Below are 56677 nucleotides of genomic sequence, written 5' to 3'. Positions count from 1 at the left end.
CGGTGTTCGACCGCAAGAACTACTTCTACCCCGACCTGCCCAAGGGCTATCAGACCAGCCAGATGTATCATCCTATCGTCGGCCCAGGCGAGGTGGAGATCACTCTGGAGGACGGCGAGACCAAGCGCATCCGCGTGCATCACGCCCACCTGGAGGAGGATGCCGGCAAGTCGCTGCACGAGGACTTCCACGGCATGACCGGCATCGACCTCAACCGCGCCGGCACCCCGCTGCTGGAGATCGTCTCCGAGCCGGACATGCGCTCGGCCAAGGAGGCCGCGGCCTACCTCAAGGCCATCCACTCCATCGTGACGTATCTCGGGATCTCCGACGGCAACATGGCCGAGGGCTCGATGCGCTGCGACGTCAACGTCTCGGTGCGTCCCAGGGGACAGGCGAGCTTCGGCACCCGCACCGAGATCAAGAACGTCAACTCCTTCCGCTTCGTCGAGCGCGCCATCGCCTTCGAGGTGGAGCGCCAGATCGAGCTGCTCGAGGACGGCGGCGAGGTGGTCCAGGAGACCCGCCTGTTCGACCCCGAGCGTGACGAGACCCGCAGCATGCGCACCAAGGAGCAGGCCAACGACTACCGCTACTTTCCCTGCCCCGACCTGCTGCCGGTGGAGCTCGACCGGGCCTACGTCGACCACCTGCGCGACAACCTGCCGGAGCTGCCCGCCGACAAGCGCGCCCGCTTCCAGGAGGCGCTGGGCCTCTCCGCCTACGACGCCGGGGTGCTCTCGGCGAGCCGCGAGATGGCCGAGTACTTCGAGGTGGTCAAGGAGGTGTGTGGCGATGCCAAGCTGGCCGCCAACTGGGTACAGGGCGAGCTCTCCGGCGCCCTGAACCGCGAGGGCCTGCCGATCCAGGACAGCCCGGTCTCGGCGACCCAGCTCGGCGAGCTGGTCAGTCGGGTGATGGATGACACCATCAACGGCAAGGCCGCCAAGCAGGTCTTCCAGGCACTGTGGAACGGCGAGGGCGACAGTGCCGACGAGGTGATCGAGGCCAAGGGGCTCAAGCAGGTCACCGATACCGGCGCCATCGAGGCGATGATCGACCAGGTGATCGCGGACAGCCCCGCCCAGGTGGCGCAATACCGGGATGCCGAGCCCGACAAGCGCGGCAAGATGATCGGCTACTTCGTCGGCCAGGTGATGAAGGCCTCGCGGGGTACCGCCAACCCCCAGCAGGTGAATGCCCTGCTGAAAGAGAAGCTCGACGCGCTGTGCTGATCCCGCGCTGAGGGAAGGAGAACCGGATGTCGGATGATGTCGGCGCGCGACTGCGCGCCCTGCGCACCCTGAAGGGCATCTCCCAGCGCGAGCTGGCCAAGCGCTGCGGGGTCACCCACTCCAGCCTGTCGCTGATCGAGCAGGGCAAGGTGAGCCCCTCGGTCAGCTCGCTGAAGAAGATCCTCGACGCCATTCCCATGAGCGTCGGGGACTTCTTCACCATGGACCTGGAGAACGGACGACGGGTGTTCTACTCGGCCGAGGAGCTGGCCGACGTGGGCTCCGGCGACGTCATCTACAAGCTGGTGGGCGCCGATCGCCGCGATCGCGCCCTGGCCTTCATGATCGAGACCTACCCGCCCGGGGCCGACACCGGCCGCGAGATGATCGCCCACCAGGGCGAGGAGGCGGGCGTGGTGCTGGAGGGCGAGATCGAGATCACCATCGGCGCCGACGCCCGGGTGCTGGGTCCCGGCGAGGCCTACTACTTCGAGACCAACGTCCCCCACCGCTTCCGCAACCCCGGCCGCGAGCCCTGCCGCCTGGTCAGCTGCGCGACCCCGGCGCGGACCTTCTGACCCGTCCCTCAGGACGCCTTGAGCTTCTCGATCTCCTCGCGCAGTGCCTCCGCCTCCTCGGTCAGGGAGGCGTTGGCGCGCATGTCGCCGTTGCGGGCGGCCAGCATGGCCTGCTCGAGCTTCTGCTCGTAGGCCTTCTGCAGCTTCTTCGACGGGTCGCTCTTGAAGAGTCCGAACATGGCGCTGTCTCCTGCCGGGGAATGTCCTTACAGGCTACTCGCCCCGGAGGTAAAAGGCTATGCACAAGCTGTACAGATATTATTATCAGTACAAAGACAAGGCCGGCACTCGGGTGCCGGCCTCTACGCTTTCATACAGTGGAGCGCGGGTCAGGTGGCGAGCGACATCCAGACGCTCTTGAGGTCGGAGTACTCCTCCAGGGAGTGGTGGGACTTGTCGCGGCCGTTGCCGGACTGCTTGACCCCGCCGAAGGGCATGGTCTGGTCGCCGCCGGCCCAGTTGTTGACGAACACCTGGCCGGAGGCCAGCCGACGCGTCACACGCATGATGCGATCGATATCCTGGCTCCACAGGCCCGCGGCCAGGCCGAAGTCGCTGTCGTTGGCCAGGGCGATGGCCTCCTCCTCGCTGTCGAAGCCGAACACCGAGAGCACCGGGCCGAAGACCTCCTCGCGGCCAATGGCCATCGCCGGGGTCACGCCGTCGAACACCGTAGGAGGAATGAACAGCCCCTTGCCCTCCAGCGCCTGGCCCCCGGTACGCAACCGGGCGCCCTCCTCCACTCCGCGGCGGATGTAGTCGAGGATCCGGCGGTACTGGGCCTCGTCGACGATCGCCCCCATGAAGCTCTCGGGGTCGAGCGGGTCGCCGGGCTGCATCGTCTCGGCGGCGGCCAGCACCTTCTCGACGAAGGCCTCGCGGATCGAGTTCTCCACCAGCAGGCGGGAACCGGCGATGCACACCTCCCCCTGATTGTGGAAGATCGCCTCGGCGGCATGGCGGGCGACCCTGTCCAGGTCCCTGCAGTCGGCGAAGACCAGATTGGGGCTCTTGCCGCCGCACTCCAGGTAGAGGCGCTTGAGGTTGGACTGGCCGGCATACTGCATCAGCTGCTTGCCCACCCCGGTGGAGCCGGTGAAGGCCAGGCAGTCGACCTGCATGGAGAGCGCCAGCGCCTTGCCGACGGTGTGGCCGAAGCCCGGCAGCACCTGGAAGACGCCGCGGGGCAGCCCCGCCTCACGGGCCAGCTGGGCCAGGCGCAGCGCCGAGAGCGGTGACTTCTCCGAGGGCTTCAAGATGACGCTGTTGCCGGCGGCCAGCGCCGGGGCGATCTTCCAGGCGGTCATCATCAGCGGGAAGTTCCAGGGCACGATGGAGGCCACCACGCCCAGCGGCTCGCGCAGTACCAGCGCCAGGGTCTCCTCCCCGGTAGGGGCCACCTCGCCGTAGAGCTTGTCGATGCACTCCGCCTGGTAGCGGATGCAGCCGATGGCCCCGGCCATGTCGCCCAGCGAGCTGCCCACCGGCTTGCCCATGTCCAGGGTGTCGAGCAGCGCCAGCTCGTGCTTGTTGGCCTCCATCAGGTCGGCCAGGCGCAGCAGCACCTTCTTGCGCCGCCCCGGCGCCAGGCGCGACCAAGCGCCGCCGTCGAAGGTCGCCCGGGCATGGCCCACGGCCAGCTCGGCGTCGGCGGCGTCGCAGCTGGCGACCCGGGCCAGGCGCTCGCCGGTGGCGGGATTAAGGGTCTCGAAGGTCTCGCCGCTGACGGCCTCGACGAAGGTGTCGTCGATAAAGGCGCGGGCCTCCAGGCCCGGCGTCACGGCATCGGCCAGGGCCTGCCAGTCTGCCAGCGTCTTGGGGGGGTCGGGACGGCTCATGCGGGTCTCTCCTCGGGTTGCGGTTCGTCGGCGGCCCTCGGCACCAGGCACCGGGCGGTCTCGTCCAGCGCCTCACGGGCCAGGGTCACCAGGTCATCGATCTGCTCGCGGGTGATCACCAGGGGCGGGGCGATGATCATCGTATCACCCACCGAGCGCATCACCAGGCCACGGCGGAAGCTGATGTCGCGGCACAGGTTGCCAGCGGCGAGGGCCTTGTCGAAGCGCTCGCCGCTGGCCGGGTCGATGAGCTCCAGGGCCCCCATCAGCCCCAGCGAGCGGGCCTCGCCGACGAGGGGATGGTCGGCGAGCGTGGCCCAGCGGCGCGCCAGGTAGGGCCCCAGCTCGTCGCGGACCCGCTCGACCACGCCTTCGGCCTCCATGAGCTCCAGGTTCTTCAGCGCCACCGCGGCGCACACCGGGTGGCCGGAGTAGGTGAAGCCGTGGAAGAACTCGCCACCCTCCTGGATCAGGGTGTCGGCGACCCGATCGCCGACCAGCACCCCGCCGATGGGCAGGTAGCCGGAGGAGAGCCCCTTGGCGATGGGCATCAGGTCGGGGGCGAGATCATAGTGAACGCTGCCGAACCACTCGCCCAGGCGGCCGAAGCCGCAGATCACCTCGTCCACCACCAGCAGGATGTCGTAGCGCGAGAGAACCTCCTTGACCGCCGGCCAGTAACTCGCCGGCGGCATGATGGCGCCGCCGGCGCCCTGCACCGGCTCGGCGATGAAGGCCGCGACGGTCTCCTCGCCGAGCTCCAGGATCTTCTCCTCGATGGCCGCGGCGCACTGGCGACCGAAGGCCTCGGGATCCTGATCGCGCACATCGCCGAACCGCCCCTCTCCAAACCAGTAGGGCTGACGCACATGGGTGATGCCCGGCACGCAGGGGCCGCCCTGGTCGTGCATCGGCGCCATGCCACCCAGGCTCATGCCGGCGACGGTGGAGCCGTGGTAGCCGTTCTCGCGGCCGATCACCCAATGCTTCTCCGGCTTGCCCTTGAGTGTCCAGTAGCGGCGCACCATGCGCAGCACGGTGTCGTTGGCCTCGGAGCCGGAGCCGGTGAAGAAGACGTGGTTGAGGTGTGCCGGCGCCAGGGCGCAGAGCTTCTCGGCGAGCCTCACCGCCGGTGGGTGCGTGGTCTTGAAGAAGTTGTTGTAGTAGGGCAGCCGGCGCATCTGCTCGGTGGCGGCCGTCACCAACTCCACGCGCCCGTAGCCCAGGTTGACGCACCACAGGCCCGCCATGCCGTCGAGGAGCCGATTGCCCTCGGCGTCGTGGATGTAGACCCCCTCGGCGCGTTCGATGATGCGGCTGCCCTCCTCGCCCAATGCCTTGAAGTCGGTGAAGGGGTGCAGGTGGTGGGCGCGGTCCAGTGCCTGAAGCGAATGGGACATGATGGCTCTCCGGGTCGAGGCAATGGCCTCAGGCGTCGACGGCGGGTGACGGGATGCGGGCACCGCGATGGGCCTGGCAGGCCGCGGCGAAGGCCCGGAACAGGGCGTCATAGAGCGGGTGCTCGCGGGGCTTCCATTCGGGGTGCCACTGCACCGCCAGGGTGAAACCCGGTGCACCCGCGACCGAGATCGCCTCGACGAGCCCGTCCTGGGCCAGGGCCTCGGCGACGAGCCCCGGCCCCAGCTCGGCGATGCCCTGCTGGTGCAGGGAGTTGACCCGGGACGCCGGCTCGGGATGGAGCGCGGCGAGCCGCCCGCCGGGCACCAGCGAGATGTCGTGGCTCGGGGCATACTTCGCCTCGCGGTCGCCTTCCGGCTCACGGTGGTCGAGCATACCCGGCACCCGCTGCACCGCCTGGTGCAGGGTGCCGCCGAAGGCCACGTTGAGCTCCTGGAAGCCGCGGCAGATGCCCAGCAGCGGAAGCCCCAGGTCCAGGGCGGCGGGAATCCAGCCCAGCGCCGCGGCATCGCGATGGGGGTCATCCCGGGTGTTCTCCGGGGCCCGTTCGGCACCGTAACGCTGCGGCTCGACGTTGGTGTAGCTGCCGGTGAGCAGCAGGCCGTCGAGCGACGCCAGCAGCTCGCTCTCCACCGCGTCCTCCCACACCGGCAGGATCACCGGCGCCAGGCCATAGTCGCACAGGGTGGAGAGGTACTTGTCGGTGACCATGTGCGCGGGGTGGCCTTCCACCTCGCGCCGGCAGGCGATCACGCCTACCAGGGGTCGGGTGCGCATGGCGGTCTCCTCGAAACACGCGTGATGATTGTTATGCTTTGCTCAACATATATCCGTTGATTAACCTTGCCAACCCCCATCGACACCCCGTCACCATAGATATCCATCAGGTGACTGTAATAATAGGATAAAATTGACATGGAAAAGTCCGAAAGGTCGCCGACGCCTGGCGAAATACGTAAAAGATTTGACAACATGAGTGTGTGCTTCAAAGATGACAGCCATCGAACAATGACCCCAAGCCGATAGGTGGCCCCATGTCCTCCCCTGCCGATGAAGCCCGCGACTTCCTCGACCGCCATCCCGACGTGGACAGCGTCGACCTGCTGATCAGCGACCTGAACGGCGTGCTGCGCGGCAAGCGCATCCCCCGCGACAACCTCGAGAAGGCCTTCCGTGACGGGGTCAACCTGCCGGCCTCGGTTTTCGCCCTGGATATCCTGGGCAATACCATCGAGGCCACGGGCCTGGGCCTCTCGATCGGCGACAGCGACCGGGTCTGCCGCCCGGTGGCGGGCAGCCTGATGCCGAGCCCCTGGCTGCGCGACGCCCGCCAGGCGCAGCTGCTGATGACCATGACCGAGGCCGACGGGGCGCCCTTCTTCGCCGACCCCCGCCAGGTGCTCGCCCGGGTGCTGGAGCGCTTCCGTCGCGACGGGCTGACGCCGGTGGTGGCCGTGGAGATGGAGTTCAGCCTCGTCGACCGCCGCCGGGACGCCCTGGGCATGGTCCAGCCGCCCTGCTCGCCGGCGACCGGCGAGCGCGCCGCCCAGAGCCAGCTCTATTCGATCAACGAGCTCGACGAGTATGCCGAGCTGCTCGAGGAGATCCATGCCGCCGCCCGGACCCAGCGGCTGCCGCTGGACACCGCCCTCAAGGAGTGCGCCCCGGGACAGTTCGAGATCAACCTGATCCACTGCGATGATGCCCTGGCGGCCTGCGACAGCGCGGTGCTGCTCAAGCGCCTGATCAAGGGCGTGGCCCTGCACCATGGTTTCGAGGCCACCTTCATGGCCAAGCCCTATGGCCAGGAAGCCGGCAACGGCACCCACGTCCATATCAGCCTGCTCGACGAAGCCGGGAACAACGTCTTCGCGGCCGAGGACGACGCCCCGCTCGGCACGCCGCTGATGCAGCACGCCGTGGCCGGGCTGCTCGAGCTGATGCCGGCCTCCATGGCGCTCTTCGCCCCCAACCTCAACTCCTTCCGCCGCTTCCAGCCCGGGCTCTATGTGCCGATGGCCCCGACCTGGGGCTACGACAACCGCTCGGTGGCGCTGCGCATCCCCTCGGGACCCAACGCGGCGCGGCGCATCGAGCACCGGGTGGCCGGCGCCGACGTCAACCCCTACCTGCTGCTGGCGACCCTGCTCGGCGCCATCGACCACGGGCTGCAGCAGCGGCTGACGCCGCCGCCGGCCATCACCGGCAACGCCTATGACCAGGCCGCGCCCAGCCTGACCAACAGCTGGTGCCAGGCCCTGGACCTGCTGGAGCAGAGCGAGCCCCTGGCCGAGGCGCTGGGCGCGGACTTCCTCGCGGTCTTCCTGGCCAACCGCCGAGCCGAGCGGGACCAGGCCATGCAGGCCGTCAGCAAGCTCGAGTACGACTGGTACCTGCGCCACGTGTGACCTCGGGCGCCCGGGACTCCATGGGCGCCGGCAGAGCGTTGTCGCGCCGTCACGACACCGATCGCGCGACGCGGCAGGCCTACTCGAGCAGGCGCATTCCCTGTTCGATATCGGCGGCAATGGCGTTGCAGAAGCCCTCCCTGTCGCCCCGGGACAGGGCATGGGTCACGTCGCGATGATGGTCATCGGCGATGCGTGATGCGCCCCAGCGCGTGCCGATCTGTCGCATGCTGGGCCCGTACTGCAGCCAGAGGAGCTCGACCAGGGGCAGCAGCACCCGGGAGCGGCTGCGTCGATAGATCAGGAAGTGGAAGCGATGGTTGCCACGCATGTACGCCTGCATATCGCCGGCCTCGATGGCCGCATTGATCCGGGCATCGATGCCCTCGAGCTCAACCAGGTCCGCGGCGGTCAGCCGGGGGAAGGCCTGGCGGGAGACTTCGGTCTCGAGGCTCTTGCGCGCAAACAGCACCTCGTGAAAGCGCTCGCGGTTCAGTTCGGGGACCCGGATCTTGCGGCTGTCGGAGAAGACCAGTGCCCCCTCCGTCACCAGCCAGCGCACGGCCTCACGGGCGGGCATCGCGCTGGTACCGTACTCGGTGGCGATACGGCGTATCGAGATCAGGTCTCCCGGCGCAAAATCCCCCTCGCAAAGCCTCGTCCGCAGCTCCCGATGCAGCCGGGTGGCGGCGGTATCCGGCGAGAACCCTTCGCCCTGTGTCTGTTGCTCCATCGGCTTGCCATGTCGTCGTCATACACCCCGCCAGCATACCCCAAACTGGCGCCACTGCGGCTCCGCCCCGCACCGGGTTGCCACTCTCGCAAGGCCCTGCTAGTGTGATCACACGTATGTGATCACATCTTGCAGCGAGCATTTTCATGACCCAATCGCGCCCCCCTTCCTACTACTCCGCGTCCGTCATCAGGGAGTCCGATTACCCCGTCCTCGAGGGCCATCACCGGGTCGACGTCGCCATCGTGGGTGGCGGCTTCACGGGCGTGGCCACGGCCGTCGAGCTGAGCGAGCGGGGCTATCGGGTGGCGGTGATCGAGGCGAACAAGATCGGCTGGGGGGCCAGTGGACGCAACGGCGGCCAGGTCACCGGCAGCCTGTCCGGCGAGGATGTCATGCGCCGCCAAATGCGGCGCACCCTCGGCGATGAGGCTGCCGATTTCGTCTGGGACCTGCGCTGGCGCGGCCAGCGCATCATTCGCGAACGTGTCGAGAAATACGCCATTCCCTGCGACCTCAAGCACGGGCATCTCCAGGCGGCCTACCAGCCAAGCCATCTGAAGGCACTGCGGCGGGACTACGAGGCCTCCCAGTCCCACTGGATCGGCGAACATGTCCATTGGCTGGACAAGGCAGGGGTCGAAGACGTGCTCGGCACGCGGCTCTACCACGGCGCCCTCCGCAACGACTACAACATGCATTTGCATCCCCTGAACCTCTGCCTCGGCGAGGCCCGGGCGGCAGCAAGCCTGGGGGCCAGGATCTTCGAAGCGTCACCCGTCGTGGAGGTGGTGCACGGTGAATCCCCGGCCGTCATCGGCGAGCATGGCCGCGTCGAGGCCGATAGCGTGATCCTGGCCGGCAACGCCTACCACCACCTCGAGCGCCGGCGGCTCGGCGGCAGGCTCTTCCCCGCCTCGCTCGGCATCGTCACGACCGCCCCGCTGGACGAGGCCACCGCCATCGCGATCAACCCCCAGGACCTGGCCGTCTACGATACCCGCTTCGTGCTGGACTATTACCGCCTCACCGCCGACCGGCGGCTGCTCTTCGGTGGCGGCGCCAACTACTCGGGCAGGACGTCAGCCGACATCGCCGCCGAGCTGCGCCCGCGGCTGGAGCATACCTTCCCACAGCTCGAGGGCGTGGCGCTCGACTTCCAGTGGCAGGGACTCGCCGGAATCGTGATCAACCGCGTGCCGATGCTCGGCAAGCTCTCCCCCCACGTCTACTACGCCCAGGGCTACTCCGGGCACGGCATCGCCACCTCGCACCTCGTCGGCGAGATCCTTGCCGAGGCGGTCGATGGCAGCAGGCGGGAGTTCGATGCCTTCGCCAATGTCCGTCACTGGCGAGTCCCGTTCAGCGACCGTCTCGGCAACACCCTGCTGGCCGCCGGCATGTGGTACTACCAGCTGCTGGAACGCCTGCGCTGACCCACCCTACCACCCTCACACAATGACAAGATCGAGGAGGTCTCCATGGAAGCCAACGACAAGCTGATCAAGCAGGGCGCCCGCCCGTGGCACCGCTGGATGGTCATGATATTGCTCGCTATCGCATTGGCCGCCGTCGTCAGCGCCGTGGTCGGCACCAGCGGTGCCGACGCCATCGACGGGCCGTTGATCCTGGTCCCGACGGGACTCGTTCTGCTGCTTGCGCTGTTGTCCAGGCGTGCGCTTGAACCGCTGGTGTTCGGTGCCTTCGCCGGCACCCTGATGATGGATCCCACGAATGCGCTGAGCAGCCTCTCCGAGAGCCTGATGAGCGTGATGACCGACGAGGATGTCGCCTGGGTCATCATGGTCTGCGGCCTGATGGGCAGCATCATCGCCCTACTGCTGAAATCGGGCTCGTCCCAGGCCTTCGCCCGGGCCATGATGCGCTACACGACCGACAAGCCCCGCGCCCTGATGGGCTGCTGGTTCATGGGGATCGTGCTGTTCGTCGACGACTACCTCAACTCGCTGGCCGTGGGCACCTCGATGCGCAGGATCACGGACCACTTCAAGACATCGCGCGAGATGCTGGCCTACGTCATCGACTCCACCGCGGCACCGATCAGCGTCCTGATCCCCATTTCCACCTGGGCGGTATTCTTCGGCGCCCTGATCGAGAAGAACGGCGTCGCCGCGGACGGCCAGGGCGTGATGACCTATATCCAGGCCATCCCCTTCATGTTCTACCCGTGGATTGCCGTGGCCATGGTGCCGCTGGTCATCTACGGCAAGATCCCGCTGATCGGGCCAATGAAAACGGCGGAACGTCGCGCCGAACAACACGGGCAATGCGTGCCCGCGGGGGCCGAGCACATCGACGAGGACATTGGCCACCTCGAGGCGGATGCCAGTCACAAGGGCAGCGTCTGGTCCTTCCTGCTGCCCATGGCCTCCCTGGCCTTCTTCACCTGGTGGTTCGACCTGGATTTCCTGATGGGCATCTTCATCACCCTGGCCGGGATGATCGTGACCTTCATCGCCCTGAAGAAGCTGTCCGCCAGCGAGACCTTCGACAATATCGTCGAGGGCTTCAAGTCGATGATCGATGCCCTGGCGGTACTGGTGGCGGCCTTCCTGTTCAATGAGGTCAATACGGCGCTGGGCCTCAACGAGTACATCATCACCACCGTGGAACCGCTGATCTCCGCCGAGCTGTTGCCCTTCATCATCTTCAGCATCATGGGGTTCGTCTCCTTCGCCACTGGCTCGAACTGGGGCGTATTCGTGATCATTCTGCCCATCGTCGCCACCCTGGGGCACAACCTGGGCGCCGACATGACGCTGGTGATCGGGGCCACCCTGTCGGCCAGCACCTTCGGTAGCCACGCCTGCTTCTATTCGGATGCCACGGTGCTGACCTCCCAGGCCAGCGGCTGCACCCCCTTCCAGCATGCCTTCACCCAGCTGCCCTATGCGGCACTGGCGGGCATCCTGGCATCCGGTGCCTACCTGGTACTCGGGTACCTGTGAATGACGAGGTCTCGCCTTGACCGGCGACACGTCCGAGACACCTGCCCCCAACGACAGCGCCCCGGCCATCACTGACCGGGGCGCTGTCTTTCATGACGAGATGGAGCTCGCTCAGCCACCTTGCGAGGAGACGGCATTCCACTGCGGCTGCCCCTCCTCGAGCAGGACCCGGTCGCCCTGGGGCGGGCTGTCCAGGCGGCTGGTCTCGACCGTCTCGCCGTGGCGCCAGGTGACCTCGTAGCCCTCGGCCTCCTGACGGGTGTCGACCACGGTACGGCACTCCTGGCGGGTGGTGGTTCGCGGCTGGGACTGTGCCGCCTGGGCATGCTGGCGCGCCTCAACGCGCTCCTGGACCTCACGGCCGGCCAGGCCGCCGCCGATGGCACCGGCCACCGTGGCGATCTTCTTGCCGCTGCCGCCGCCGACCTGGTTGCCGAGCAGGCCGCCGACGATGGCCCCGGCGGCGGTGCCTACCACACGGTGGGGATCACGGCTGGCGCCCTGTCCCGAAGGTGCCTCCGGCTGCGACTGCACGACCACGTCCTCGCACACCTCGCGTGGGGTCTCCACGGTGCGCGTCAGGGTCTCGACGTTGGTGATCTCGGCGTACTCGGGGCCGCGCTGCTGGTCCTGGATCTGCCAGGCCCCGAAGGCCAGCCCGCCCAGCCCCAGCACGGCCAGGGTGGAACCCACCACGATCGACTTGCTCATCTTTCACCTCCTGAAGGGCGCGGGACGCCACTCGCTGAAACACCACCGGACTCCAGGCGTGCGTGACCATGAAGGCTTGGGGCGATGAGAGGGGTAGCGCAGTCCGGCGCCATCCCACGCGGCCCAGTATAGGACGATGCGCCCTGTCGGAGTGACGGAGGAGCCGGCTTCCACATTCTCTCCCTACGCGTCGTCTGATGGAGACAGTCGCGGCGGTCAGGCCAGGGGCTCGCCGGCGGAGGTGATGAGGTGGGGATTCGCTTCATCTCTCGCTGGCCGCTCGGGCATCAGATCCTGACGCGCCTCCAGCCAGCCGCGGGTAGCCGCGACCCGGTTGAAGGTAAAGACGTGCAGGCCGGCGAAACCGGCAGCGGGATCGCCCAGGCCCGGTCCAAGCCCCTCCAGCAGGGCATCGGGGCAGTAGGACGAGGGCCTCAGCAGTCGTGCCAGCCAGCCCGACTGGCGGCGTAGGGCGCGCACCGAGGGCCCTAGGCCCAGGCGCAGGGCGATGGCCAGCAGTCGTCTGGGCTCCATCACCCCGGGGATGCCGGCATGGAACGGCAGGGGCAGGCCGAGCCGCTGCTGCCGCTCACGCCAGGCCAGCAGCGGCGTCGCCTCGAAGCACAGCTGGGTGACGGCGTAGTCGGCCAGCGCCGCCTTGGCCTCGAGGTCGCGCTGCAGTGCCGTCGCCTCGATGCGGTGATGCCCCTCCGGATAGGCGGGCACGCCGAGACGCGCCGGCCGCAGCTCAAGCCCGGTCATGGCCTCGAGCAGCGCCCGGCCGTGGGGATAGGCCCCCACCGGACGTTCGGCATCCCCGCCCACCACGAAGGCATCTTCGATGCCCACCGCTGCGAGACGTCTCAGCAACTGCTCCAGGTGGGCGCGGTCGCGCACCAGCCGGGCGGCGAGGTGCGGCACCACCCGAACGCCCATCCCGACCAGCCACTCGCTGGCCTCCAGGGTGCGCTCGAGGCCGTGGCGCGGCGAGCAGGTCACGGTGACCATGGCGCCATGCGGCAGGTCCCGGGCCGCCTCCTGCATGCCTGCGATGGGTAGCAGCTCGTAGCGGGTCGCCGTCATCGTCCTCACCCCTTGGGAATTTCCTTGGAGGGATCGTGAAAGGGCTTCTCCACCACCCTGGCCTCCTGCAGGCCGGTATTGGCCTCGATGCGTAGCGCCGTGCCCAACTCGGCGTATTCGACCGGCACCATGGCGTAGCCGATGTTTCGCTCCTGGCGCGGCGAGCGGGTGGCAGAGGTCACCTTGCCGATACGCTCGCCGTCTGCATCGAACACGGGGAAGACATCGATCATCGAGCCGTCGGTGAAGTAGCCCACGCTGGGGCCGTCGATCTCCACCCCCACCAGCTTGCGTGTCACCCCCTCGGCCTTGATGCGCTCCAGGGCGGCACGGCCGATGAAGTCGTCGTCGCCGCGCAGATCGACCATCCAGTCGTAGCCCATGCCCACCTCGAAGGGGTTGGTGTCGTACCAGATATCGCAGCCGAAGGCGAGGATGCCGCCCTCGATGCGGCGGATGTGGCAGGGGCCGATCACCTGCATGCCGTGGGGCCGGCCGGCCTCGAAGACCCGCTGCCAGAGCGCCTCGCCGAAGCGACTGGCCTCGCGCAGGTAGATCTCGTAGCCGATCTCGCCGGAGTAGCCGGTGCGCGAAATCACCACCGACATGCCGTCGAGCTCGGCCTCCATCAGGTGGTAGTAGGGCATGCCCAGCACCGCCTCGCCGAACAGGTCCACCATCACCGCCTTGGCCTTCGGTCCCTGGACCTGCACCGGCGCCACGTCCACTTCCTGGAGGGTCACGTCGAGCCCGGCATTGACCGCCAGCCCCCGGCACCACAGCAGGATGTCGCTGTCGGCCAGCGAGAGCCAGAAGCGGTTCTCCTCGATGCGCAGCAACACCGGGTCGTTGAGGATGCCGCCGTCGGGAGCGGTGACAAAGACGTACTTGCACTGCCCCACCTGGCAGTGGCGCATGTCGCGGGGGACCAGCCGCTGGGTGAAGGCGAAGGCGTCGGGCCCGCTGATCTCGATCTGGCGCTCGACGCCGACGTCCCACAGGGTCACGCCCTGCACCAGGGCCCAGTACTCGTCAACCGGGTCGGTGTAGAGGCGTGGATGGTAGTGGTGGTTGTAGACGCTGTACTTGCGCACCCCGTGCCGCCGCGAGGCGTAGAAGAACGGTGACTTGCGGATGCGCGGATAGAGCAGGATCTCCGGCGCCGATGGGGTGTTCTGAGTGCTCTGGATGCTCTCGATGGCCTGGGACATGACCGCCTCCTCGAGTGTCGCTGTGGCGGGGACCGACGCCCGCCGGCCGCCCTTGCCTTCGACACTAGCCCCTGGGCCGACCGCCCATCTCGCTGTGGGCGTCGAGCTCTTTGGCGTGGGCGACAGGGCCGGCCGCGGCCTGTCGCCGCCAGGCAAGGGGGCGTCGCCGCGGGACAGCGTGCCTCTCGGGGCCTGCCTTATCCTGCGGGGAAACCCTCGGACTGAGGAGGACGATCATGGCGGCACTCCCCTCACAGGCAGACGTGGTGATCATCGGCCTGGGCGGCATCGTCGGCGCCTCGGTGGCTCATCACCTGATCGAGCAGGGCTGGACGAACCTGGTGGGCCTCGAGAAATCCGCCATCCCGTCGGACATCGGCTCCACTGCTCACGCCTCCGACTTCTGCTTCATGACCTCCCACGACCGGCTCTCCTGCTACACGACCACCTATAGCCAGCGCTTCTACGAGGCGCTCGGCCACTACCACAAGGTCGGCGGCCTGGAGATCGCCCGGGTCGGCGACGAGGCGCGGCTGGCCGAGCTCCAGCGCAAGGTCGCCTCGGGCAAGGCGTTCGGCACCAACGTGCGCATGGTGGACGCCGACGAGGTGGTGGCACGCTTCCCGCTGCTCGACCGCGACCGGGTGCTGGGCGGCATGTGGGATCCCGACGCCGGCCTGGTGATCCCGCGCTCCCAGCGGGTGGCCGGCGAACTGATCGAACGCGCCGTGACGGGCGGCCGGCTGCGCGCCTTCGCCGAGACCCCGGCGCTGGATATCGACGTCCGGGACGGCCGGGTATGCGGCGTCGAGACGCCCAGGGGCTACGTTGCCACCCCGCGGGTGATCGTCACCTCGGGCATCTGGGGCCCGATCCCCGCCGCCATGGGCGGGGCGGCCCTGCCGCTGATGCCGGTGGAGCATCCGCTGCTGTTCTTCGGCCCCTTCGACACCTTCGCCGGCACCGGCAAGGAGATCGGCTATCCGCTGCTCCGCGACCAGGGCAACTCCGCCTACATGCGCGATACCGGCGACCCGACCAGCACCGAGGGCGGCCAGCTGGAGTGGGGCTACTACGAGTCCCGCGAACCGCGGCTGGTGGCCCCTCGCGCCATCCTCGAGCGCGACCGGGCGCGCCTCTCGCCCTCCATGCGCGACCTGGAGCTGGATCAGGTGGCCGAGGCCTTCGAGCGGGCCATCGACCTCGCCCCCGTTCTCGGCGAGCTGGGCTGGGACGAGAAACACTCCTTCAACGGCCTGCTCTCGGTCACCTCGGACGGCGGCTCCCTGGTGGGCGAGTCGCCGGAGACCCGCGGCCTGTGGTTCTGCGAGGCCGTCTGGGTCAAAGACGGCCCCGGCATGGGCAAGCTACTGGCCGACTGGCTGACCCACGGCCGCGCCGAGCCCGACCCCTGCGGCATCGACATCGCGCGCTTCTACCCGGTGCAGAAGACACCCCATCACGTCCAGGGCCGCTGCCGGGAGATCGCCCGCAAGATCTACGACCCGCCGGTGCACCCCCGCGAACCCTTCGAGAGCGGCCGCGACCTGCGCCGCGGTCCCTTCTGGCCGCGCGAGAAGGAGCTCGGCGGCTTCTTCATGGAGGCCGCCGGCTGGGAGCGCGCCCACGGCTACGCCGCCAACGAGGCACTGCTGGAGCGCTATGCCGAGCACGTACCCGAGCGCCCGGCGGAGTGGGACGCCCGCCACTTCTGGCGGGTGTCCAATGCCGAGCACCTGGCGCTCTCCGACGACGTGGGCATGATCAACCTCTCCCACTTCGCCATCTACGACATTTCGGGCCGCGATGCCGAGGCGCTGCTGGAGTGGCTCTCGGTGGCCCGGGTGGGCGGCGACACCACCGTCGGCAAGGGGGTCTATACCCACTTCCTCGATGCCGCCGGCGGCGTCCACTCGGATCTCACCATCGTGCGCCTGGCCACGGACGCCTGGCGGGTGATCTGCGGCGGCGACACCGGCCACCGCGACCTGATGTGGATCACCCGCCGCGCCGAGGCGGCCGGGCTGACCCGCTGGCACCTGGAGGATCGCAGCGACGCCCTGGCCACCCTGGGCCTGTGGGGCCCCAACGCCCGGCGCACCCTGCAGGCCCTGGCCGACGACCCCGAGGGCCTGGACGACGCCCGCTTCCCCTTCGCCACCGCCCGCGAGATCCGCGTGCAGGGATTGCCGGTGTGGGCCTTCCGCATCTCCTATGTCGGCGAGCAGGGCTGGGAGCTCTATGTGCCCTTCAGCTACGGCCTGGCGCTCTGGGACCGACTGTATGACGCCGGGGTGACGCCGGTGGGCATCGAGACCTACGCCAACAGCCGCCGCCTGGAGAAGAGCCTGCGGCTGCAGAACGTCGACCTGCTCACCGACTACAACCTCGTCGAAGCGGGCCTGGCGCGGCCGAGGGTCAAGGCCGCGGACTTCCACGGCAAGGCGGTCTACCTGGAACAGCGAGGCCGCGAGCGCCAGCCGGCCACGCTCTGCACCCTGGTCATGGAGGCACACCACGACGCCGCCGGCACCCCGCGCTTCCCGGTCGGCCAGTCGCCGCTGCTCGACCCCGAGAGCGGCGAGGTGCCGGTGGACGCCCTGGGCCGGCGCTCCTACGTGACCAGCATCGCCTATGGCCCCTCGCTTGGACGCAACATCGCCCTGGCCTACCTGCCCGCCGACCACGCCGAGGAGGGGCGACCCCTGCTGCTGGAGTACTTCGCCGAGCACTTCCCGATGCGGGTGGCGGCCGTCGGCTATCGGGCCCTCTATGATCCGGAGAACGCCCGGCCGCGAGGCTGAGGCCTCAGCTCCCCGGCACCCGGTCGTCCGGCGTTTCCAGCTCGGCCTGACGCTGCTGCCGGCGCTTGCGCTCGCCGCTCGGCGAGTGGCCGAAGTGGTCGTGGTAGCACTTGGTGAAGTGGGGCGGCGAGACGAAGCCGCAGGCCAGTGCCACCTCGGTGATCGGCATCCGTGTCTGCTGCAGCAGCAGACGCGCCCGAGCCAGGCGCAGCTCCAGGTAGTACTTGAGCGGCGAACAGCCCACGTAGCGCTGGAAGAGGCGCTCCAGCTGGCGCCGCGACAGGCCGGCATAACTGGCCAGCTCGTCAAGGGCCAAGGGCTCCTGGAGGTTGGCCTCCATCAGGGTGGCCACCTCCTCCAGCTTGGGATGGCTGTGGCCCAGGCGCACCCTCAGCGGGCTGCGCTGGCGGTCGCCCACGCCGCGGATGCGCTCGTGGATGAACTCCTCGGCAATCGCCTCGGCCAGTGCCAGCCCCTGCTGGCGGCCGATCAGGTTGAGCATCATGTCCAGGGGGGCAATGCCGCCCGAGCAGGTGTAGCGGTCGCGATCCATGACGAAGAGCTGGGAGGTGAAGGTCACCTCGGGGAAGCGTCGCGCCTCGTGGAGGCTGCCGATATGCTCCCAGTGCAGGGTGCAGCGATAGCCGTCGAGTAGCCCCGCCCGGGCCAGCACATAGCCCCCGGTGCACACGGCGCCCAGGGGGATGCGCCGTTCGGCCAGGCGCCTGAGCCAGGTGAGCGTCGCGCGATCGCAGTGCGCCTGCACATCCACCCCGCCGCACACCAGCAGCAGGTCGAGTTGCAGCATGGGCTCCAGCGCCTGATCCACCGCCGTGGGCAGGCCGCTGCTCGCCTTCACCGCGGCGCCATCGCGGCTCACCAGGTGCCAGGTATAGAGGGCACGGTCGGCCAGATGGTTGGCCATGCGCAGCGGCTCCAGCGCCGCGGAGAAGGCGAGCTGCGAGAACCCGGACAGCAGCAGGAAGCCGATGTCATAGTGGTCCTTCGCCGGTACGGGAACCTCCATCATGCCTCCTTCCCCTCGCCGGCGCACGGTCGCGGCGACGTTGTCATCAGGGATAGCCCATCCCTTCGACCGTCGGCAAGGCCGGAGTGGCGGGCCGGGTGTCGCTGCGCCCAAGGCCGCTGACGTCGGCAGGCAAAAGCGTCGCGCTAGGCGCACGATACTGAACGGAACGCGACGCATGACCCGCCAACGTCCAAGAGGAGAGACGCTGATGGCCCCCCAAGCGACCGAACTGGCCCCGTCCCGACCCGCCGACAACCTGAGCATCGCCCGCGCGGTGCGTCTCTGGCCCATCGAGGAAATCGCCCACCGCCTGGGCCTGCCCGGCGAGGGGGTGGAGCCCTACGGCCGTGGCATCGCCAAGCTCGACCTGGCGGCCATGATGCCCCTGGCCGAGCGCCCGCGGGGGCGGTACGTGGTGGTCACCTCGATGACCCCCACCCCGCCCGGCGAGGGCAAGACCACCACCGCCATCGGGCTGGTGCAGGGGCTGCAGCGCCTCGGCCACACCGCCAGCGTGGCCCTGCGCCAGCCCTCCATGGGCCCCACCCTGGGCCTGAAGGGGGGCGCCACCGGCGGCGGCTACAGCCAGGTGCTGCCCATGGAGCGCATCAACCTGCACCTCACCGGCGACATCCATGCGGTGGGGGCGGCCCACAACCTGCTGGCGGCCATGGTCGACAATCACCTGCACCACCGCCTCGAGCCCGAGCTGGATCCCCGCGAGGTGCGCTGGCAGCGCGTCATCGACCTCAACGACCGCGCCCTGCGGCACCTGGTCCTGGGCCTCGGCGGACGGGGCGACGGGCTTCCCCGCCAGGGCGGCTTCGAGATCACCGCCGCCTCGGAGGTGATGGCGGTGCTGGCGCTGGCCGACTCCCTGGCCGACCTGCGCCGGCGCCTGGGCCGGCTGATCGTGGGGCTGGACCGCGACGGCGAGCCGGTCACCGCCGAGCAGATCGGCGCCGCCGGCGCCATGACGGTGCTGCTCAAGGAGGCGCTCAAGCCCAACCTGATGCAGACCCTGGAACACGGCCCGGCGCTGATCCATGCCGGGCCCTTCGGCAACATAGCCCACGGCAACTCCTCGATCGTCGCCGACCGCATCGGCCTGCACGCCGGCGACTTCCTGGTGACCGAGGCGGGCTTCGGTGCCGACATGGGCGCCGAGCGCTTCTTCAACATCAAGTGCCGGGCCTCGGGCCTCGTCCCGGACGCTGCAGTGCTGGTGGTCACGGTACGCGCCCTGAAGTACCACAGCGGCCGTCACCGGGTGGTGCCCGGCCAGCCGCTGCCCGCCTCGCTGCTGGGGGAGTCCCCCGACGAGGTCCGGGAAGGGGGGGCCAACCTGCTCAAGCAGATCGACAACGTGCGTGCCCATGGCCTCACGCCCGTGGTGGCGATCAACGCCTTCCCCGGAGACCATGCCACCGAGCATGCCGCCATCCGCGAGCTATGCGCCTCGGTGGGCGTGCGCGCCGAGGTCTCCACCCATGTGCGCGACGGCGGCGAGGGCGCCCTGGGCCTGGCACAGGCCCTGGTCGAGACGATCGACGAAGCCGACGAGGCCGGGAGCGGCTTCCGCTTCCTCTACCCCGCCGAGATGGCGCTGGCGGTGAAGATCGAGCGCATCGCCACACGCCTCTACGGCGCCGAGGGGGTCGACTTCGCCCCGGGGGTCCGCGAGCGACTGGAGACCTGGCAGCACCAGGGGTACGGAACGTTTCCGGTGTGCATCGCCAAGACACATATGTCGCTCTCCCACGATGCCAGCCGGCTCGGTGCCCCGACCGGCTGGCGGCTGCCGGTGCGCGAGGTGCGCCTCTCCGCCGGCGCCGGCTTCGTCTATGCCCTGGCCGGCGACATCCGCACCCTGCCCGGGCTCGGCCCCTCGCCGGCCGCCACACGGCTCGATATCGACGAGGATGGCGAGACGGTCGGCCTCTACTGAGGCTAGGGAACAGCTGATTTATGTCGCGAGCGAAGAGAGGTTGGCCGCCGCCGGAGCACAGAAACCGGAGCCTATGCGGTACTAGGTGAGGATTTCGCGCACCGCCGTCGGCCAAGATATCGAGCGCAGCAATAAATCAGTGTTTCCTAGAGGCCCAGGCGATCGCGGGTGGCGTAGTACCAGGCGCCGATGGCCGACAGCGGCACCCGCAGCAGTCGGCCGCCAGGAAACGGCAGGTGGGGCAGGCCGGCGAAGGCATCGAAGCGTTCCTCGCGTCCCGTCATCACCTCGGCGATCAGCCGCCCGGCCAGGTGGGTACAGGTGACGCCGTGCCCCGAGTAGCCCTGGGCATAGTAGACGTTGTCGTTGACCACCCCGAACTGCGGCAGGCGGTTGAGCGTCATCAGGAAGGTGCCGCTCCAAGCGTAGTCCACCTTGACGTCGTCGAGCGACGGGAAGGTCGTGAGCATCTTGGGCCGAATGACGCCCGCGATGTCGGCCGGGTCGCTGCCGCCGTAGTTGACGCCACCGCCATAGAGCAGCCGGTTGTCGGCGGTGAGGCGGAAGTAGTCCAGCAGGTAGTTGCAGTCCTCCACCGCCAGGCCGTTGGGGATGAGGGCGCGGGCCCGCGCCTCGCCCAGCGGCTCGGTGGTGACGATCTGGGTGCCACAGGGCATCGACTTCCCCTCGATCTCGGGCAGCACGCCCTTGAGGTAGGCATTGCCGGCCATCACCACCCGATCGGCCCGCACGCGGCCGCCGGCGGTGCGCACCACCACCGGTTCGCCGTGCTCCACGCCGGTGACCGGCGAATACTCGAAGATACGCCCGCCCAGCGACTCGATGGCGGCCGCCTGGCCCAACACCAGGTTGAGCGGGTGCAGGTGGCCGCCGCCATGGTCCACCAGGGCGCCGGTGTAGCGCTCGGTGTTGACCTCGCGCTTCACGGCCTCCCCCTCCAGCAGCTCGAGCTCCCGATAGCCGTAGCGCTCCCAGAGCGCCTTGTGCTCGCGCAGCCCCTGCATCTGCCTGGCGTTGCAGGCGGCGAAGAGGTTGCCGTCCTTGAGGTCGCAGTCGATGGCGTAGCGCTCGACCCGCTCGCGGATGATGCGGTTGCCCTCGAAGGCCATGTCGCCCAGGGCGCGGGCAGTATCGGCGCCGTACTTCTCCTCGATGACGTCCATGTCGCGACTGTAGCTGTTGACGATCTGGCCGCCGTTGCGACCCGAGGCGCCATAGCCGACCCTTACCGCCTCCAGCACCACCACCGACAAGCCGCGCTCGGCCAGGTGCAGGGCGGCGGAGATGCCGGTAAACCCCGCCCCCACCACACAGACGTCACAGCCCACCTCGCCCTCGAGGGCGGCACGCTCGGGCGCGGCGTTGGCGGTGGCAGCGTACCAGGACGCGGCGTGATCGCGCTCGAATGGAACAGACATGGAACCCCCTGTTGGCAATTTTATTCAACATCAACACCCCATGTTAGGCGGAGCATCCCGACAATGGCAATGAACCGCCATGGGATAATCACCAGAAAAAAAGGCCGCCGGAGGGGGTTCCCCCTCCGGCGGCACCGGGGCACGGGGTGCCGGGATCAGCGACTGCGTGCCTCGCTCCACAGCTCCTGGAGCAGCTCGAGCTCCTCGCCGCTCACCGAGGGGGTGAAATGCAGCCGCTCTCGGGCGGCGGCATCCGGCATCACCGGCGGTTCGCGCAGGGCATCATCGACGAGCGGTAGGGCCGCCTCATTGGGGGTGGTGTAGAAGTTGTAGTCGGCCAGTCGGGCGGCCACCTCTGGGTGCAGCAGGTACTCGATGAAGGCCCTGGCGGCGTCCGGGTTCGGGGCGCGCGCCGGGATCGCCAGGACGTCCACCCAGCGCTGGGAGCCCTCCTCGGGAATGAAGAAGCCCAGCTTGCCGTAGGTCTCGGGGTCCTCGGCACGCTTGCCGGCCAGGTCGCCGTTGTAGGCGATGCCGGCATGGATCACCCCGTTGGCCACCTGCTCGATGGCCGCCGTGGCATCCACGAAGCCGACGAAGTTGTCCCGCTGGCGGGTCTCGATCACCCCCCGGGCCGCCTCCACCCAGGGTTTCTCGCCGACGCAGTCGAAGCCCTGGCCCTGGAAGGCGCAGAGGGTACCGAAGGTGAACTGGGCATCGCCCTTGAGCAGCGCAAAGGGATAGTCGGCGTTGACCTCGGGGTCGTAGAGCAGCCCCCAGCTGGGCTCGGGCGCCGGCCAGGTCTCGCGGTTGTAGACCACCCCGGTCACGCCCCACAGGTAGGGCACGGTGTAGTCACCCTCGGGGTCGTAGCTCGGCGCGCGGAACTCCGCGAGGATATTGTCGTGCCCCTCGAGCCCCTCGCCCTCGGCGGCCAGCGGCTGGATCAGGCCGGCGTCGATCAGCCGCGGCACGAAGTAGTCCGAGGGCACGATCAGGTCGTACTGGGCATCGCCCCCGGCGGTGAGCTTGGAGAAGAGCTCGGCGTTCGAGTTGTAGTAGTTCTGCACCACCTCGATGCCCGTTTCCGTCTCGAAGTCGTCGATGATCGCCGGGTCCATGTAGTCCGACCAGTTGAACAGTCGGAGCTTGCCCTCCTCGGCCGTCGCCGCCAGGCTGACGGCCATCAGGCCCAGGCCCGCCAGCCGGGCCCACTGTCGCAGCAGCATGTCGTCCCCTCCCTGATGGATTACTTTGGTGTGGGGCCGGTGCCCCTCAGCGCACTATACCCGCAACAGCAGGTGCTCGCGTTCCCAGGAGCTGATCACCTGGAAGTAGGCGCGATGCTCGGCGCGCTTGACCGCCAGGTAGCTGTGGATGAAGCGCTCGCCGAGGATGTCGGCCAGGGGCTGGCAGTCGTGCAGCAGGTCCAGGGCCGGGCCGATGTCGTCGGGCAGCTTGTTGCCGCCAGACCAGGCGGACCCCACCATCGGCGGTCGCGGCTCGAGGCGTCCCATCAGGCCCAGATAGCCGCAGGCCAGCGACGCCGCCATCACCAGGTAGGGATTGGCATCCGCACCCGCCAGGCGGTTCTCGACCCGCGTCGCTTCGGGGGGGGAGACCGGCACACGCAGCCCCACGGTGCGGTTGTCCATCCCCCACTCCACGTTGATCGGTGCCGAACCGCTGGTCTCGGTGCGCATCAGCCGGCGGTAGGAGTTGACGTTGGGCGCCAGCAGCGGCATCACCGAGGGCAGGTAGCGCTGCAGGCCACCGAGGAAGTGGTGGAACAGCTTGCTGGGCCGGCCGTCCGCGTCGGCGAAGACGTTGTGCCCGTCCTTGGCGTCGAGCAGGCTCTGGTGGATGTGCATCGAGCTGCCCGGCTCGTTGGCCATGGGCTTGGCCATGAAGGTGGCATACATGCCGTGGCGCAGCGCGGTCTCGCGCAGGGTGCGCTTGAACATCACCACCTGATCGGCCAGGCAGAGGGGATCGCCGTGCTGGAAGTTGACCTCCATCTGGCCGGCCCCCTCCTCGTGGATCAGGGTGTCGAGGTCCAGGTTCATGGCCTCGCAGTAGTCGTACATCTCCTCGAACAGCGGGTCGAACTCGTTGACCGCATCGATGGAGAACGACTGGCGGCTGCTCTCCTGGCGGCCGGTGCGGCCGATGGGCGGCTCCAGGGGATAGTCGGAGTCGGTATTGGTCTTGACCAGGTAGAATTCCACCTCCGGGGCGATCACCGGTGTCCAGCCGCGGGCGGCGTAGAGCTCCAGCACCCGCTTGAGCACGTAGCGCGGTGCCAGCTCCACCGGCTCGCCGGTGAGGTAGAAGCAGTCATGGATGATCTGCGCCGTGGGGTCCTCGGCCCAGGGCACCAGGTAGACGGCGTTCGCGTCGGGCACCAGCTCCATGTCCCGTTCGGCGGGATTCCAGAAGCGGATGTCCTCGTCGTCGGGATAGCCGCCGGTGACGGTCTGGATGAAGATCGAGTCGGGCAGCCGCGGACGGCCGCCGTTGAGATACTTGCCGGCGGGCATGATCTTGCCCTTGAGGATGCCGGTCAGGTCGCTGACCAGGCACTCCACCTCGGTGATGCCGTGATTCTGGAACCAGTCGTTGAGGAGCGGCTGCTCCTGTCGGTTACTCATGGGGAATTTCCTTGCTCGGGATGGCGAGCCCCCGGCCCGATGCCGGGGGCCCTGCGCTCAGCGAGACTGGACCTCGGACCAGAGCTGCTGGAAGGTCTGCAGGGCGTCGCCTTCCAGGCTGGGGGTGAAACGCAGTCGCTCCATGTCCGCCTCGCTGGGCTGGACGGGCGGCTCGGTCAGCACCGCGTCCAGGTGGGGCTCGGCGGCCGCATTGGGGCTGGCGTAGTAGTTGTAGTTGGAGAGCTGGGCGCCGACCTCGGCATCGAGGATGAAGTCGATGAACTTGTGGGCCATGTCAGGGTTGGGGGCCTCGGAGGGGATCAGCATCGCATCCACCCACATCTCGGCGCCCTCGTCGGGGATCATGAAGTCCAGGGTCTCGAAGGTCTCCGGGTCCTCGTCCTTGAAGAAGAGGTAGTCGCCGTTGTAGGAGAGCCCCACGTGGGTGACGCCGCGGGCCAGCTGCTGCAGCGCCGGCGTGCCGTCGGAGAAGCCGCTGAAGGTGTCGCGCCCCTTGGTGTCGATGAGCAGCCGGGCGGCCTCCTTCCAGGCGTTCATGTCGGTGCAGTCATAGCCGTGGCCCAGGAAGGCGCAGGCGCCGCCCATGCTGACCTGGCCGTCACCCATCAGGGCGAAGGGATGGTCGGGATTGACCTCGGGGTCGAACAGCAGCGACCAGCTCTTGGGCGCATCCGGAAAGGTCTCGGTGTTGTAGACGATGCCGGTGGTGCCCCACTGATAGGGCGCGCTGTACTCGGCCCCCGGGTCGTAGGCCGGGTCCTGGAACTGCTCCATGACGTTGTCGAGGTTGTCGAGCTTCGACTTGTCGAGCTTCTGCACCAGGCCGGTCTGGATCAGCCGCGGCACATAGTAGTTGGACGGCACGATGATGTCGTACTGCGAGACCCCGCCGGCATTGAGCTTGGCGAACATCTCGGGCAGCGAGTTGAAGTAGTTCTGCACGACGTCGACGTCGTACTTCTCCTCGAAGGCCTCGATGATCTCGGGGTCCATGTACTCGGTCCAGTTGAACAGATAGAGCTTGTTCTCCTGGGCCTGGACGCTGCCGGCCAGCAGCGCGGCGCCGACGGACAGGGCAAGTGCGGTCTTGTTGATTGTCATCTCGGACTCTCCTCGTTTCCCCTAGGGAAGGGTTGGCCGGCTCATGCCTGCCGGCGACGGCTGAACACCAGGCTGATGATGGCGGCGATGGCCACCGCACCGATCATCAGTGTGGCGATGGCGTTGATCTCTGGCGATACCCCCTTCTTGATCGCCCCCCAGATGTAGATGGGCAGGGTCGCGCTCTCCGGTCCCGCGGTGAAGAAGCTGATCACGAAGTCATCCACCGACAGCGTAAAGGAGAGGAAGAAGGCCGAGATCAACGCGGGCTTGATGGTCGGGAGCATGAAGTGCACGACCCGCTTGGTCGGCGAGGCATAGAGGTCCTTGGCGGCCTCAAAGAGCGTCGGGTCCAGGCCCACGAAGCGCGAGTAGACGATCAGCGCCACGAAGGGGATCTGGAAGGTGACGTGGGCGATGATCATGGTCACCAGGCCCGGCTGCAGCAGCCCGGTGAGGCGATGGATCTGCACGAAGAAGGCCATCTCCGAGATGCCGAAGACGATGTCCGGCAGCACGATGGGCAGGTAGATCAGCACGATCAGCCAGCCCAGCTTGCGGTGACGATGGCGATACATGCCGTAGCCGATCAGGCAGCCGATCCCCAGCGCGATCACCGAGGAGGTGATGGCCAGGATCATGCTGTTGGCGAAGGCCGAGAGGATCTCCTCGTTGCCCATCAGGCGGCCATACCAGCGCAGCGAGATGCCGGTGAAGGTGGCCGCACTGTTGGAGGCATTGAAGGAGAACAGCACCACCACGGCGAGCGGCAGGTAGAGGAAGGCCAGGGTGAACCACCAGAAGCCTGTCAGGCCGCGCTTGAGCGTGCGCTTTCTCATATCACCACCTCCTCGCCGCCACCCAGGCGCCTGCCGATGCGACGCATGGCGTACAGCCCGATGAAGGTGGCGATCAGCATCAGGATCGCGCCGGCCGCCCCCAGCGGCCAGTTGGCCCCGCCGGCGAACTGGTTGGCCACCAGGTTGCCGAGCATCATGCCCTTGCCGCCGCCGAGCAGTTCGGGGATCACGTACATGCCGAAGGCGGGGATCGCCACCAGCACGATGCCGGCCAAGAGCCCTGGCAGGGTCTGGGGGAAGACGGCGTGCCAGAAGGCGCGGATCGGCGAGGCGAAGAGGTCCTGGGCGGCCTCCACCTGGGCGGTGTCGAGCTTCTCGAAGGCGGCATAGAGCGGCAACACCATGAACGGCAGGAAGTTGTAGACCAGGCCCAGGGTCACCGCGAAGTTCGAGGGGTAGAGCCCCATGTTGGCGCTGATCAGGCCCAGCGCCTCGGCGAGCTCGGAGAGCGGGGTGCCCGGCGCCAGCAGGTTCATCCAGCCGAAGGTGCGGATCACCTGGTTGGTCCAGCTCGGCACCACCACCAGCAGCAGCATGATCGGCCGCCATTTGGCGCGGCAGGTGCTGATGTAGTAGGCGATGGGGTAGGCGACGATCACCACCAGCCCGGTGGAGACCAGCGTCTGCCACAGGGAGCGCAATAGGGTGTAGAGGTTGCCGGGGCTCCAGCCCAGGAAGCCGAAACCGGCCAGGCGCCGGAACGACTCCAGCGACAGCGGCAACTCCGGCAGGCCATAGGAGCCGTTGGTCATGAAGGCCACGCTCATCAGGTAGGCGCTGGGCAGCACCAGGAAGATCACGATCCAGGTCGCCCCGGGGGCCACGGTGAACAGCAGGTGCCGTGCCTCGCGCACCATACCGCGGCTGCGGGCGGAGGGCATTACGCCGGTGTAGGCCATGTGCGTCTCCTCACTCGCTCAGGGTGACCAGGTCTTCGGGGGCCACCGATACCGTTACCCGATGGCCCACCTCGGGCAGGTGCCGGCCGCGGTTGTTGAGGGTCGCCTGCAGGGTGCTGGTCCCGATCTCGAGGCGATACTCGGCATGGCTGCCTCGGTAGAGCCGCTCGCTCACCACGGCCGGCAGGTGGTTGTCGCCCGCCACCTCACCGGGCAGCAGGTCCAGGGTCTCGGGACGGATCAGCAGCAGCCCGCCCTCCCCCGGGTTCTCGGCGGTGAGTTCGCCGATCGGCGTGCTCAGACGCGCCCCCTGGCGGGCGGTGACCGGATAGAGGTTGTCGTGGCCCATGAAGCGGGCGACGAAGGCGTTGGCCGGACGCTCGTAGACCTCGCGGGGCGGGCCCACCTGCTGGATCACCCCGCCGTTGAGCACGGCGATGCGGTCGGACATCACCATGGCTTCCTGCTGGTCATGGGTGACGAACACGAAGGTCATGCCGAGGCGCTTCTGGACCCGCAAGAGCTCCACCTGCAGCTGGCTGCGCAGGCCGGCGTCCAGTGCCGAGAGTGGCTCGTCGAGCAGCAGCACGTCGGGCTCGTTGACCAGGGCGCGGGCCAGGGCGATCCGCTGGCGCTGGCCACCGGAGAGCTGGTCGACGCGGCGGTCCACCAGATCGCCCAGCTTGATGAACTCGGCGATCTTCGCCACCCGGGCCTCGCGCTCCTCCGGGGGTAGGCCGCGCATCTTGAGCCCGAAGGCCAGGTTCTCGCGCACCGAGAGATGGGGGAAGAGCGCATAGGACTGGAAGACGGTATTGACGCTGCGCTTGTGGGGCGGCACCTCGGTGATGTCCTTGCCGCCGATCGCCAGGCGGCCGTCGTCGGCCTCCTCGAGGCCGGCGAGGATGCGCAGCAGGGTGGTCTTGCCACAGCCCGAGGGGCCGAGCAGGGTAAAGAATTCGCCGGCCTCGATGGTGAGGTCGACGCCGTCCAGCGCCACGGTGTCGCGGCCGAAGCGCTTGTGCAGGCCCCGCATCTCGATGGAAGAGGCCTCGCGGGCCGCCTCGCCCTGCGTCGCCTCCCCGGCCGGTCGCGTGCCCGGTGACTCGATGGCTTCCGCCGTGATGGTGTCGCTCATGGGGGTGCCCTCTCGGTTCTCGATGGCCCGGTTCATAGCCGGTCCCGCAGTTTGTAGAAGTTGGTGGCCAGCACCAGCAGCGGCTTGCGCATCGCCCGCCCGCCCGGGAAGTGACGATGGGGCATGGCGGCAAAGACGTCGAAGCGTTCGCTCTGGCCGGCGATGGCCTCGGCCAGCAGCTTGCCGGCCAGCCCCGACAGGGCCATGCCATGCCCGGAGTAGCCCTGGGCGTAGTAGACGTTGCGGCCCAGCCGGCCGAAGTCCGGCGCTCGATCGAGGGTAATGGCCACGTCCCCGCCCCAGCGGTAGTCGATGCGCACGCCCTTGAGCACCGGAAAGATCCGCGCGATCTTGGCATCCATGCGCGCCTCGAGGCCCCGCGGTTCACGGCCATCGTAGCTGACCTCGCCGCCATAGATCAGGCGCCGGTCGGCGGAGAGCCGATAGTAGTCGAGCACGAAGTTGGCATCAGACAGGGCATCATTGCGGGGCAGTACCCGGGCCGCCCGCTCGGCCGAGAGCGGCTCGGTGGCGATCATGTAGTTGGCGGCGCGCATGATGCGACCGGAGAGTTCGGGCATCAGGCCTGCCTGGTAGGCGTTGGTGCCCAGCACCACGAAGTCGGCGGTGACTCGGCCGCTGGCGGTGATCACGCTGGCCGGCTGGCCGTGGCGGACCTCCACGGCGGCACTTCGCTCGTGAATCGCCACTCCGGCGTGGCGGGCCGCCCGGGCCAGGCCCAGCGTATAGTTGAGGGGGTGCAGGTGGCCGCCCTCGGCATCATGCAGGGCCGCCGGGTAGGCATCGGTCACCACGTGCTCGCGCAGTGCCTCCCCCTGGAGCATGGTGAGCGCCGGGTAGCCGTAGTCGCGCGCCATGCGCTCGCGGAACGCCTCGAGCTCGCGCACATGGCGCTGCTTGACCGCGGCATGCAGGTAGCCCCAGGCCAGCTCGCAGGGGATCGCGTGTCGCTCGACCAGCTCGGCGGTCAGCCGCACCGCCTCGCGGCTCATCTCCCAGATATCCCGGGCCCGCTCCCGGCCCAGGGCCTTCTCCACGGTGGTGATGTCGGTGCCCAGCCCTGGAAGGATCTGGCCCCCGCTGCGCCCGGAGGCGCCGTGCCCGATCTCCCCGGCCTCCAGCAGCACCACCGAGTATCCCCGCTCGGCCAGGTGCAGTGCCGCCGAGCAGCCGGTGATCCCGCCGCCGACCACGCAGACATTGGCCCGCACCTCGCCCTCGAGCGGGGGACAGTCACCGAGCTCGACGGCGATGGAATCGCGATACCAGGAGGCGGGCGGCGCCAGCGGTGGCGGGGTGGTCATGCGAGACACCTGTCTGTGATGCGCGGTGCGCTGGTTGTTGTTGGATCACCCGCCCGGTGAAAGCGCCCGGACTGGCCACCTCAGTTTGACACCAGCACCGCAACACCTGTCAAGTATTTAATACCTTGAAGATCCCCAGGCTCCACAGGATATCGGAAGGACACACCCCAACTCCGTCGTATAAACCTGTTTAAAAAAGGAAAAAACGAAGACCACGGACGGGAGAGGGATAGACGGGCACCCGGAAATCCGGGAAGATCTCGTCAAGTAATCACCATCACTCACCCGGGCGACACCACGAAAGGGCCCTGCCTTCACGTCAGGGTTCACTCACGCAAGGGTCAGCAGGAGAGCCTTTTATCGGCTCGACGCTACCCCCATCCTCCAGTGAGGACCACGCCCCGACCGAGGAGACCCCCATGACGGCGTCTACCGCTCCTGCCCCCCATGCCGTCGAGAACGGCAAGGGATCCAGCCCGCTCAACCACCACTACTGGATGCCGTTCAGCGCCAACCGCGACTTTCATGCCCATCCGCGGATGATCACCGCCGCCGAGGGACGCTACTTCATCGACGACCGCGGCCGGCGACTGTTCGACTCGCTTTCCGGACTCTGGACCTGCGGCGCCGGCCACAACCGCGCCGAGATGCAGCAGGCGGTGGCGGCCCAGCTGGGCCGGCTGGACTACGCCCCGGGCTTCCAGGTCGCCCACCCGCTGGCCTTCGAGCTGGCCGAACGGGTGGCGGCGCTGACCCCGCCGGGGCTAGACCACGTCTTCTTCACCGACTCCGGCTCAGAGTCCGCCGACACCGCGGTGAAGATGGCGCGTGCCTACTGGCGCCTCCAGGGGCGTCCGGAGAAGACCCGGCTGATCGGCCGCGCCAAGGGCTACCACGGCGTCAACGTGGGCGGCACCAGCCTCGGCGGGATCGGCGGCAACCGCAAGCACTACGGCCAGCTGCTGGACGTCACCCACCTGCCCCACACCCTCCAGCCGGCCCTCACCTTCACCCGCGGCCAGGCCGACAGCGGGGCGGAGCTCGCCGACGCCCTGCTCGACCAGATCGCCCTGCACGATGCCTCCAGCATCGCCGCGGTGATCGTCGAGCCCATGTCCGGTTCGGCCGGGGTCATCGTGCCGCCGAGGGGCTACCTCGAACGGCTGCGCGAGATCTGCTCCGCCCACGATATCCTGCTGATCTTCGACGAGGTGATCACCGCCTTCGGCCGCGCCGGTGCGCGCACCGGGGCCGAGGCCTTCGGGGTCACCCCGGACATCATGAACGTGGCCAAGCAGCTCACCAATGGCGCGGTGCCCATGGGGGCCGTGATCGCCTCCCGGGAGATCTTCGACACCTTCATGGCGGGTGGCGGGCCGACGCACGCCATCGAGTTCCCCCACGGCTATACCTACAGCGCCCATCCCGTGGCGTGCGCCGCAGCACTGGCGACGCTGGACCTCTTCGAGCGCGAGGACTTCCCAGCGCAGGTGCGGGCCATCGCCCCGGCGTTCGAGGAGAAGCTCCACGCCCTCAGGGGCCGCCCGCACGTGGTGGATATCCGCAACCACGGACTGGCCGGGGCCCTGCAGCTCGCGCCCCGCGACGGTGATCCGACCGTCCGTCCCCGGGACGCCCACCTCGCGCTCTGGGAGGCGGGGTTCTACGTGCGCTATGGCGGCGACACCCTGCAGTTCGGCCCGCCCTTCGCCAGCACGGAGACGGAGCTCGAGCGGCTGTTCGATGCCGTGGCCACGGCCCTGGACCGGCTGGCGTGACGCGCATCGGCGCCTAGCCGAGTGCGGCCAGGAAGGCCTCCAGTACGCGATGGGGACGCCGGTCGCGCTGGGTGATCGCCACCAGGGGGATGCGGTAGTGGCAGCTATCGGGGCAGAGGGCCCTCAGCCGGCCGGCCGCCACCCAGGGCGCCGCCAGGTGGTCGGGCAGGTAGCCGATGTAGCAGCCGGTGAGGATCAGGAAGGCCGCGCCCTCGCGATCCGATGCCGTGGCGGCCCCGTGCAGCCGCGCATGGGCCGCCCGGGCGGCTTCCGGCAGCGGGTAGCCGGGCACCACCGCCTCGTGGGCCGCCAGGCGCTGCGGGTCCGTCACCGCCTCGGCGAAGAGCGGATGGCTGTCCGCACAGTAGAGCAGGGAGCGCTCGTCGTAGAGCGCTTCGCTCGCCAGGCTCGACGGCAGGTTGACCTCGGGCACGACTCCCACGTGCAGTCGGCCGTCCACCACGCCCCGGGCGATGCTGTCGGGCGCCTCCATGGCGATATTGATGCGTACCTCCGGGCCCCGCGCCTTGAGCTCGGCCAGCGCATGGGTGATGTGCATCTCGGGCATGCTGACCAGGTTGTCGGTGATGCCGATGTTGAGCTCGCCCCGCAGGCTCTCGTGCAGCCCGTTCACCTCGGTGCGAAAGGTCTCCAGGGAGGCCAGCAGGGTGAGCCCAGCCTCGTACACCTGACGCCCCTCCTCGGTGAGCGAGAAGCCGCCGCGGCCTCGCTGGCATAGCCGCAGCCCCAGGCGACGCTCCAGGTCGTTCATGTGCAGGCTGATGGCCGAGCGGCCGACGCCGAGCACCCCCTCGGCGGCGGAGAAGCCGCCGCACTCCACCACCGCCTTGAAGACGCGGATCAGGCGGACGTCGAAGTCGCTGACCTGGCCCAGGGGGGCCATCGGGTGGTCGCTCATGGGCCCCTCCTCAGGCCGGGCCGCAGACCGGACAGGCGGGGTCGCGGGGCACCCGGAAGTGGCGCCACTGGCCGCCGAGGCCGTCGAAGGTGGAGAGCCCGCGGTGGGGCGTGCCGGCGCCGCTGACCAGCTTGATCGCCTCCAGGGCCTGGAAGCTGCCGATCAGCCCCACCAGGGGGGCCACCACGCCGCTCTCGGCGCAGCTGAGCGCCTCGTCGCCCTCCTCACTCTCCCCTCCCCCAGGCGGATAGAGGCAGGCATAGCAAGGCGAGTCGGGGTCGCGGGCATCGAACACCGCCAACTGGCCGGAGAAGCGGATCGCCGCCCCGGAGACCAGCGGCACCCGCGCATCGCGGCAGGCGGCGTTGATGGCATAGCGGCTGGAGAAGCGGTCGGTGCAGTCGAGCACCACGTCCGCCTCGGCGACCGCCCGCGCCAGCGCCGCGCCGTCGAGATGCGCGGTGATCGCCCGGATCGTGCAGCCGGGGTTGAGGGCGAGCGCCGCCTCCCGGGCCGACTCGGCCTTGTTGCGACCGAGGTCGGCGGTGGCATGGGCGATCTGGCGCTGCAGGTTGGAGAGCTCGACCTCGTCGGCATCGGCCAGGGTCAGCCGGCCCAGGCCCGCGGCCGCCAGATAGAGGGCCACCGGCGAGCCCAGCCCGCCGGCGCCGACCACCAGGGCGTGGCCGGCCAGCAGCCGCTCCTGGCCGTCGATGTCGACCTGGTCGAGCATGATCTGGCGGCTATAGCGCAGCAGGGCCTGGTCATCCATCGCGGGACTCACTTCTCCTCGAACTCCTCGATGTCGGGCACATGGAGGCTGAAGTCCTCCTTCACCTCCTCCATGACCACATAGCTCTTGGACTCCTTTACCCCGGGCAGGGTGAGCACCACGTCGCCGAGCAGCTGGCGGTAAGCGGACATCTCGGGAATCCGGCACTTGAGGATGTAGTCGAACTGCCCCGAGACCAGGTGGCACTCCTGGATCTGCGGCAGCTTGGCCACGGCGCGACGGAACTCGTCGAACACCGCCGGCGACTGGGTCTCCAGGCTGATCTCGACGAACACCAGCAGGTTGGCCTTGAGCGCCCGGGGATCGAGCAGCGCCTTGTAGCCGCGGATGATGCCGGCGCGCTCCAGGCGCTTGACGCGCTCCAGGCAAGGGGTGGTCGAGAGCCCGACCCGGGAGGCCAGGTCGACATAGGAGATGCGGGCGTTCTCCTGCAGGCAGCGCAGGATCTTTAGGTCGATGCGGTCGAGCGAGCGGGTCTTGGCTTTCATGGTCGTGGGCGTGCCGATAGGAATGGGCAGTTCACGTCGTCGCGACAGCACGATCACCTGAAAATCACCCCACCAATGGCACCCCGGTGGGTTTCACGAATGCAAAGGCGACGAGACGTGGCGTTTTTTTCTGACCAAGATGTACCACATCACGACCGCCCCCCTCCAGTCCCGCCCTCAACGTGTCGCCCCAGGCTGACCCTGTCGTGGCCACCGAGGTCGCGAAGCGTCGCGACCTGCCCATAGCCGGCCGTGGCGAGGGCGTCGCGCACCGCGGCCCCCTGGCCATGGCCATGCTCGAGCAGCAGCCAGCCGCCGGGCAGCAGGTGGCCCCGGGCCTCGTCCACCAGGTGACGCAGATCGGCCAGCCCCTGCTCGGCCGCCACCAGGGCGCTGTACGGCTCGAAGCGCAGGTCCCCCTTCCGCAGGTGTGGGTCATCCTCGGCGATGTAGGGCGGGTTCGAGACGATGAGGTCGAAGGGCTCGCCGCCGTTCTGGTCGATCAGCGGCGCGAACCAGTCTCCCGCCCGGAAGTCGACGTTGGCGATGGCGAGCCGCTCGGCATTGTGCCGAGCCAGGGTCACCGCCTCCGGGCTCTGGTCGATGCCCACCACCGACCAGCCGGGCCGCTCGCTGGCGAAGGCCAGGGCGATGGCCCCGGTGCCGGTGCCGAGGTCCAGCAAGCGGCCCCGCGGCGACGCGCCATGCGCAAAGGCCGCCTCGACCAGCCGCTCGGTATCAGGGCGGGGAATCAGGGTGTGCGGCGAGGTGGCAAGCCGCAGCCCCCAGAACTCGCGCTCGCCAGTCAGGTAGGCCACCGGCTGGCCGGCGGCGCGAGCCGCCAGGAGCGCCTCGAAGCGGGCCCGCACGAGGGTCGGCGCCTCGCGGTCGCCCCAGGTGTAGAGCCAGGTGCGATCGACGCCCAGCACGTGACAGAGCAGCACCTCGGCATCGAGCCGCGCGCTCGGTGATCCGGCATCAACGAGGCGTCGGGCGGCCCGTGCCAGCAGGGCGTCGAGGGTCATCCGGCGTCCTGCTGGAGGGCTGCCAGCTGCTCGGCCTGGTACTCGTGGATCAACGGCTCGATCACGTCGTCGAGCCGTTCGCCGCTGACCACCTCGGCGAGCTTGTAGAGCGTCAGATTGATGCGGTGGTCGGTGACCCGGCCCTGGGGGAAGTTGTAGGTGCGGATGCGTTCGCTGCGATCGCCCGAACCCACCAGGGAGCGCCGGGCATCGGCCTGCTGCTGCTGCTGGCTGGCCACGGCGCTCTGCTTGAGCCGGGCGGCGAGCAGCGACATCGCCTTGGCGCGGTTCTTGTGCTGGCTGCGCTCCTCCTGGCACTCCACCACCACGCCGCTGGGCAGGTGGGTAATGCGGATCGCGGAGTCGGTGGTGTTGACGTGCTGGCCGCCGGCACCGCTGGAGCGGAAGGTGTCCACCCGCAGGTCGTTCGGGTCGATATCGATGTCGCCCACCTCGTCGGCCTCGGGCATCACCGCCACCGTGCAGGCGGAGGTGTGGATGCGCCCCTGGGACTCGGTGGCCGGCACGCGCTGCACCCGGTGGGCGCCGGACTCGAACTTGAGCCGGGCATAGACCCCCTCGCCCCTGACCCGGGAGATGATCTCCTTGTAGCCGCCCTGCTCGCCATGGCTGGCACTGACCACCTCCACCTTCCAGCCGTGCTGCTCGGCATAGCGCGAGTACATGCGAAAGAGGTCACCGGCGAACAGCGCCGCCTCGTCGCCGCCGGTGCCAGCGCGGATCTCGAGGAAGACGTTGCGCCGATCGTCGGGATCCCTGGGCACCAGCAGCTGCTTGAGCCGGACCTCGAGGGCCTCCAGCCTGTCGCGCCCCTCGTCCCGCTCGAGCTCGGCCAGCTCGCGCATCTCGGCATCGGCATCGCCGAGGAGCTGCTCGGCGGAGGCGATGTCGGCCTCCACGGCGCGATACTCGCGCCAGGCCTCCACCAGGGAGTCGAGCTCGGCATATTCCCGCGAGTAGTCGCGGAAGCGGGTCTGGTCGCTGATCACCTCGGGCTCCGCCAGCAGGGCGGAAAGCTCCTCGAAGCGCTCGACGAAGGCGTCGAGGCGCTGGCGCAGGGTGGCTTTCATCGGCGCATCCTATCGGGAGTGGTCGGTGGATTCGTCCAGCAGCAGGGCGGTGGCGGCCTCCAGCAGGTCGCGACGCTCCCGGGAGGCCGCCTCGCGCATCGCCACGGTGGGACGGTGCATCAGCCGGTTGGTCAGCTGGTGGGCCAGGCGGCGGATCACCAGTTCCGGGTCCTCGCCGCGGGCCAGGCGCGCCAGGGCCTGCTGCTCGGAGAGCTCGCGCATGGCCTCGCCGCGGGCGCGCACGTCGCGGATCAGCTCGCCGCCGCTGCGGATCCGCCGCTCGTGCTGCCAGTTGCCCACGCCGTGCTCGATCAGCGACTCGGCCTGGTCGGCGGCCACCTGGCGATGCCGGCGGTTCTCCTCGATGACCTCCTGGAGGTCATCGACGGTGTAGAGGAAGACATCGCTGAGCTCGCCCACCTCGGGCTCGATGTCCCGGGGCACGGCGATGTCGACCATGAAGACGGGACGGTGGCGGCGCTTCTTCAGCGCCCGTTCGACCATGCCCTTGCCGAGGATCGGCAGGGGCGCGGCGGTGGAGGAGATCACGATGTCGGCCTCGACCAGGGCCTCGGGGATGGCATCGAGGGTGATCGCCTCGCCGCCCAGCGGCCCGGACAGGGCCTCGGCCCGCTCGCGGGTGCGGTTGGCCACGGTGAGCCGACGCACGCCGGCCTCGTGGAGGTGGCGCGCCACCAGCTCGATGGTCTCGCCGGCGCCGATCAGCAGTGCCCGCGAGCGGGTGAAGTCGCCGAAGATGCGGCTGGCCAGGCTCACCGCCGCGTAGGCCACCGACACCGGGTTGCGACCGATGCCCGTCTCGGTGCGTACCTGCTTGGCCACGGCGAAGGTGTTCTGGAACAGGCACTCCAGCTCACCGCCCAGGCCACGGGCCCGGCGGGCCGCCTGGTAGGCCTCCTTGAGCTGGCCCAGTATCTGCGGCTCGCCCAGCACCATGGAGTCCAGCCCCACCGCCACCCGCATCAGGTGCCGGGCCGCGTCGTTCTCGTGGAAGTGGTAGGCACAGCGCGTGAGGTCCTCCACCCTCAGTCCATGGAAACGGCCCAGCCAGTCGAGGATCTCGCGCTCGCCGACGGCCTCGGTCACGCAGTAGAGCTCGGTGCGGTTGCAGGTGGAGAGAACCGCTGCCTCGCGCACCTCCGGCAGGGCACGCAGCTCGGCCAGCGCCGCCTCCAGCTGAGTCGGCGAGAAGGCGACCTGCTCGCGCACCTCGATGGTGGCGGTCCGGTGGTTGATTCCCAGGGCAAGAAGCGTCATGCGTTCGGCGTCTTCGCGAGTCGTGGTTCCGGCAGGGGCGCAATGGTGGTGTCCGCTGACGCGGACCGCCCATCCTCGAAGCGCAGTATTCTACCACAGGCCGCCCGCCCGGGGCGCCATGACATGCCGTGACCGGGATCATGCTTTGCCCGGGGGAGCCGAGCCGTTATGCTGGCGACTCGTCCTTTGGCACGAGACGCGCATGCCCCGCGGAACGCTCTCCCGAATCACTCGTCGCTCCCCCCTGGCGCCAATGGCGCTGGCGATCCTGCTCGCCGGCTGCCAGGGCCTGCCGGGGGCCTCTTCGGCCGCCGAACCCGCCGAGGACCCGCTGGCGGGTGCGCCGTCGATCACCCGCGGGCTGGATGCCGAGAGCCTCTCCGGCCTGCTGGTGGCCGAACTGGCCGGACAGCGCGGCGACTATCCACGCGCCACCCGCGGCTTTCTGGACGTCGCCGAGCGCTATGGCTCCGCCCCCCTCGCCGAGCGCGCCACCCTGGCCGCCCGCTTCAGCGAGGACCCCCAGCTCCTCGATGAGGCCGCACGGCGCTGGCAGGCCCTGGCGCCGGAGAGCGACGCCCCGGCACGCCTGCTCGCCAGCCTCGCCATCCAACGCGGCGACTGGGATGCCGCCCTGGAACAGCGCCTGGCCGCCATCTCGCGCGGCGCACAGGAGGAGCTGACCGGCTTCGTGGAGAGTGCCCTCGAGGCCGGTGCCGACCCGGCGCCGTTGCTGGCCAGGATGCGCGAGCACCTGGCAGGGGCTGGCGAGGCAGACCACGACAGCGAGCTGGCCACCGCCCTGCTGGAGGCCGCCGCCGGTGAGCGTGCGGCGGCCGAGCAGCGCCTGTCGCGGCTGACGCGGGTCGCGCCCGAGCTGCCCGAGCTATGGCAGATCCGCGCCCGCCTGGCGCTGGAGGCCGACACTCCTTCGGCGGCACGAGCGGCGGCGCGACGCGGCCTGGAGGTGGCGCCGGGCGACCCGCGCCTGATGCTGCTGCTGGCCCGCGCCGAGATCCAGCTGGGCGGCATCGAGGCCGCAGAGGCCACCACCGACGCCCTGCTCGACGACCACGGCGACGACCCCGAGCTGCGCCTCGGCCTGGCACGGCTGTTCCTGGAAGAGGAGCACCTGCCCCCGGCGCGCCGCCTGTTGCTGCCCCTGGTCGGTGACGACGAGGCCCCGCCGCTGGCCTTCCTGCTGCTGGGCGCCATCGCCGAGGAGGAGGGCGAGGTGGACAACGCCCTTCTTTATTACCGCCAGGTGCCCGAGGGCGAGCAGTTCCTGACCGCCCGCCTGAGTGCGGCCAGGATGCTGATCGAGGATGACCGGCTGCTCGACGCGCGTGCCTTCCTGCGCCTCGAGCGGCTGCGCCATGAGGACTACCGCAGTGAGCTGGTCTCCCTGGAGGTCGAACTGCTTGACGAGGCCGGCCTCGTCGAGCAGGCGGATGCCCTGCTCGACAGCGAACTCTCGCAGCACCCCGATGACGAACGGCTGCGCTACCAGCGTGCCATGCGCGCCTTCGCCGATGGCGACCTCGCCGCCATGGAGGCGGACCTTCGCCATATCATCGAGGCCGATCCGGACAACGCCAATGCCCTCAACGCCCTGGGCTACACCCTCGCCGATGCCGACCTCGAGGGCCGGCTGGGGGAGGCACGCGAACTGATCGAGCGGGCCCACGCGCTGGAGCCTGGCAACCCGGCCATCCTCGACAGCCAGGGCTGGGTCCGCTATCGCCAGGGCGACCCCGAAGGGGCCCTGCCCTGGCTCGAGCGCGCCTGGTCGGCCATGCCCGACCAGGAGATCGCCGCCCACCTCATCGAGGTGCTCTGGGCGCTGGGCGAGGAAGAGCGTGCACGCGACCTGCTCGAGGAGGCCCGGCAACGCTTCGAGGAGCGCCCGCTGATCGACGAGCTGCTGCAACGCCACCCCGAGCTCGACGCGCCCGGGCGTGACGACTGACCCCCCCCCGACGAACGGAACTCGCCATGACGACACTGCCGCGACTGTTGATCCCCCTGCTCGCCCTGGCCCTGCTGGCCGGCTGCGCCGGCCGGGCGCCCGCCCCCGAGGGCGAGCGCGCCGCGGGCCAGTGGGAGGGTCAGGCCGAACGCCTGGCCGAACTCGACACCTGGGTACTGGTCGGCAAGGCCGGCCTGCGCACCCCCGAGGACTCCACCAGCGCCAACCTGGACTGGAGCCAGCACCCGCATTACTACCGGCTGCTGATCAGCGGGCCCTTCGGCAGCGGGCGCAGCACCCTGGAGGGACGCGAAGGGCGCTTCTCGCTGACCACCGCCGAGGGCCGCTTCGAGGCCGAGACCCCGGAGGCGCTGATGGAAGAGCAGCTGGGCTGGTCGCTGCCGGTCAGCGCGCTCTCCGACTGGATCCGCGGCCTGCCGGCGGACGACACGCCCCATCGACTGGAAGAGGACGAACTGGGCTTTCCCCTTCGCCTCGAGCAGGATGGCTGGGAGATCGAGTACCGCGACTGGGAGCGCGTCGCCGACCTCTGGCTGCCCAGGCGCCTGGTGATGGCCTATGACGACCTGCGAGTCACCCTGGCGGTCACCGACTGGCGCCCGGCCCTCGACGACTGACATGCCGCTGAACACCCCCCTTCCCGACACGCTGGTGCTGCCGGCGCCGGCCAAGCTCAACCGCCTGCTGCACATCACCGGCCGCCGGCCGGATGGCTACCACGAGTTGCAGACGCTGTTCCAGTTCCTCGACATCGGCGACACCCTCACCCTGCGCGGCCGCGAGGACGGCGAGATCCGCCTCGCTCCCCGCCTGCCCGGGGTGGCGGCCGAGGACAACCTGATCGTGCGGGCCGCCCGCCTGCTGCAGGCCGAGAGCGGCTGCCGCCTGGGGGCGGATATCCTCCTCGAGAAGCGCCTGCCCCTGGGCGGGGGGCTCGGTGGCGGTAGCTCGGATGCCGCCACCAGCCTGCTCGGCCTCGATGCCCTCTGGGGACTCGGCCTCGACGTCGAACGCCTGGCCGGCCTCGGCCTCGCCCTGGGGGCCGACGTCCCGGTGTTCGTGCACGGGGACGCCGCCTGGGCCGAGGGAGTCGGCGAACGCCTCACCCCGGTCGAGCTCGATACCCCCTGGTTCGTGGTGCTTCACCCCGGCGTGACGGTCTCTACGCCGGCGGTGTTCAAGGCACCGCAATTGACACGCCACACCCCCCCGATTACCATGGCGCGCGCACTGCAGGGGGGAGCGGCGAGCTGGCGCAACGACTGCGAGCCCACCGTCCGGGCACTGTATCCCGAGGTGGCGCATGCACTCGACTGGCTGGCGTCCCGAGCGCCGACCATGCTGACCGGCACCGGCGCCTGTGTCTTTGCCCGGCTCGACAGCGAGGCCCAGGCCGACCGGCTCCTGGCCGAGGTTCCCGGCGGCTGGCAGGCCTTCAAGGCCCGCGGCCTGAATCGCTCACCTCTCCATGCTGCGCTGGGTCGATGACCCGCCCCGCCCACGGGCGCCAAGGCAACCCGGGACGTCCCGGAGCGGAGCAGGCTGCTGGGGCATAGCCAAGCGGTAAGGCAGCGGTTTTTGGTATCGCCATGCGGAGGTTCGAATCCTCCTGCCCCAGCCATTCCGCCCCGGAACGACCCTCGACCCGAATCCCTGAAGACCCAACACAGCAAAGGTGGCTGCGCGTGTCAAAATTGATGGTTTTCGCCGGGAATGCCAATCCCGAACTCGCCCGAAAGGTCGCCGAGAGTCTGGACACCTACCTGGGCAATGCCACGGTCGGCCAGTTCAGCGACGGCGAGGTCGCGGTCGAGATCAACGAGAACGTGCGCGGCAAGGATGTGTTCATCCTGCAGTCCACCTGTGCACCGACCAATGACAACCTGATGGAGCTGATCCTAATGGTGGACGCCCTGCGCCGGGCCTCCGCCACCCGGATCACCGCCGTGGTGCCCTACTTCGGCTATGCCCGTCAGGACCGCCGCGTGCGCTCCGCGCGCGTGCCGATCTCGGCCAAGATCGTCGCCGACATGATGGTCAAGGCCGGCGTCGACCGGGTCATGACCATGGACCTGCACGCCGACCAGATCCAGGGCTTCTTCGACGTGCCGGTGGACAACGTCTACGGCTCGCCGATCCTGCTCGACGACATCGAGCGCCAGAACTACGACGACCTGGTGGTGGTATCGCCGGACGTCGGCGGCGTGGTGCGCGCCCGCGCCATCGCCAAGCAGCTCAACGCCGACCTGGCGATCATCGACAAGCGGCGCCCCTCGGCCAACCAGGCCCAGGTGATGCACATCATCGGCGAGATCGAGAACCGCACCTGCGTGGTGGTGGACGACATGATCGACACCGCCGGCACCCTGTGCAAGGCCGGCGAGGCCCTCAAGGCCCGGGGCGCCCGGCGCGTGGTGGCCTACGCCACCCACCCGATCCTGTCGGGGCCGGCGGTGGACAACATCACCGGCTCGGTGCTCGACGAGGTGGTGGTGACCGACACCATCCCTCTCTCCGAGACCGCCCGGCGCAGCGGCAAGATCCGCCAGCTCAGCGTCGCCGGGCTGATCGCCGAGGCGATCCGCCGGGTCAGCAACGAGGAATCCGTCAGCGCCATGTTCCACTGACGCGGGTCCACCGGGACTCGCCCGGCGGCACAGGGCGCGGGACACATGCCCTGCGGGGCTCCCGGAAACGCCGCGGTCTGGTCGCGGGCCACGGCGCTTTCCTTACTTCCAGAAAGAGGCAATTCCATGTCCGATTACACACTCAATGCCAGCGTTCGCAGCGACCTGGGGAAAGGTGCGAGCCGCCGCCTGCGTCGTGCGAACGAACAGGTGCCGGCCATCATCTATGGTGGTGAGCAAGCGCCGCAGCCCATCGCCGTCGACAAGACCAGCTTCTACAAGGCGCTGGAAGACGAGGCCTTCTTCTCCTCCGTGATCAACCTGCACGTGGATGGCCAGGCTCAGCAGGTGGTGGTCCGTGATCTGCAGCGTCACCCCTACAAGCCGCTGATCACCCACGCCGACTTCCTGCGGGTCGATGCCACCCACGAGATCACCCTGCGCGTGCCGCTGCACGTCGTGGGCGAGGACAAGTGCAAGGGCATCAAGGACGACGGCGGTGAACTCCACGTGCTCTCCAACGAGGTGGAGGTCAGCTGCCTGCCCAAGGACCTGCCCGACTTCCTGGAGGTCGACATCACTGAGGTCGAGCTGGGCACCACCCTGCACCTCTCCGACCTGACCGTGCCGGCCGGCGTGACCCTGGTCGCGCTCACCCATGGCGAGGATCATGACAACGCCGTGCTGAGCATCACCAAGCCCAAGGTCCGTGATACGGAAGAGGACGAGGAAGGCGGTGAAGCCGCCGAGGGCGAAGAAGGCGAAGGTAGCGCCGAGTAAGCGCGCTTGCCCGGGGCCATGCTCTGCATGGCCCTCCCTTCATCGATCAAGCGCCTCGGCGCTTGATTTTTTTTGTGGCCGTCCCTCCCTGGCGGCCATCCTACGGGCCGCCGCTAACGCGACGTCAAAAATCATTCCCGATGATTTTTTGGAGACACGACATGAGCCAGGTCAAGGCGATCATTGGACTGGGCAATCCCGGCGCCGACTACGCGGCCACCCGCCACAATGCCGGTGCCTGGCTGGTGCAGGCCGTGGCGCGGGCGGCGGGCGGCGAGCTGCGTCCGGACAGGAAGTTCCTGGGCCTGCACGCCAGGGTCCACCTGGACGGCCAGGACGTGCACCTGCTCGAGCCCACCACCTTCATGAACCGCAGCGGCGGCGCCGTGGCGGCCCTCTGCCAGTTCTTCAAGCTGGCACCGGGCGAGCTGCTGGTGGCCCACGATGAGCTCGACATGCCGCCGGGTACGGCGCGCTACAAGACCGGCGGCGGCCACGGCGGGCACAACGGCCTGCGCGACATCATCCGCGCCCTGGGCAACGACCGGGCCTTCCACCGCCTGCGCATCGGCATCGGCCACCCCGGCGACAGCCGCCAGGTGACGAACTACGTGCTGAGCCGGCCCGGCAAGGCCGAGCGCGCCGCCATCGACGCCGCCATCGACGAGTGCCTGGCCACCCTGCCCCAGGCCTTGGCCGGTGACTGGGCGAAGGCCATGAACCGGCTGCACAGTTTTACAGCGCCGAACTGAAAGCACCGAGCTACAAGGGGACCGACGACGGGCAGCCATGCCCGGAACGACACTGCCCGAGGCCGAATCCGACCTGCATCGTCGAGGGCCCGTATCTTCGCGGCTTGGCCGCTCGGTGCTTGTAGCTTGGCGCTCCGCGCTTCCGTAGAATACACGCCACTTTCCAATCGCGAACTCGCTTCCAGGAAGATCTCATGGGTTTCAACTGCGGTATCGTCGGCCTGCCCAACGTCGGCAAGTCCACGCTGTTCAATGCGCTGACCAAGTCCGGCATCGACGCCGAGAACTTCCCCTTCTGCACCATCGAGCCCAACGTGGGCATCGTGCCGATGCCCGACCCGCGCCTCGACCGGCTCGCCGAGATCGTCAAGCCGCAGAAGGTGATCCCCACCACCATGGAGTTCGTCGACATCGCCGGCCTGGTGGCCGGCGCCTCCAAGGGCGAGGGGCTGGGTAACAAGTTCCTGGCCAATATCCGCGAGACCCAGGCCATCGCCCATGTGGTGCGCTGCTTCGACAACGACAACGTGATCCACGTCGCCAACCAGGTCGACCCGCGGGCCGATATCGAGATCATCAACATGGAGCTGGCGCTGGCCGACCTCGACACCGTCGAGCGCGCCATCCAGCGCCTGGTGCGCGTGGCCAAGGGCGGCGACAAGGAGGCCATCGCCACCAAGGCGATCCTCGAGCGCATCCAGCCCCACCTGGCCGAAGGCCTGCCGCTGAGAAGCGGCGGCCTCACCGACGACGAGAAGTACCAGCTCAAGAGCTTCGGCTTCCTGACCCTCAAGCCCACCATGTACATCGCCAACGTCAACGAGGATGGCTTCGAGGCCAACCCCTACCTCGAGGTGGTCAACGAGATCGCCGCCGAGGAAGGCGCCGTGGTGGTGCCGGTGTGCAACCAGCTGGAGGCCGAGATCGCCGAGCTGGAGGACGAGGAGCGCGCCATGTTCCTCGACGAGATGGGCATGGAGGAGCCGGGGCTCGACCGGGTGATCCGCGCCGGCTATGCCCTGCTCGGGCTGCAGACCTACTTCACCGCCGGGGTCAAGGAGGTGCGCGCCTGGACGGTGAAGGTGGGCGCCACCGCCCCCGAGGCCGCCGGGGTGATCCACACCGACTTCCAGAAGGGCTTCATCCGCGCCGAGGTCATCGCCTACGAGGACTTCGTCTCGCTGGGCGGCGAGCAGGGCGCCAAGGACGCGGGCAAGTGGCGCCTGGAGGGCAAGGAGTACATCGTCCAGGACGGCGACGTGATCCACTTCCGCTTCAATGTCTGAGGCACGAAGGCCTTGACCCGACGAGGCAAAGTCCTTAGACTTCGCCCCCGTTGTTGGCTACGTAGCTCAGCTGGTTAGAGCACATCACTCATAATGATGGGGTCCCCTGTTCAAATCAGGGCGTAGCCACCAGATAGCGAAAACCCGGCGTCCCTGGCGCCGGGTTTTTTCGTCTTACTCGCCCCGCGGCCTAGGCCAGTTCGGGGCGATCGAAGAAGGCGGTCAACACTTGCGTCAGGGACTCCACGTCCCGGGCGCCGGCGGTCTCGCGGATCGAGTGCATGGCCCACTGGGGCACGCCCACGTCCAGGGTCGGCACGCCGAGCTCGGTGGCGGTGATGGGGCCGATGGTGCTGCCGCAGCCCATGTCGGCCCGGGTCACGAAGCTCTGCACCGGTACCTCGGCCGCGCGGCAGAGGTCACGGAACAGCGCCGCCGTGGCGCTGTTGGTGGCATAGCGCTGGCTGGCATTGACCTTGATCACCGGTCCGCCGTTGAGCACCGGCCCGTGGGCGGCATCGTGCTTGTCCGGGAAGTTGGGGTGCAGGGCATGGGCATTGTCGCAGGAGATCAGCCGCGAGGCCTGGATCAGGCGAATGAAGCCCTCCTCCCCCGCTTCGCCGAGTTGGGCATTCACCCGCCGCAGCACGTCACCGAGGAAGGGACCCTGGGCGCCGCAGGCGCTGGCACTGCCCACCTCCTCGTGGTCGTTGGCCACCAGCACCGCCCCCTGGCGACCGTCGCTCTCCAGCAGGGCCTCCAGGCCGATGAAGCAGGAGAGCAGGTTGTCGAGCCGGGCACTGGCGATCATTTCGCCGTCGACCCCGACCCGGGACGGCGGCTGCATGTCGCGGAAGGCGAGCTCGAAGTCGAGGAGTTCGACGTCCTCGAGCCCGTGCTGCTCGGCGACCCAACCCGCGAGCAGGCGCTCGAGGTCGGGCCGCCCCCCGCCCTGCAGGAAGACCGGGGCCATCTCGGTCTGGGCATTGATGGCACGGCCATTGTTGGCCTCGCGGTCCAGGTGGATGGCCAGGCTCGGGATGATCGCCACCGGCTTTGCGACATCGAGCAGCACGCCCTCGATGCGGCCATCGGCGTGGCGCAGGTGCACCCGCCCGGCCAGCCCCAGGTCGCGATCGAACCAGGGCGCCAGCAGGGCCCCGCCATAGACCTCGACGCCGAGTTGGAGCCAACCCGCCGCACTCTGGGCGGGGTTGGGCTTGAGGCGCAGGCCGGGGCTATCGGTATGGGCACCGACCAGCCGCAATGCCGTGAGCCGCTCGCGGGGCAGCTGCAGGGCGACGAGCGAGGAGTCATTGCGGGAGACGTAGACACGCTCACCGGGCGACAGGCGCCAGGCCTCGGTCTCCTCGAGACGCCGGTAGCCGGCCTCCTCGAGGCGCCTGGCCATGTTGGCCGTGGCATGCCAGGGCGTGGGGGATCGACGCAGGAAGTCGAGCAGGCGCTCGAGTCGGGCATCCTGGGACATGGAATTCCTCTATCACGGGGCATTTCGGGGGTCTTGGCGGCACGACCAAGCTGGTACAATGACCGTTCGGTCCATGCAACTCGTCAGCCGGGTCGGAGTCTGGATAGATAGTAAGTGTACACGAATCGGGGAGTGCTTCATCGATGAGCCTGTTTGTCACCCTTGGGCGTTCAGCGGCCCTGGCCCTGCTGCTGGCCACCACGCCGTTACTGGCCGCCGTCGAGCCGAACGACGCCCAGCGCCAGGTGGCCGCGGAAGTGGCCGAGTCGCTGCGCTACGGCCACTATGCGGATATCAGCCTCGACGACGACTGGTCACGGCGCGCCTACTCGCGCTTCCTGGACATCCTCGATGGCCAACGCGCCTACCTGCTCGACCGCGACGTGGCCGCCTTCAACGACCTGGAAACCGGCATGGACGAGGCGCTGCTCGACGGCGACCTGACGCGCCCCTTCGCCCTCTATCAGCGCTACCACGAGCGCGCCGAGGCGCGCTTCGAATGGCTGCTCGACCGCCTCGACGAGGGCGTCGACTTCGCCTTCGACAGCGAGCAGCGCCTGGAGCTCGAGCGTGAGGACGCCCCCTGGGCCGGTCGCGAGGCGACCCTGGACGAGCTGTGGATGAAGCGGCTCAAGAACGCCGCCCTGACCCTGGCCATCAGCGACCAGGACGCCGAGCAGGTGGAAGCCAACCTGCGCCAGCGCTACGAGGGGCAGCTGTCGCGCCTGCGCCAGACCAACGAGGAGGACGTCTTCGGCCTCCTCATGGCCGCGGTGACCGGCAGCATCGACCCCCACAGCGAGTACCTCTCGCCGCGCCAGGGCGAGTCTTTCGACATCCAGATGCGCCTCTCGCTGGAGGGTATCGGTGCCCTGCTCCAGGCCGACGGCGAGTACGTCAAGGTATCGAGCCTGGTACCGGGTGGCCCCGCCGAGCGGGCCGGGGCCCTGCAGCCGGCCGACCGCATCGTCGGCGTGGGCCAGGAGGGCGAGGAGATCGTCAACGTGGTGGGCATGCGCCTCGACGACGTGGTCGACATGATTCGCGGCCCCAAGGGCTCGGTGGTGCGACTCGACGTGGTACCCGCCCAGGCCGTCGACATGACGCGCTCCAAGGTCATCGAGATCACCCGCGACACCGTGGATTTGGAGGACCAGGCCGCCCAGGGCGAGGTCGTCGAGATCGCGCGGGACGACGGCACCCACCGCCTCGGGGTGATCAAGATCCCCACCTTCTACGTGGACTTCGATGCCTGGCAGGCCGGCGAGGAAGACTACCGCAGCACCACCCGCGACGTGGCCAAGGAAGTGGAACGGCTCCAGGACGAGGGCGTCGAGGGCATCGTGCTCGACCTGCGCAACAACGGCGGCGGCGCCCTACAGGAGGCCAACTCGCTGATCGGCCTGTTCATCGACCGCGGCCCCACCGTGCAGGTCCGCGATGCCCGCGGCCGCATCAGCCTCTACGGCGACACCGAGAGCGGCACCCTCTATGACGGCCCCCTTGCCGTGTTGGTCAATCGCCTCTCGGCCTCCGCCTCGGAGATCTTCGCCGGAGCCATCCAGGACTACGGCCGCGGCCTGGTGGTGGGCACCGACACCTTCGGCAAGGGCACGGTCCAGACCCTCAACGAGCTGAGCCATGGCGAGATCAAGCTGACTCGCGCCAAGTTCTACCGCATCTCCGGGGAAAGCACCCAGCACCGCGGCGTGGAGCCGGACATCCGCTTCCCGAGCCTGATCGACCCGGAGCTGATTGGCGAGAGCAGCCTCGACAACGCCCTGGAATGGGACACGGTGCGCGAGGTGCAATACCGCACCTACGGCGAGCCCCGCCAGTATCTGGAGACGCTGCGCAGCCGCCATCGCGAGCGCGCCGAGCAGCACCCGAACTTCCACTACCTCGAGCAGCAGTCCGAGCTGGCCAGCCGGCTTCGCGAGCAGCACACCAGCGTCAGCCTCAATCGTGAGCAGCGCCAGCGCGAGGTGGAGGCCCAGGAGGCCGAACAGCTCGCCCTGGAGAACGAGCGCCGGCGCGCCCTGGGCCTGGAGCCGCTGGAGGAGTGGGTCGATGCCCGCGACGAGGAGGAGAGCGACGAGGAGCCGGTCGATCGCGCCCAGATCCTGGAGGCGGCCCAGATCCTGCTCGACTACACCCAACTCGATGGCACCTGGCACTACGCCAAAGGCACCTGAACACAGCGAATGGACAGCGGCTTCGCTACGGAATCGGCAAACAAGGACGCCGGGCCCCAGGGCCCGGCGTCCCTGTATTTGCGGCTCGCCATCCGGAGACCGGGACAGCCATGGCGTGCGACCTTCGCGCGAAGAGGCTCACACGAAGAGCGCCCCTGAAGGCCGCAGGAGGTGCCAGCCGACGGGTGACGACAAGACCCTGGAATGGCAGCAGTTATCCGGCGAGAAGCCGGTGAGGCATCGGCGCGAGGGAGACGCAGGAGAGGAGGATGGCCAGACAGGACTGGCTCCCCGAACAGGACTCGAACCTGTGACCCAGTGATTAACAGTCACTTGCTCTACCAACTGAGCTATCGGGGAACGATGCAGGATAATGCGAGGGGATGCGGCAGGCAGCTAGGAGCGGTTGGCTCCCCGAGCAGGACTCGAACCTGCGACCCAATGATTAACAGTCATTTGCTCTACCAACTGAGCTATCGGGGAATGACCGCATGCCGCTATGTGCCTTTCAGGTTGACAATATCCTTCGCTACATGAGCGAAGCTGGCTCCCCGAGCAGGACTCGAACCTGCGACCCAATGATTAACAGTCATTTGCTCTACCAACTGAGCTATCGGGGAATGACCTCAAGCACGGGGCGTAGTATACGGATCGGGCCCGTAAGGTCAAGCGGGGATTGGCATTCCCCTCCCCTCGCGAGGCGCACCGGGATCCGACGGAAAACGCCCGCCGGCGCGAGGCCTGGCGGGCGTTTTCGTGTGTCCTGGTGGCTACGCCCTGATTCGAACAGGGGACCCCATCATTATGAGTGATGTGCTCTAACCAGCTGAGCTACGTAGCCTTATCAACGGCTTGCCCGACCGGAGCCGGGCAACGGGGAGGGATTATGCACGCGGGCCCGCTGCATGGCAAGCCCGCGTGGCCCTTCACGCCTCGATGTCGAGGGCGCGCTTGACCGCCGGCAGCGCCGGCTCGCCCTCGCGGGTCTCGACGCCCTCCAGCCAGACTTCCAGGACCTCGGGGTTGGCCTGCAGGTAGGCGCGGGCGGCATCACGGGGGTCCTCGCCATCGTCCATGATCTCGCCCATCAGCTGGTTCTCCATCTCGAGGGTGAACTCGAGGTTCTCCAGCAGCGCACCGACGTTGGCGCACTCCTCGACGTAGCCGCCGCGGGTGTTGGTGTAGACGGTGGCGCCGCCGAGGTCGGGGCCAAAGTAGTCATCGGCACCTTCCAGGTACGCCATGTCGAAGTTGGTGTTCATCGGGTGCGGCTCCCAGCCAAGGAACACCATCCACTCCTCCTCCGGCGCCCGGGCACTCAGCTCGGCAAGCATGCCGGCCTCGCTGGAATCGATCAGCTGCCAGTCGCCCAGACCGAAGGCGTCATCGTCGATCATCTGCTGGATCAACTGGTTGCCGTCGTTGCCGGCCTCGATGCCGTGAATCCGGCTGTCGAACTGCTCGGCATGCTCGGCGAGATCGGCCACCGAGGTGACGCCGGCGTCGTGGACGTACTGCGGTACCGCGAGGGTGTACTTGGCGCCCTCCAGGTTGGCCCCCAGGCGCTCGACATCGCCATCCTCGACGTAAGGGTCGCTGATCGACGCCATGGAGGGCATCCAGTTGCCCAGGAAGACGTCGAAGTCGTCGTTCTTCATGCCCTGGTAGGCGATGGGGACGGAAACGGTGTCGATGCGAGTCTGGTAGCCCATGGCTTCCAACACTTCGGTGGTGAGTGCGGTGGTCGCGGTGATGTCGGTCCAACCGACCTCGGCGAAGCGCACGGTCTCGCAGCTCTCGGGCTCGGCGGCCTGCAGCGGCGAGGCGGAGACGCCGATGGCGGCGACACCGAGCCCCAGGGTCAGGCGACGGTTCAGGTTGCGGGTGAGCATGGAGGCATTCCTCTTGTTGGACATGAAGTATAGCCGCGGTGGCAGCACCACGAGCCAGCGGGATCCTTTGCCAGGCACTTTATTGATTGAACGTTCAATAAAGAAATGGCAAGCTGTGCACATGGTAACCATGCTTCATGTGGTGGTTGCAAGATCAATTCCCCGGGAAAGGAGCCAGCAACGGTGCCCAAGGTTGGAATGGAACCCATCCGCCGCCAGCAGCTGATCAAGGCCACCATGGCGGCGATCGACGAGGTCGGCCTGGCCGATGCCACGGTGATGCGCATTGCCCGCCACGCGGGCGTCTCCGCCGGGATCATCAGCCACTACTTCGGCGGCAAGGACGGCCTGCTGGAGGCCACCATGCGCCAGATCCTCAGCGATCTGGGCGAGGCGGTGGCGGCGCGGCGCCGCGAGCTCACCACCACGAGCCCCAGGGACCACATCGGCGCCATCATCGACGGCAACTTCGATCGCAGCCAGGTGACCGGGCCGGTGGCCAAGACCTGGCTGGCCTTCTGGGCCAGCAGCATGCACAAGCCGGAGCTGGCGCGCCTGCAGCAGGTCAATGACCGCCGCCTCTACGCCAACCTCTGCCACCAGTTCCGCCGCCTGATGCCCCGTGACGAGGCCCGCGCCTGTGCCCGCTCGCTGGCCGCCCTGATCGACGGCCTGTGGCTGCGCGGTGCCCTGACCCTCGAGGGCCTGGACAGCGACGAGGCGCGTCGCCTGGCCCGGGACTACCTCGATCGCCTGCTCGGTACCCGAGACACCCTTTCCCCTTCCTGACTGGAGGTCACCATGCCATTCCTCGAGACCCAGACCCTCTACATCGACGGCCGTCGCACGGCCGCCACCTCCGGCGAGACCTTCTCGGTGATCAACCCCTTCGACGGCTCGCGGCTTGCCGAGGTGCAACAGGCCGCCGAGGCCGACGTGGACGCCGCCGTGGCCGCGGCCCGCAAGGGTCAGCGGGCCTGGGCGGCGATGACCGGCATGGAGCGCGGCCGCATCCTCAACCGCGCGGTGGCGCTCTTGAGGGAGCGCAATGACGAGCTCGCCGAGCTCGAGACCCGCAACACCGGCAAGCCGATCAGCGAGACGGCTGCGGTGGACATCGTTACCGGCGCCGACGTCCTCGAGTACTACGCCGGCCTGGCGTCGGCCATCGAGGGCAGCCAGATTCCGCTGCGCGAGGAGTCCTTCGTCTACACGCGTCGCGAGCCGCTGGGGGTGATCGGCGCCATCGGCGCCTGGAACTATCCCATCCAGATCGCCTGCTGGAAGAGTGCCCCGGCGCTGGCCGCCGGCAACGCCGTGGTCTTCAAGCCCAGCGAGGTCACTCCGCTGACCACCATGCGGCTCGCCGAGATCTTCACCGAGGCCGGGCTGCCCGACGGGGTCTTCAACGTGATCCACGGTGACGGCAGCGTCGGTGCCCTGATGACCGGGCACCCCGGCATCGACAAGGTCTCCTTCACCGGCGAGGTGGGGACCGGCAAGAAGGTGATGGCCGCCGCCGGGGGCTCCACCCTCAAGGAGGTGACCATGGAACTGGGCGGCAAGTCGCCGCTGATCGTCTTCGCAGACGCCGACCTCGACCGCGCCGCCGACGCCGCCATGATGGCCAACTTCTACTCCAGCGGGCAGATCTGCACCAACGGCACCCGGGTCTTCGTCGAGAGCGCCGTCAAGGAGGCCTTCGAGGCGAGGATTGCCGAGCGCGTGGCGCGCATCAGGGCCGGCGACCCGCTGGACCCGAGCGTCAACTTCGGCCCCCTGGTGAGCTTCGAGCACCAGGAAAAGGTGCTCTCCTACATCGCCCTGGGCAAGCAGGAAGGCGCCACGGTGCTGGCCGGCGGCGAGGCCTGGAACGACGGCGAGCGGGCGAACGGCGCCTGGGCGGCCCCCACGGTATTCACCGACTGCACGGACGAGATGCGCATCGTGCGCGAGGAGATCTTCGGCCCGGTCATGGCGATCCTGGCCTTCTCTGACGAGGAGGAGGTGATCCGCCGCGCCAATGACACCCACTACGGGCTGGCCGCCGGGGTCTTCACCGAGCGCCTCAACCGCGCCCATCGGGTGATCCACCGCCTGGAGGCGGGCATCTGCTGGATCAACACCTGGGGCGAGTCCCCCGCCGAGATGCCGGTGGGCGGCTACAAGCAGTCCGGCGTGGGCCGCGAGAACGGCCTCGAGACCCTGGCCCACTACACCCAGACCAAGTCGGTGCAGATCGAGATGGGCCCCTTCGAGTCGGTGTTTTAAGGAGATCCCATGTCCCGGAACCATGAATTCGACTACATCATCGTCGGCGCCGGGTCGGCCGGCAACGTGCTGGCCACTCGCCTGACCGAGGACGAAGGCGTCAGCGTGCTGCTGCTCGAGGCCGGTGGCCCCGACCACCGCTTCGACTTTCGCACCCAGATGCCGGCGGCGCTGGCCTATCCGCTGCAGGGCAAGCGCTACAACTGGGCCTTCGAGACCGACCCCGAGCCACACATGGATGGCCGACGCATGGAGTGCGGCCGCGGCAAGGGGCTGGGGGGCTCCTCGCTGATCAACGGCATGTGCTACATCCGCGGCAACGCCCTGGACTACGACCACTGGGCCGAGGCGCCGGGCCTGGCGGACTGGGCCTACGCCGACTGCCTGCCCTACTTCCGGAAGTCCGAAAGCCGCGACATCGGCCCCGACGCCTACCATGGCGGCGACGGGCCGGTGAGTGTCACGACCCCGAAAGAGGGCAACAACCCGCTCTACCGGACCTTCATCGAGGCGGGCAAGCAGGCCGGCTACCCGGAGACCGAGGACGTCAACGGCTACCAGCAGGAAGGCTTCGGCCCCATGGACCGCTTCGTCACCCCGAACGGCCGGCGCGCCTCCACGGCCCGCGGCTACCTCGACCAGGCCAGGGGGCGGGTGAACCTGACCATCGAGACCCGCGCCCTCACCGATGTCATCGAGTTCGAGGGCAAGCGGGCCGTGGGCGTGCGCTACTTTCTCAAGGGCAATCGCAAGGGCGGGGAGCGCCAGGCCCGTGCCCGCCGCGAGGTGCTGCTGTGCGGCGGGGCCATCGCCTCGCCGCAGATCCTGCAGCGTTCGGGCATCGGGCCGCAGGCGGTACTGGACGAGTTCGGCATCGCGCCGGTACAGGTCAACGACAACGTCGGCGCCCACCTCCAGGACCATCTGGAGATGTATATCCAGTACGAGTGCACCCAGCCGATCTCGCTCTACCCGGCGCTGAAGTGGTGGAACCAGCCGAAGATCGGCGCCGAGTGGCTCTTCCTGGGCAAGGGCGTGGGCGCCAGCAACCAGTTCGAGGCGGCGGGTTTCATCCGCAGCAATGACCAGGAGGCGTGGCCCAACCTGCAGTACCACTTCCTGCCCATCGCCATCAGCTACAACGGCAAGAGCGCGGTGCAGGCCCACGGCTTCCAGGCCCACGTGGGCTCCATGCGCTCCGAGAGCCGCGGCCGCATCCGCCTCACCTCCCGGGACCCCGAGGCGGCACCGAGCATCCTCTTCAACTACATGGCCAGGGAGAAGGACTGGCAGGAGTTCCGCGATGCCATCCGCCTGACCCGCGAGATCATCGCCCAGCCCGCCTTCGACCCCTACCGCGGCCGGGAGATCTCGCCGGGGCCGGACGTGCAGTCCGACGCCGAGCTGGATGCCTTCGTCAAGGCCCATGCCGAGACCGCCTACCACCCCTGCGGCAGCTGCCGGATGGGCGAGGGCGACGATGCGGTGGTGGACGGCCAGGGCCGGGTGCACGGCGTGGAGGGGCTCAGGGTGGTGGACGCCTCGCTGTTCCCGGTGATCCCCACCGGCAACCTCAACGCGCCGACCATCATGCTCGCCGAGAAGATCGCCGACCGCATCCGCGGCCGCGAGCCGCTGCCGAGAAGCGACGCCCCCTACTACGTGGCGGGCGACGCCCCGGCCCGCGGCAAGCCCCAGCGCCGCCTCGACGGATAACGCCAGTGCCTCGGCACCACTGCGCCCCGCCCTGCCCTGCAGCGCGGGGCGTTTTTTTGGATTACAGAATGTTGCAGATGACCACCACGCTCGAGGCTTTTCCGGCGACAGGCGCTTCGGGGAGGCGCTATGAATCCTTCCCTGGACGCTACCTCGGCCATCCCTGGTCCTCGGACCTCCCCTTCGGCCTATCCCCGGCGCCTCTCGCTCTCCTGAAAGCCTTAATGACGAGTCATGCCACTGGCCGGTTGCAGCGATGTGGTCTAGTCTGCAAGAATTCAAACATCTGTTCGAATTCTTGCCATCGATAACAATCGGAGTCTCCCATGCTCACCCTGATCCTGCTGCTCGTGGCCATCGTCGGCCTGCTGGCGGTGATGCGCCGCGAGGCGGGCGCCCTGCCTGCCCTGGTCGTGCTCGCCGTCACCGGCCTGGCCAGCCTGTTCTTCGCCTCTGCCCTGCTGGGCGTGCTGCTGCTGGCCGGCGCCGCCGGGGTGGCGGCGGCCGGCCTGCCGGCCCTGCGCACCAGATGGCTGACCCCGCGCCTCTTCGCCCTGTTCAAGAAGGTGTCGCCCAGGGTCTCGGAGACCGAGCGCACGGCGCTGGAGGCCGGCACCGTGGCCTGGGACGGCGAACTCTTCACCGGTCGACCCGACTGGGAGAGGCTGCTCGACTACCGCGATGAGGGGCTCACGGAACAGGAGCAGGCCTTCCTCGACCAGCAGTGCAGCGTGGCCGCCGGCATGTGCAACGCCTGGGAGATCGCCCGGGAACGTGCCGACCTGCCCCAGGAGCTCTGGGACTACCTCAAGCGGGAAGGCTTCTTCGGCATGATCATCCCCCAGGCGTACGGCGGCCTGGGTTTCTCTGCCAAGGCCCAGTCGCTGGTCCTGCAGAAACTCTCGGTCAGCGAGACGCTGATGGTCACGGTGGGCGTGCCCAACTCCCTGGGCCCGGGCGAACTGCTGCTCAAGTACGGCACCGAGGCCCAGAAGGACCACTACCTGCCGCGGCTGGCCGACGGGCGCGAGATCCCCTGCTTCGGCCTCACCGGCCCCCGCGCCGGCAGTGACGCCACGGCCCTCCCCGATACCGGCGTGGTCTGCCGGCAGGAGATCGACGGCGAGGAGGTGCTGGGCCTGCGCCTGAACTTCGAGAAGCGCTGGATCACCCTGGCGCCCATCGCCAGCGTGGTGGGCCTGGCCTTCCGGCTCTTCGACCCCGACCACCTGCTGGGCGAGGAGACCGATCGCGGCATCACCCTGGCACTGATCCCGCGCGACACCGCGGGCATGGAGATCGGCCGCCGCCACCACCCCATCGGCAGCCCCTTCCTCAACGGCCCGATCCGGGGCAAGGACGTCTTCGTACCGCTCGATACCATCATCGGCGGGCCCGAGATGATCGGCCAGGGCTGGCGGATGCTGGTGGAGTGCCTCTCCATCGGGCGCTGCATCACCCTGCCCTCCGGCGCCACCGGGACCGCCCGTTACGCCCTGGGCTGGAGCGGTGGCTTCGCCCGAATCCGTCGCCAGTTCAACGTGCCGGTGGCCGAGATGGAGGGGGTCCAGGAGCCCCTGGCGCGCATGGCCGCGCTGGCCTACGTCTCCCGTGCCGCGGTCTACCAGACGGCCAACACCATCGACCACGGCGAGAAGCCGGCGGTGCCCTCGGCGATTCTCAAGAGCCAGCTCACCGAGTTCCAGCGCCAGATCCTCGGCGACGCCATGGACATCCACGGCGGCAAGGCGGTGACCCTGGGCCCGCGCAACTACCTCGGCATCGGCTACAGCGCCAACCCGGTGGCGATCACCGTGGAAGGTGCCAACATCATGACCCGCAACCTGATGATCTTCGGCCAGGGGGCGATTCGCTGCCATCCCTATGTGCTCGAGGAACTGGCCGCCAAGGATGCCGACGACCTGCGGGCCTTCGACCGCGCCTTCTTCGGCCACGCCGGACTGATCTTCGGCAACGCCGCCCGCGCCCTCACCCAGGGCCTGGGACTCGGCCGGGCGGACGTCCCCTTCGACGAGGTCGCCGCGCCCTATGCCCGCGACGTCAGCCGCCTCTCCGCCGGTTTCGGGCTCTGTGCCGATGCCGCCATGGCGAGCCTCGGCTCGACCCTCAAGCAGCGGGAGATGCTCTCGGCGCGCCTGGGCGACGTGCTCTCCAACCTGTACCTCGCCTCGATGACACTCAAGCAGTGGCACGAGGGCGACAAGGTCGAGGGCGAGGCCGCCCTGCTGCACTATGGCTGCCGCTTCCTGCTGGGGCGCGCCGAGCAGGCCCTGGACGAGCTCTTCGACAACCTGCCGAGCCGAGTCCTGGGCCGGCTGCTGCGCATCGTCGTGATGCCCGCCGGCCGCCGCTGGAAGCGCCCACAGGATGACCTGACCCGCGAGATCGCCCAGGCCGTCTCCCGCGACACCGCGCTGCGCCGCTACCTGCTGGAGACCACCTGGCAGGAGAACGACGGCAGCCGGGACAATCCGCTCGCCCACTACAATGCGCTGCTTGCCACCCAGGAGCGCGCCGAGGCCCTCTACCGTCAAGTCCAGAAGGCCCATGCCAAGGGCGAGCTGCCGGCCGACGCCCTGCACCCCGAGCAGAAGGTGGAGGCCGCGCTCGAGAAGGGGCTGATCTCCGAGGAAGACGCCGCCTTCATGCGCGAGCGCGAGGCCGAGGTGCTGGAGCTGCTCAGCGTGGACGACTTTGCCTACGATGCCTTCGTCACCGACAAGTCGCGGGTGCTGTGGCACACCGAGGAGCCATCAGCCATGGCCTGACCCGGTCACCACGCCACCCTCCCGCCCCGGCCATGTGCCGGGGCGTTCTGCTAGAGGGGCCAGACCATCAGGATCATCGGCATGGCCACCGCCAGTACCAGCAGGGACAGCGGCAGG

The 56677-nt window shown here is 68.7% G+C and carries 46 protein-coding genes and 6 tRNA genes (2 of these 52 only partly in view); 22 read left to right on the top strand and 30 right to left on the bottom strand.

Going from position 1 to position 56677, the window contains the following annotated elements; all coding sequences use genetic code 11:
* Both gatB and QLQ83_RS01320 read left to right on the top strand, forming a co-directional pair.
* Window positions 1-1235, top strand: the 3' portion of a protein-coding gene (gatB, locus tag QLQ83_RS01325) for an Asp-tRNA(Asn)/Glu-tRNA(Gln) amidotransferase subunit GatB (RefSeq protein WP_282733773.1). 220 nt of this gene lie to the left of the window's left edge; only the last 1235 of its 1455 coding nucleotides appear in the window; its start codon lies off the left edge, out of view; the stop codon is at window positions 1233-1235.
* 26 nt (window positions 1236-1261) lie between these two features.
* The gene (locus tag QLQ83_RS01320) at window positions 1262-1813 is read left to right on the top strand and encodes a cupin domain-containing protein (protein WP_282733772.1); all 552 of its coding nucleotides are present in this window, start codon (window positions 1262-1264) and stop codon (window positions 1811-1813) included.
* 8 nt (window positions 1814-1821) lie between these two features.
* Here the strand turns inward: QLQ83_RS01320 and QLQ83_RS01315 are convergent, their stop codons facing one another.
* From QLQ83_RS01315 to QLQ83_RS01300, 4 genes are all read right to left on the bottom strand, one after another.
* On the bottom strand, window positions 1822-1992 hold the full coding sequence (locus QLQ83_RS01315; RefSeq protein WP_282733771.1) for a DUF6435 family protein: 171 nt from the start codon (window positions 1990-1992) through the stop codon (window positions 1822-1824).
* 150 nt (window positions 1993-2142) lie between these two features.
* Window positions 2143-3651 carry an aldehyde dehydrogenase gene (locus QLQ83_RS01310; protein WP_282733770.1) on the bottom strand — a complete coding sequence of 503 codons (1509 nt, stop codon included), beginning with the start codon at window positions 3649-3651 and terminating at the stop codon, window positions 2143-2145.
* Window positions 3648-5051: an aspartate aminotransferase family protein gene (locus tag QLQ83_RS01305; RefSeq protein ID WP_282733769.1), complete on the bottom strand. Its 1404-nt coding sequence runs from the start codon at window positions 5049-5051 to the stop codon at window positions 3648-3650. Before QLQ83_RS01305 ends, QLQ83_RS01310 begins: the two co-directional genes overlap by 4 nt.
* Window positions 5052-5079: 28 nt before the next feature.
* Entirely contained in the window at window positions 5080-5847 is a 768-nt protein-coding gene (locus QLQ83_RS01300; RefSeq protein ID WP_282733768.1) for a gamma-glutamyl-gamma-aminobutyrate hydrolase family protein, read from the bottom strand.
* A gap of 257 nt (window positions 5848-6104) precedes the next feature.
* Between QLQ83_RS01300 and QLQ83_RS01295 the strand changes: the two genes are divergently transcribed.
* Window positions 6105-7478, top strand: a complete 1374-nt coding sequence (locus tag QLQ83_RS01295) for a glutamine synthetase family protein (protein ID WP_282733767.1) — start codon at window positions 6105-6107, stop codon at window positions 7476-7478.
* 79 nt (window positions 7479-7557) lie between these two features.
* On the opposite strand, the gene QLQ83_RS01290 is transcribed toward QLQ83_RS01295, so the two are convergent.
* On the bottom strand, window positions 7558-8211 hold the full coding sequence (locus tag QLQ83_RS01290; RefSeq protein WP_282733766.1) for a GntR family transcriptional regulator: 654 nt from the start codon (window positions 8209-8211) through the stop codon (window positions 7558-7560).
* A 146-nt stretch (window positions 8212-8357) separates the two neighbouring features.
* On the opposite strand from QLQ83_RS01290, the gene QLQ83_RS01285 reads away from it, so the two are divergent.
* Together QLQ83_RS01285 and QLQ83_RS01280 are read left to right on the top strand one after the other, a co-directional pair.
* Window positions 8358-9647, top strand: coding sequence for an NAD(P)/FAD-dependent oxidoreductase (locus QLQ83_RS01285; RefSeq protein ID WP_282733765.1), 1290 nt, complete (start codon window positions 8358-8360; stop codon window positions 9645-9647).
* A 45-nt stretch (window positions 9648-9692) separates the two neighbouring features.
* Window positions 9693-11180: a Na+/H+ antiporter NhaC family protein gene (locus QLQ83_RS01280; protein WP_282733764.1), complete on the top strand. Its 1488-nt coding sequence runs from the start codon at window positions 9693-9695 to the stop codon at window positions 11178-11180.
* Window positions 11181-11291: 111 nt separating this feature from the next.
* On the opposite strand, the gene QLQ83_RS01275 is transcribed toward QLQ83_RS01280, so the two are convergent.
* The 3 genes from QLQ83_RS01275 to QLQ83_RS01265 form a co-directional block, all read right to left on the bottom strand.
* A complete protein-coding gene (locus QLQ83_RS01275; RefSeq protein ID WP_282733763.1) occupies window positions 11292-11891 on the bottom strand; it encodes a glycine zipper 2TM domain-containing protein in 600 nt (199 codons plus the stop codon).
* 216 nt (window positions 11892-12107) lie between these two features.
* A complete protein-coding gene (locus QLQ83_RS01270; protein ID WP_282733762.1) occupies window positions 12108-12974 on the bottom strand; it encodes a methylenetetrahydrofolate reductase in 867 nt (288 codons plus the stop codon).
* Window positions 12975-12979: 5 nt separating this feature from the next.
* Window positions 12980-14185 carry a glycine cleavage T C-terminal barrel domain-containing protein gene (locus QLQ83_RS01265; protein ID WP_282733761.1) on the bottom strand — a complete coding sequence of 402 codons (1206 nt, stop codon included), beginning with the start codon at window positions 14183-14185 and terminating at the stop codon, window positions 12980-12982.
* Window positions 14186-14421: 236 nt separating this feature from the next.
* Between QLQ83_RS01265 and QLQ83_RS01260 the strand changes: the two genes are divergently transcribed.
* The gene (locus tag QLQ83_RS01260) at window positions 14422-16989 is read left to right on the top strand and encodes a GcvT family protein (protein ID WP_282733760.1); all 2568 of its coding nucleotides are present in this window, start codon (window positions 14422-14424) and stop codon (window positions 16987-16989) included.
* Window positions 16990-16993: 4 nt separating this feature from the next.
* Here the strand turns inward: QLQ83_RS01260 and QLQ83_RS01255 are convergent, their stop codons facing one another.
* On the bottom strand, window positions 16994-18019 hold the full coding sequence (locus QLQ83_RS01255) for a GlxA family transcriptional regulator (RefSeq protein ID WP_282733759.1): 1026 nt from the start codon (window positions 18017-18019) through the stop codon (window positions 16994-16996).
* 208 nt (window positions 18020-18227) lie between these two features.
* Here QLQ83_RS01255 and QLQ83_RS01250 point away from each other — a divergent pair, with 208 nt between their 5' ends.
* Window positions 18228-19967: a formate--tetrahydrofolate ligase gene (locus QLQ83_RS01250; RefSeq protein ID WP_282733758.1), complete on the top strand. Its 1740-nt coding sequence runs from the start codon at window positions 18228-18230 to the stop codon at window positions 19965-19967.
* Window positions 19968-20113: 146 nt separating this feature from the next.
* Here the strand turns inward: QLQ83_RS01250 and QLQ83_RS01245 are convergent, their stop codons facing one another.
* From QLQ83_RS01245 to QLQ83_RS01210, 8 genes are all read right to left on the bottom strand, one after another.
* The gene (locus QLQ83_RS01245) at window positions 20114-21406 is read right to left on the bottom strand and encodes an NAD(P)/FAD-dependent oxidoreductase (RefSeq protein WP_282733757.1); all 1293 of its coding nucleotides are present in this window, start codon (window positions 21404-21406) and stop codon (window positions 20114-20116) included.
* 155 nt (window positions 21407-21561) lie between these two features.
* Window positions 21562-22635 (bottom strand): ABC transporter substrate-binding protein, encoded by a 1074-nt coding sequence (locus tag QLQ83_RS01240; protein ID WP_282733756.1) that lies wholly within the window; start codon window positions 22633-22635, stop codon window positions 21562-21564.
* Between the two features lie 54 nt (window positions 22636-22689).
* Window positions 22690-24057: a glutamine synthetase family protein gene (locus tag QLQ83_RS01235; protein ID WP_282733755.1), complete on the bottom strand. Its 1368-nt coding sequence runs from the start codon at window positions 24055-24057 to the stop codon at window positions 22690-22692.
* Between the two features lie 57 nt (window positions 24058-24114).
* A complete protein-coding gene (locus QLQ83_RS01230; RefSeq protein WP_282733754.1) occupies window positions 24115-25179 on the bottom strand; it encodes an ABC transporter substrate-binding protein in 1065 nt (354 codons plus the stop codon).
* Between the two features lie 41 nt (window positions 25180-25220).
* Window positions 25221-26018 (bottom strand): ABC transporter permease, encoded by a 798-nt coding sequence (locus QLQ83_RS01225; RefSeq protein ID WP_282733753.1) that lies wholly within the window; start codon window positions 26016-26018, stop codon window positions 25221-25223.
* On the bottom strand, window positions 26015-26938 hold the full coding sequence (locus QLQ83_RS01220; protein WP_282733752.1) for an ABC transporter permease: 924 nt from the start codon (window positions 26936-26938) through the stop codon (window positions 26015-26017). The genes QLQ83_RS01225 and QLQ83_RS01220 overlap by 4 nt, the downstream gene beginning before the upstream one ends.
* Window positions 26939-26948: 10 nt before the next feature.
* Complete coding sequence (locus tag QLQ83_RS01215; protein WP_282733751.1) at window positions 26949-28076, bottom strand: ABC transporter ATP-binding protein; 1128 nt, start codon at window positions 28074-28076, stop codon at window positions 26949-26951.
* A 32-nt stretch (window positions 28077-28108) separates the two neighbouring features.
* Window positions 28109-29401 (bottom strand): NAD(P)/FAD-dependent oxidoreductase, encoded by a 1293-nt coding sequence (locus QLQ83_RS01210; RefSeq protein WP_282733750.1) that lies wholly within the window; start codon window positions 29399-29401, stop codon window positions 28109-28111.
* Window positions 29402-29820: 419 nt separating this feature from the next.
* On the opposite strand from QLQ83_RS01210, the gene aptA reads away from it, so the two are divergent.
* Complete coding sequence (gene aptA / locus QLQ83_RS01205) at window positions 29821-31179, top strand: omega-aminotransferase AptA (RefSeq protein WP_282733749.1); 1359 nt, start codon at window positions 29821-29823, stop codon at window positions 31177-31179.
* 13 nt (window positions 31180-31192) lie between these two features.
* On the opposite strand, the gene QLQ83_RS01200 is transcribed toward aptA, so the two are convergent.
* The 6 genes from QLQ83_RS01200 to hemA all read right to left on the bottom strand — a co-directional run bounded on the left by QLQ83_RS01200 (window position 31193) and on the right by hemA (window position 36773).
* The gene (locus QLQ83_RS01200; RefSeq protein ID WP_282733816.1) at window positions 31193-32083 is read right to left on the bottom strand and encodes a LysR family transcriptional regulator; all 891 of its coding nucleotides are present in this window, start codon (window positions 32081-32083) and stop codon (window positions 31193-31195) included.
* 25 nt (window positions 32084-32108) lie between these two features.
* On the bottom strand, window positions 32109-32870 hold the full coding sequence (locus QLQ83_RS01195; protein ID WP_282733748.1) for a HesA/MoeB/ThiF family protein: 762 nt from the start codon (window positions 32868-32870) through the stop codon (window positions 32109-32111).
* A gap of 8 nt (window positions 32871-32878) precedes the next feature.
* Window positions 32879-33379: an Lrp/AsnC ligand binding domain-containing protein gene (locus QLQ83_RS01190; RefSeq protein ID WP_282733747.1), complete on the bottom strand. Its 501-nt coding sequence runs from the start codon at window positions 33377-33379 to the stop codon at window positions 32879-32881.
* Between the two features lie 149 nt (window positions 33380-33528).
* On the bottom strand, window positions 33529-34404 hold the full coding sequence (gene prmC / locus QLQ83_RS01185) for a peptide chain release factor N(5)-glutamine methyltransferase (protein WP_282733746.1): 876 nt from the start codon (window positions 34402-34404) through the stop codon (window positions 33529-33531).
* Entirely contained in the window at window positions 34401-35495 is a 1095-nt protein-coding gene (gene prfA, locus QLQ83_RS01180) for a peptide chain release factor 1 (protein ID WP_282733745.1), read from the bottom strand. Before prfA ends, prmC begins: the two co-directional genes overlap by 4 nt.
* Before the next feature lie 9 nt (window positions 35496-35504).
* A complete protein-coding gene (gene hemA, locus QLQ83_RS01175; RefSeq protein ID WP_282733744.1) occupies window positions 35505-36773 on the bottom strand; it encodes a glutamyl-tRNA reductase in 1269 nt (422 codons plus the stop codon).
* Window positions 36774-36975: 202 nt separating this feature from the next.
* Between hemA and QLQ83_RS01170 the strand changes: the two genes are divergently transcribed.
* The 9 genes from QLQ83_RS01170 to QLQ83_RS01130 all read left to right on the top strand — a co-directional run bounded on the left by QLQ83_RS01170 (window position 36976) and on the right by QLQ83_RS01130 (window position 44340).
* Window positions 36976-38742, top strand: coding sequence for a tetratricopeptide repeat protein (locus QLQ83_RS01170; protein WP_282733743.1), 1767 nt, complete (start codon window positions 36976-36978; stop codon window positions 38740-38742).
* A 26-nt stretch (window positions 38743-38768) separates the two neighbouring features.
* A complete protein-coding gene (lolB, locus tag QLQ83_RS01165) occupies window positions 38769-39380 on the top strand; it encodes a lipoprotein insertase outer membrane protein LolB (protein WP_282733742.1) in 612 nt (203 codons plus the stop codon).
* A 1-nt stretch (window position 39381) separates the two neighbouring features.
* Window positions 39382-40251 carry a 4-(cytidine 5'-diphospho)-2-C-methyl-D-erythritol kinase gene (ispE, locus tag QLQ83_RS01160; RefSeq protein WP_282733741.1) on the top strand — a complete coding sequence of 290 codons (870 nt, stop codon included), beginning with the start codon at window positions 39382-39384 and terminating at the stop codon, window positions 40249-40251.
* A 58-nt stretch (window positions 40252-40309) separates the two neighbouring features.
* Window positions 40310-40384 (top strand) — tRNA-Gln (locus QLQ83_RS01155).
* Between the two features lie 64 nt (window positions 40385-40448).
* Window positions 40449-41390, top strand: a complete 942-nt coding sequence (locus QLQ83_RS01150; RefSeq protein ID WP_181243486.1) for a ribose-phosphate pyrophosphokinase — start codon at window positions 40449-40451, stop codon at window positions 41388-41390.
* 126 nt (window positions 41391-41516) lie between these two features.
* On the top strand, window positions 41517-42170 hold the full coding sequence (locus QLQ83_RS01145; RefSeq protein ID WP_282733740.1) for a 50S ribosomal protein L25/general stress protein Ctc: 654 nt from the start codon (window positions 41517-41519) through the stop codon (window positions 42168-42170).
* Between the two features lie 161 nt (window positions 42171-42331).
* A complete protein-coding gene (gene pth, locus QLQ83_RS01140; protein WP_282733739.1) occupies window positions 42332-42922 on the top strand; it encodes an aminoacyl-tRNA hydrolase in 591 nt (196 codons plus the stop codon).
* Between the two features lie 194 nt (window positions 42923-43116).
* The gene (gene ychF, locus QLQ83_RS01135; protein WP_282733738.1) at window positions 43117-44208 is read left to right on the top strand and encodes a redox-regulated ATPase YchF; all 1092 of its coding nucleotides are present in this window, start codon (window positions 43117-43119) and stop codon (window positions 44206-44208) included.
* A 55-nt stretch (window positions 44209-44263) separates the two neighbouring features.
* Window positions 44264-44340 (top strand) — tRNA-Met (locus tag QLQ83_RS01130).
* Window positions 44341-44398: 58 nt separating this feature from the next.
* Here the strand turns inward: QLQ83_RS01130 and QLQ83_RS01125 are convergent.
* On the bottom strand, window positions 44399-45697 hold the full coding sequence (locus QLQ83_RS01125; RefSeq protein WP_282733737.1) for a M18 family aminopeptidase: 1299 nt from the start codon (window positions 45695-45697) through the stop codon (window positions 44399-44401).
* Between the two features lie 143 nt (window positions 45698-45840).
* Here QLQ83_RS01125 and QLQ83_RS01120 point away from each other — a divergent pair, with 143 nt between their 5' ends.
* A complete protein-coding gene (locus QLQ83_RS01120; RefSeq protein WP_282733736.1) occupies window positions 45841-47892 on the top strand; it encodes a carboxy terminal-processing peptidase in 2052 nt (683 codons plus the stop codon).
* A gap of 284 nt (window positions 47893-48176) precedes the next feature.
* Here QLQ83_RS01120 and QLQ83_RS01115 read toward each other — a convergent pair.
* From QLQ83_RS01115 to QLQ83_RS01095, 5 genes are all read right to left on the bottom strand, one after another.
* Window positions 48177-48252, bottom strand: a tRNA-Asn gene (locus QLQ83_RS01115).
* A gap of 47 nt (window positions 48253-48299) precedes the next feature.
* Window positions 48300-48375 (bottom strand) — tRNA-Asn (locus QLQ83_RS01110).
* 61 nt (window positions 48376-48436) lie between these two features.
* Window positions 48437-48512, bottom strand: a tRNA-Asn gene (locus QLQ83_RS01105).
* A 144-nt stretch (window positions 48513-48656) separates the two neighbouring features.
* Window positions 48657-48733: transfer RNA gene (locus tag QLQ83_RS01100), tRNA-Met, on the bottom strand.
* Between the two features lie 85 nt (window positions 48734-48818).
* On the bottom strand, window positions 48819-49784 hold the full coding sequence (locus QLQ83_RS01095; RefSeq protein WP_282733735.1) for a choline ABC transporter substrate-binding protein: 966 nt from the start codon (window positions 49782-49784) through the stop codon (window positions 48819-48821).
* 183 nt (window positions 49785-49967) lie between these two features.
* Between QLQ83_RS01095 and betI the strand changes: the two genes are divergently transcribed.
* The 4 genes from betI to QLQ83_RS01075 all read left to right on the top strand — a co-directional run bounded on the left by betI (window position 49968) and on the right by QLQ83_RS01075 (window position 56560).
* The gene (gene betI / locus QLQ83_RS01090) at window positions 49968-50573 is read left to right on the top strand and encodes a transcriptional regulator BetI (RefSeq protein ID WP_282733734.1); all 606 of its coding nucleotides are present in this window, start codon (window positions 49968-49970) and stop codon (window positions 50571-50573) included.
* 12 nt (window positions 50574-50585) lie between these two features.
* Window positions 50586-52055, top strand: coding sequence for a betaine-aldehyde dehydrogenase (gene betB, locus QLQ83_RS01085; protein ID WP_282733733.1), 1470 nt, complete (start codon window positions 50586-50588; stop codon window positions 52053-52055).
* A 9-nt stretch (window positions 52056-52064) separates the two neighbouring features.
* On the top strand, window positions 52065-53771 hold the full coding sequence (gene betA / locus QLQ83_RS01080; protein WP_282733732.1) for a choline dehydrogenase: 1707 nt from the start codon (window positions 52065-52067) through the stop codon (window positions 53769-53771).
* Window positions 53772-54097: 326 nt separating this feature from the next.
* A complete protein-coding gene (locus QLQ83_RS01075) occupies window positions 54098-56560 on the top strand; it encodes an acyl-CoA dehydrogenase (protein WP_282733731.1) in 2463 nt (820 codons plus the stop codon).
* Window positions 56561-56610: 50 nt separating this feature from the next.
* On the opposite strand, the gene QLQ83_RS01070 is transcribed toward QLQ83_RS01075, so the two are convergent.
* Window positions 56611-56677: the 3' end of an SLC13 family permease gene (locus QLQ83_RS01070; protein WP_282733730.1), read on the bottom strand. Its footprint extends 1823 nt past the window's final position; only the last 67 of its 1890 coding nucleotides appear in the window; its start codon lies off the right edge, out of view; it ends in the stop codon at window positions 56611-56613.

It is taken from the genome of Halomonas rhizosphaerae, assembly GCF_030010555.1.
Taxonomy (GTDB): Bacteria; Pseudomonadota; Gammaproteobacteria; order Pseudomonadales; family Halomonadaceae; genus Halomonas; species Halomonas rhizosphaerae.
This window is presented reverse-complemented; position numbering and strand designations above follow the sequence as displayed.

Bases quoted from the DNA above. Each gene is read 5' to 3' on its own strand.
- QLQ83_RS01260 (WP_282733760.1), top strand. From the start codon at position 14,422: ATGGCGGCACTCCCCTCACAGGCAGACGTGGTGATCATCGGCCTGGGC.
- prfA (WP_282733745.1), bottom strand. From the start codon at position 35,495: ATGAAAGCCACCCTGCGCCAGCGCCTCGACGCCTTCGTCGAGCGCTTC.
- QLQ83_RS01230 (WP_282733754.1), bottom strand. From the start codon at position 25,179: ATGACAATCAACAAGACCGCACTTGCCCTGTCCGTCGGCGCCGCGCTG.
- QLQ83_RS01265 (WP_282733761.1), bottom strand. From the start codon at position 14,185: ATGTCCCAGGCCATCGAGAGCATCCAGAGCACTCAGAACACCCCATCG.
- QLQ83_RS01290 (WP_282733766.1), bottom strand. From the start codon at position 8,211: ATGGAGCAACAGACACAGGGCGAAGGGTTCTCGCCGGATACCGCCGCC.
- QLQ83_RS01240 (WP_282733756.1), bottom strand. From the start codon at position 22,635: ATGCTGCTGCGACAGTGGGCCCGGCTGGCGGGCCTGGGCCTGATGGCC.
- QLQ83_RS01190 (WP_282733747.1), bottom strand. From the start codon at position 33,379: ATGAAAGCCAAGACCCGCTCGCTCGACCGCATCGACCTAAAGATCCTG.
- QLQ83_RS01310 (WP_282733770.1), bottom strand. From the start codon at position 3,651: ATGAGCCGTCCCGACCCCCCCAAGACGCTGGCAGACTGGCAGGCCCTG.
- ychF (WP_282733738.1), top strand. From the start codon at position 43,117: ATGGGTTTCAACTGCGGTATCGTCGGCCTGCCCAACGTCGGCAAGTCC.
- prmC (WP_282733746.1), bottom strand. From the start codon at position 34,404: ATGACCCTCGACGCCCTGCTGGCACGGGCCGCCCGACGCCTCGTTGAT.
- QLQ83_RS01245 (WP_282733757.1), bottom strand. From the start codon at position 21,406: ATGTCTGTTCCATTCGAGCGCGATCACGCCGCGTCCTGGTACGCTGCC.
- QLQ83_RS01220 (WP_282733752.1), bottom strand. From the start codon at position 26,938: ATGGCCTACACCGGCGTAATGCCCTCCGCCCGCAGCCGCGGTATGGTG.
- QLQ83_RS01200 (WP_282733816.1), bottom strand. From the start codon at position 32,083: ATGGCCCCCCTGGGCCAGGTCAGCGACTTCGACGTCCGCCTGATCCGC.
- betB (WP_282733733.1), top strand. From the start codon at position 50,586: ATGCCATTCCTCGAGACCCAGACCCTCTACATCGACGGCCGTCGCACG.
- QLQ83_RS01120 (WP_282733736.1), top strand. From the start codon at position 45,841: ATGAGCCTGTTTGTCACCCTTGGGCGTTCAGCGGCCCTGGCCCTGCTG.
- QLQ83_RS01215 (WP_282733751.1), bottom strand. From the start codon at position 28,076: ATGAGCGACACCATCACGGCGGAAGCCATCGAGTCACCGGGCACGCGA.
- QLQ83_RS01275 (WP_282733763.1), bottom strand. From the start codon at position 11,891: ATGAGCAAGTCGATCGTGGTGGGTTCCACCCTGGCCGTGCTGGGGCTG.
- hemA (WP_282733744.1), bottom strand. From the start codon at position 36,773: ATGACGCTTCTTGCCCTGGGAATCAACCACCGGACCGCCACCATCGAG.
- QLQ83_RS01255 (WP_282733759.1), bottom strand. From the start codon at position 18,019: ATGATGGAGGTTCCCGTACCGGCGAAGGACCACTATGACATCGGCTTC.
- QLQ83_RS01305 (WP_282733769.1), bottom strand. From the start codon at position 5,051: ATGTCCCATTCGCTTCAGGCACTGGACCGCGCCCACCACCTGCACCCC.
- QLQ83_RS01320 (WP_282733772.1), top strand. From the start codon at position 1,262: ATGTCGGATGATGTCGGCGCGCGACTGCGCGCCCTGCGCACCCTGAAG.
- QLQ83_RS01315 (WP_282733771.1), bottom strand. From the start codon at position 1,992: ATGTTCGGACTCTTCAAGAGCGACCCGTCGAAGAAGCTGCAGAAGGCC.
- QLQ83_RS01235 (WP_282733755.1), bottom strand. From the start codon at position 24,057: ATGAGTAACCGACAGGAGCAGCCGCTCCTCAACGACTGGTTCCAGAAT.
- QLQ83_RS01300 (WP_282733768.1), bottom strand. From the start codon at position 5,847: ATGCGCACCCGACCCCTGGTAGGCGTGATCGCCTGCCGGCGCGAGGTG.
- QLQ83_RS01295 (WP_282733767.1), top strand. From the start codon at position 6,105: ATGTCCTCCCCTGCCGATGAAGCCCGCGACTTCCTCGACCGCCATCCC.
- QLQ83_RS01195 (WP_282733748.1), bottom strand. From the start codon at position 32,870: ATGGATGACCAGGCCCTGCTGCGCTATAGCCGCCAGATCATGCTCGAC.
- QLQ83_RS01210 (WP_282733750.1), bottom strand. From the start codon at position 29,401: ATGACCACCCCGCCACCGCTGGCGCCGCCCGCCTCCTGGTATCGCGAT.
- QLQ83_RS01270 (WP_282733762.1), bottom strand. From the start codon at position 12,974: ATGACGGCGACCCGCTACGAGCTGCTACCCATCGCAGGCATGCAGGAG.
- betA (WP_282733732.1), top strand. From the start codon at position 52,065: ATGTCCCGGAACCATGAATTCGACTACATCATCGTCGGCGCCGGGTCG.
- QLQ83_RS01075 (WP_282733731.1), top strand. From the start codon at position 54,098: ATGCTCACCCTGATCCTGCTGCTCGTGGCCATCGTCGGCCTGCTGGCG.
- QLQ83_RS01170 (WP_282733743.1), top strand. From the start codon at position 36,976: ATGCCCCGCGGAACGCTCTCCCGAATCACTCGTCGCTCCCCCCTGGCG.
- QLQ83_RS01125 (WP_282733737.1), bottom strand. From the start codon at position 45,697: ATGTCCCAGGATGCCCGACTCGAGCGCCTGCTCGACTTCCTGCGTCGA.
- QLQ83_RS01145 (WP_282733740.1), top strand. From the start codon at position 41,517: ATGTCCGATTACACACTCAATGCCAGCGTTCGCAGCGACCTGGGGAAA.
- lolB (WP_282733742.1), top strand. From the start codon at position 38,769: ATGACGACACTGCCGCGACTGTTGATCCCCCTGCTCGCCCTGGCCCTG.
- QLQ83_RS01280 (WP_282733764.1), top strand. From the start codon at position 9,693: ATGGAAGCCAACGACAAGCTGATCAAGCAGGGCGCCCGCCCGTGGCAC.
- QLQ83_RS01095 (WP_282733735.1), bottom strand. From the start codon at position 49,784: ATGCTCACCCGCAACCTGAACCGTCGCCTGACCCTGGGGCTCGGTGTC.
- QLQ83_RS01250 (WP_282733758.1), top strand. From the start codon at position 18,228: ATGGCCCCCCAAGCGACCGAACTGGCCCCGTCCCGACCCGCCGACAAC.
- pth (WP_282733739.1), top strand. From the start codon at position 42,332: ATGAGCCAGGTCAAGGCGATCATTGGACTGGGCAATCCCGGCGCCGAC.
- QLQ83_RS01285 (WP_282733765.1), top strand. From the start codon at position 8,358: ATGACCCAATCGCGCCCCCCTTCCTACTACTCCGCGTCCGTCATCAGG.
- aptA (WP_282733749.1), top strand. From the start codon at position 29,821: ATGACGGCGTCTACCGCTCCTGCCCCCCATGCCGTCGAGAACGGCAAG.
- ispE (WP_282733741.1), top strand. From the start codon at position 39,382: ATGCCGCTGAACACCCCCCTTCCCGACACGCTGGTGCTGCCGGCGCCG.
- QLQ83_RS01225 (WP_282733753.1), bottom strand. From the start codon at position 26,018: ATGAGAAAGCGCACGCTCAAGCGCGGCCTGACAGGCTTCTGGTGGTTC.